This window comes from Bacillus sp. 5B6 (assembly GCF_000259405.1).
Lineage (GTDB): Bacteria > Bacillota > Bacilli > Bacillales > Bacillaceae > Bacillus > Bacillus velezensis.
The window spans coordinates 1965313-2021486 of record NZ_AJST01000001.1; the positions used below are offsets into that span (position 1 = coordinate 1965313).

The 56174-nt window shown below is 46.7% G+C and carries 62 protein-coding genes, 1 other RNA gene and 1 pseudogene (2 of these 64 only partly in view); 7 read left to right on the top strand and 57 right to left on the bottom strand.

The genetic code is table 11. The features are described from left to right. Positions 1-1616: the 5' portion of an ATP-dependent DNA helicase gene (locus tag MY7_RS09120; RefSeq protein ID WP_029326133.1), read on the bottom strand. Its footprint begins 304 nt before the window's first position; only the first 1616 of its 1920 coding nucleotides appear in the window; its start codon is at positions 1614-1616; the stop codon falls past the left edge of the window. A 103-nt stretch (positions 1617-1719) separates the two neighbouring features. Continuing rightward, positions 1720-1911 (bottom strand): hypothetical protein, encoded by a 192-nt coding sequence (locus MY7_RS09125; protein WP_003153550.1) that lies wholly within the window; start codon positions 1909-1911, stop codon positions 1720-1722. Between the two features lie 166 nt (positions 1912-2077). Here MY7_RS09125 and MY7_RS19185 point away from each other — a divergent pair, with 166 nt between their 5' ends. Then, positions 2078-2230 (top strand): YpzG family protein, encoded by a 153-nt coding sequence (locus MY7_RS19185; protein WP_003153548.1) that lies wholly within the window; start codon positions 2078-2080, stop codon positions 2228-2230. A 40-nt stretch (positions 2231-2270) separates the two neighbouring features. Here the strand turns inward: MY7_RS19185 and MY7_RS09130 are convergent, their stop codons facing one another. The 9 genes and pseudogenes from MY7_RS09130 to MY7_RS09155 all read right to left on the bottom strand — a co-directional run bounded on the left by MY7_RS09130 (position 2271) and on the right by MY7_RS09155 (position 9647). Beyond that, entirely contained in the window at positions 2271-3437 is a 1167-nt protein-coding gene (locus tag MY7_RS09130) for a THUMP domain-containing class I SAM-dependent RNA methyltransferase (RefSeq protein ID WP_015240079.1), read from the bottom strand. Positions 3438-3534: 97 nt separating this feature from the next. Further along, an RNA gene (gene rnpB / locus MY7_RS19190) (RNase P RNA component class B) lies at positions 3535-3916 on the bottom strand. 55 nt (positions 3917-3971) lie between these two features. Then, positions 3972-4271, bottom strand: a complete 300-nt coding sequence (gene gpsB, locus MY7_RS09135) for a cell division regulator GpsB (RefSeq protein WP_003153541.1) — start codon at positions 4269-4271, stop codon at positions 3972-3974. Between the two features lie 79 nt (positions 4272-4350). Further along, complete coding sequence (locus tag MY7_RS09140) at positions 4351-4899, bottom strand: DUF1273 domain-containing protein (protein WP_007409499.1); 549 nt, start codon at positions 4897-4899, stop codon at positions 4351-4353. Positions 4900-4988: 89 nt separating this feature from the next. Beyond that, positions 4989-5225: a spore coat protein CotD gene (cotD, locus tag MY7_RS19195; RefSeq protein WP_003153539.1), complete on the bottom strand. Its 237-nt coding sequence runs from the start codon at positions 5223-5225 to the stop codon at positions 4989-4991. An 83-nt stretch (positions 5226-5308) separates the two neighbouring features. Beyond that, positions 5309-5416, bottom strand: a pseudogene (locus MY7_RS19580) (hypothetical protein); the annotation flags it as partial. 121 nt (positions 5417-5537) lie between these two features. After that, a complete protein-coding gene (locus MY7_RS09145; RefSeq protein WP_007612159.1) occupies positions 5538-6776 on the bottom strand; it encodes a ribonuclease H-like domain-containing protein in 1239 nt (412 codons plus the stop codon). 19 nt (positions 6777-6795) lie between these two features. Further along, a complete protein-coding gene (locus tag MY7_RS09150; protein WP_007612165.1) occupies positions 6796-9042 on the bottom strand; it encodes a DEAD/DEAH box helicase in 2247 nt (748 codons plus the stop codon). A gap of 98 nt (positions 9043-9140) precedes the next feature. After that, positions 9141-9647 (bottom strand): PTS sugar transporter subunit IIA, encoded by a 507-nt coding sequence (locus MY7_RS09155; RefSeq protein ID WP_007612167.1) that lies wholly within the window; start codon positions 9645-9647, stop codon positions 9141-9143. A 138-nt stretch (positions 9648-9785) separates the two neighbouring features. On the opposite strand from MY7_RS09155, the gene MY7_RS09160 reads away from it, so the two are divergent. Continuing rightward, positions 9786-10199 (top strand): Hsp20/alpha crystallin family protein, encoded by a 414-nt coding sequence (locus tag MY7_RS09160; RefSeq protein ID WP_007612169.1) that lies wholly within the window; start codon positions 9786-9788, stop codon positions 10197-10199. Positions 10200-10228: 29 nt separating this feature from the next. On the opposite strand, the gene MY7_RS09165 is transcribed toward MY7_RS09160, so the two are convergent. After that, positions 10229-10696: a YppG family protein gene (locus MY7_RS09165; protein WP_007612172.1), complete on the bottom strand. Its 468-nt coding sequence runs from the start codon at positions 10694-10696 to the stop codon at positions 10229-10231. A 186-nt stretch (positions 10697-10882) separates the two neighbouring features. Here MY7_RS09165 and MY7_RS09170 point away from each other — a divergent pair, with 186 nt between their 5' ends. After that, positions 10883-11065, top strand: a complete 183-nt coding sequence (locus MY7_RS09170) for a YppF family protein (protein WP_003153532.1) — start codon at positions 10883-10885, stop codon at positions 11063-11065. 38 nt (positions 11066-11103) lie between these two features. Here the strand turns inward: MY7_RS09170 and MY7_RS09175 are convergent, their stop codons facing one another. Continuing rightward, positions 11104-11472 (bottom strand): YppE family protein, encoded by a 369-nt coding sequence (locus MY7_RS09175; RefSeq protein WP_029326132.1) that lies wholly within the window; start codon positions 11470-11472, stop codon positions 11104-11106. Between the two features lie 45 nt (positions 11473-11517). Beyond that, on the bottom strand, positions 11518-11763 hold the full coding sequence (locus MY7_RS09180) for a DUF5446 family protein (protein WP_007612178.1): 246 nt from the start codon (positions 11761-11763) through the stop codon (positions 11518-11520). A gap of 205 nt (positions 11764-11968) precedes the next feature. On the opposite strand from MY7_RS09180, the gene sspM reads away from it, so the two are divergent. Then, entirely contained in the window at positions 11969-12073 is a 105-nt protein-coding gene (gene sspM, locus MY7_RS09185; protein WP_003153525.1) for an acid-soluble spore protein SspM, read from the top strand. A 43-nt stretch (positions 12074-12116) separates the two neighbouring features. Here sspM and MY7_RS09190 read toward each other — a convergent pair whose 3' ends face one another. Further along, entirely contained in the window at positions 12117-13079 is a 963-nt protein-coding gene (locus MY7_RS09190) for a DUF2515 domain-containing protein (RefSeq protein ID WP_007612183.1), read from the bottom strand. A 41-nt stretch (positions 13080-13120) separates the two neighbouring features. On the opposite strand from MY7_RS09190, the gene recU reads away from it, so the two are divergent. After that, complete coding sequence (recU, locus tag MY7_RS09195; protein WP_029326130.1) at positions 13121-13729, top strand: Holliday junction resolvase RecU; 609 nt, start codon at positions 13121-13123, stop codon at positions 13727-13729. Positions 13730-13767: 38 nt separating this feature from the next. After that, positions 13768-16551 (top strand): PBP1A family penicillin-binding protein, encoded by a 2784-nt coding sequence (locus tag MY7_RS09200; protein ID WP_007612185.1) that lies wholly within the window; start codon positions 13768-13770, stop codon positions 16549-16551. A gap of 77 nt (positions 16552-16628) precedes the next feature. Here the strand turns inward: MY7_RS09200 and MY7_RS09205 are convergent, their stop codons facing one another. The 18 genes from MY7_RS09205 to MY7_RS09285 form a co-directional block, all read right to left on the bottom strand. Then, complete coding sequence (locus tag MY7_RS09205) at positions 16629-17120, bottom strand: YpoC family protein (RefSeq protein WP_007612186.1); 492 nt, start codon at positions 17118-17120, stop codon at positions 16629-16631. Then, on the bottom strand, positions 17117-17776 hold the full coding sequence (gene nth / locus MY7_RS09210; protein ID WP_007612187.1) for an endonuclease III: 660 nt from the start codon (positions 17774-17776) through the stop codon (positions 17117-17119). Before nth ends, MY7_RS09205 begins: the two co-directional genes overlap by 4 nt. A gap of 18 nt (positions 17777-17794) precedes the next feature. After that, positions 17795-18493, bottom strand: a complete 699-nt coding sequence (gene dnaD / locus MY7_RS09215; RefSeq protein WP_003153516.1) for a DNA replication protein DnaD — start codon at positions 18491-18493, stop codon at positions 17795-17797. Between the two features lie 94 nt (positions 18494-18587). Next, a complete protein-coding gene (gene asnS, locus MY7_RS09220; protein WP_007612189.1) occupies positions 18588-19880 on the bottom strand; it encodes an asparagine--tRNA ligase in 1293 nt (430 codons plus the stop codon). A gap of 134 nt (positions 19881-20014) precedes the next feature. Next, positions 20015-21196: a pyridoxal phosphate-dependent aminotransferase gene (locus MY7_RS09225; RefSeq protein ID WP_007612190.1), complete on the bottom strand. Its 1182-nt coding sequence runs from the start codon at positions 21194-21196 to the stop codon at positions 20015-20017. Between the two features lie 22 nt (positions 21197-21218). Beyond that, a complete protein-coding gene (gene tseB, locus MY7_RS09230; RefSeq protein WP_007612191.1) occupies positions 21219-21704 on the bottom strand; it encodes a cell wall elongation/penicillin-binding protein regulator TseB in 486 nt (161 codons plus the stop codon). 9 nt (positions 21705-21713) lie between these two features. Continuing rightward, positions 21714-21884 (bottom strand): YpmA family protein, encoded by a 171-nt coding sequence (locus MY7_RS19200; protein ID WP_003153512.1) that lies wholly within the window; start codon positions 21882-21884, stop codon positions 21714-21716. 147 nt (positions 21885-22031) lie between these two features. Next, the gene (gene dinG / locus MY7_RS09235; protein ID WP_007612193.1) at positions 22032-24818 is read right to left on the bottom strand and encodes an ATP-dependent DNA helicase DinG; all 2787 of its coding nucleotides are present in this window, start codon (positions 24816-24818) and stop codon (positions 22032-22034) included. A gap of 121 nt (positions 24819-24939) precedes the next feature. Next, positions 24940-25323 carry an aspartate 1-decarboxylase gene (panD, locus tag MY7_RS09240; protein ID WP_003153510.1) on the bottom strand — a complete coding sequence of 128 codons (384 nt, stop codon included), beginning with the start codon at positions 25321-25323 and terminating at the stop codon, positions 24940-24942. Between the two features lies 1 nt (position 25324). Further along, positions 25325-26185: a pantoate--beta-alanine ligase gene (panC, locus tag MY7_RS09245; RefSeq protein ID WP_007612199.1), complete on the bottom strand. Its 861-nt coding sequence runs from the start codon at positions 26183-26185 to the stop codon at positions 25325-25327. Positions 26186-26188: 3 nt separating this feature from the next. Then, entirely contained in the window at positions 26189-27022 is an 834-nt protein-coding gene (panB, locus tag MY7_RS09250; protein ID WP_007612211.1) for a 3-methyl-2-oxobutanoate hydroxymethyltransferase, read from the bottom strand. A 244-nt stretch (positions 27023-27266) separates the two neighbouring features. Further along, entirely contained in the window at positions 27267-28244 is a 978-nt protein-coding gene (locus MY7_RS09255; protein WP_007612212.1) for a bifunctional biotin--[acetyl-CoA-carboxylase] synthetase/biotin operon repressor, read from the bottom strand. After that, positions 28229-29419, bottom strand: a complete 1191-nt coding sequence (locus MY7_RS09260; RefSeq protein ID WP_029326129.1) for a CCA tRNA nucleotidyltransferase — start codon at positions 29417-29419, stop codon at positions 28229-28231. The genes MY7_RS09255 and MY7_RS09260 overlap by 16 nt, the downstream gene beginning before the upstream one ends. A gap of 4 nt (positions 29420-29423) precedes the next feature. After that, entirely contained in the window at positions 29424-30557 is a 1134-nt protein-coding gene (bshA, locus tag MY7_RS09265) for an N-acetyl-alpha-D-glucosaminyl L-malate synthase BshA (protein WP_007612214.1), read from the bottom strand. After that, positions 30554-31267, bottom strand: a complete 714-nt coding sequence (gene bshB1, locus MY7_RS09270) for a bacillithiol biosynthesis deacetylase BshB1 (protein WP_003153501.1) — start codon at positions 31265-31267, stop codon at positions 30554-30556. The genes bshA and bshB1 overlap by 4 nt, the downstream gene beginning before the upstream one ends. Further along, the gene (mgsA, locus tag MY7_RS09275; RefSeq protein WP_003153499.1) at positions 31260-31673 is read right to left on the bottom strand and encodes a methylglyoxal synthase; all 414 of its coding nucleotides are present in this window, start codon (positions 31671-31673) and stop codon (positions 31260-31262) included. Before mgsA ends, bshB1 begins: the two co-directional genes overlap by 8 nt. 23 nt (positions 31674-31696) lie before the next feature. Then, a complete protein-coding gene (gene dapB, locus MY7_RS09280) occupies positions 31697-32500 on the bottom strand; it encodes a 4-hydroxy-tetrahydrodipicolinate reductase (protein ID WP_007612215.1) in 804 nt (267 codons plus the stop codon). A gap of 8 nt (positions 32501-32508) precedes the next feature. Further along, positions 32509-32844 (bottom strand): nucleotide pyrophosphohydrolase, encoded by a 336-nt coding sequence (locus MY7_RS09285; RefSeq protein WP_003153495.1) that lies wholly within the window; start codon positions 32842-32844, stop codon positions 32509-32511. 142 nt (positions 32845-32986) lie between these two features. Between MY7_RS09285 and MY7_RS09290 the strand changes: the two genes are divergently transcribed. Next, positions 32987-33859 (top strand): YitT family protein, encoded by an 873-nt coding sequence (locus tag MY7_RS09290; protein ID WP_003153493.1) that lies wholly within the window; start codon positions 32987-32989, stop codon positions 33857-33859. Between the two features lie 23 nt (positions 33860-33882). Here MY7_RS09290 and MY7_RS09295 read toward each other — a convergent pair whose 3' ends face one another. From MY7_RS09295 to hepT, 24 genes are all read right to left on the bottom strand, one after another. Then, the gene (locus MY7_RS09295) at positions 33883-35058 is read right to left on the bottom strand and encodes an oxalate decarboxylase family bicupin (protein WP_007612216.1); all 1176 of its coding nucleotides are present in this window, start codon (positions 35056-35058) and stop codon (positions 33883-33885) included. A gap of 29 nt (positions 35059-35087) precedes the next feature. Then, complete coding sequence (ypjB, locus tag MY7_RS09300) at positions 35088-35870, bottom strand: sporulation protein YpjB (RefSeq protein ID WP_007612217.1); 783 nt, start codon at positions 35868-35870, stop codon at positions 35088-35090. A gap of 67 nt (positions 35871-35937) precedes the next feature. After that, positions 35938-36531, bottom strand: a complete 594-nt coding sequence (locus tag MY7_RS09305; RefSeq protein ID WP_007612218.1) for a DUF1405 domain-containing protein — start codon at positions 36529-36531, stop codon at positions 35938-35940. A gap of 107 nt (positions 36532-36638) precedes the next feature. Beyond that, positions 36639-37406, bottom strand: a complete 768-nt coding sequence (locus MY7_RS09310) for a menaquinol-cytochrome c reductase cytochrome b/c subunit (RefSeq protein ID WP_007409471.1) — start codon at positions 37404-37406, stop codon at positions 36639-36641. A gap of 31 nt (positions 37407-37437) precedes the next feature. Beyond that, a complete protein-coding gene (gene qcrB, locus MY7_RS09315) occupies positions 37438-38112 on the bottom strand; it encodes a menaquinol-cytochrome c reductase cytochrome b subunit (RefSeq protein WP_003153485.1) in 675 nt (224 codons plus the stop codon). Between the two features lies 1 nt (position 38113). Beyond that, positions 38114-38617 carry a ubiquinol-cytochrome c reductase iron-sulfur subunit gene (locus MY7_RS09320; protein ID WP_003153484.1) on the bottom strand — a complete coding sequence of 168 codons (504 nt, stop codon included), beginning with the start codon at positions 38615-38617 and terminating at the stop codon, positions 38114-38116. Between the two features lie 138 nt (positions 38618-38755). Next, the gene (locus MY7_RS09325) at positions 38756-39202 is read right to left on the bottom strand and encodes a YpiF family protein (protein WP_029326128.1); all 447 of its coding nucleotides are present in this window, start codon (positions 39200-39202) and stop codon (positions 38756-38758) included. Positions 39203-39256: 54 nt separating this feature from the next. Continuing rightward, entirely contained in the window at positions 39257-39796 is a 540-nt protein-coding gene (locus MY7_RS09330) for a ReoY family proteolytic degradation factor (RefSeq protein WP_003153482.1), read from the bottom strand. 73 nt (positions 39797-39869) lie between these two features. Continuing rightward, a complete protein-coding gene (locus MY7_RS09335; protein ID WP_020955994.1) occupies positions 39870-41141 on the bottom strand; it encodes a tetratricopeptide repeat protein in 1272 nt (423 codons plus the stop codon). 316 nt (positions 41142-41457) lie between these two features. After that, positions 41458-42744 (bottom strand): 3-phosphoshikimate 1-carboxyvinyltransferase, encoded by a 1287-nt coding sequence (aroA, locus tag MY7_RS09340; RefSeq protein ID WP_007612224.1) that lies wholly within the window; start codon positions 42742-42744, stop codon positions 41458-41460. An 11-nt stretch (positions 42745-42755) separates the two neighbouring features. Next, the gene (locus MY7_RS09345) at positions 42756-43871 is read right to left on the bottom strand and encodes a prephenate dehydrogenase (RefSeq protein ID WP_007612226.1); all 1116 of its coding nucleotides are present in this window, start codon (positions 43869-43871) and stop codon (positions 42756-42758) included. Positions 43872-43922: 51 nt separating this feature from the next. Continuing rightward, complete coding sequence (hisC, locus tag MY7_RS09350) at positions 43923-45005, bottom strand: histidinol-phosphate transaminase (protein WP_007612228.1); 1083 nt, start codon at positions 45003-45005, stop codon at positions 43923-43925. A gap of 11 nt (positions 45006-45016) precedes the next feature. Then, the gene (gene trpA, locus MY7_RS09355) at positions 45017-45814 is read right to left on the bottom strand and encodes a tryptophan synthase subunit alpha (RefSeq protein WP_007612229.1); all 798 of its coding nucleotides are present in this window, start codon (positions 45812-45814) and stop codon (positions 45017-45019) included. Next, complete coding sequence (gene trpB, locus MY7_RS09360; protein ID WP_007612231.1) at positions 45807-47009, bottom strand: tryptophan synthase subunit beta; 1203 nt, start codon at positions 47007-47009, stop codon at positions 45807-45809. Before trpB ends, trpA begins: the two co-directional genes overlap by 8 nt. Continuing rightward, the gene (locus MY7_RS09365; RefSeq protein WP_007612235.1) at positions 46990-47643 is read right to left on the bottom strand and encodes a phosphoribosylanthranilate isomerase; all 654 of its coding nucleotides are present in this window, start codon (positions 47641-47643) and stop codon (positions 46990-46992) included. Before MY7_RS09365 ends, trpB begins: the two co-directional genes overlap by 20 nt. 4 nt (positions 47644-47647) lie before the next feature. Beyond that, entirely contained in the window at positions 47648-48400 is a 753-nt protein-coding gene (trpC, locus tag MY7_RS09370; RefSeq protein WP_007612237.1) for an indole-3-glycerol phosphate synthase TrpC, read from the bottom strand. Beyond that, positions 48393-49409 (bottom strand): anthranilate phosphoribosyltransferase, encoded by a 1017-nt coding sequence (gene trpD, locus MY7_RS09375; RefSeq protein ID WP_007612239.1) that lies wholly within the window; start codon positions 49407-49409, stop codon positions 48393-48395. The genes trpC and trpD overlap by 8 nt, the downstream gene beginning before the upstream one ends. After that, the gene (gene trpE, locus MY7_RS09380) at positions 49381-50928 is read right to left on the bottom strand and encodes an anthranilate synthase component I (RefSeq protein WP_007612240.1); all 1548 of its coding nucleotides are present in this window, start codon (positions 50926-50928) and stop codon (positions 49381-49383) included. Before trpE ends, trpD begins: the two co-directional genes overlap by 29 nt. Before the next feature lie 223 nt (positions 50929-51151). Next, on the bottom strand, positions 51152-51535 hold the full coding sequence (gene aroH, locus MY7_RS09385) for a chorismate mutase (protein WP_003153463.1): 384 nt from the start codon (positions 51533-51535) through the stop codon (positions 51152-51154). Beyond that, positions 51532-52620 (bottom strand): 3-dehydroquinate synthase, encoded by a 1089-nt coding sequence (aroB, locus tag MY7_RS09390; protein ID WP_007612241.1) that lies wholly within the window; start codon positions 52618-52620, stop codon positions 51532-51534. The genes aroH and aroB overlap by 4 nt, the downstream gene beginning before the upstream one ends. Then, entirely contained in the window at positions 52620-53792 is a 1173-nt protein-coding gene (gene aroC, locus MY7_RS09395; protein WP_007612242.1) for a chorismate synthase, read from the bottom strand. Before aroC ends, aroB begins: the two co-directional genes overlap by 1 nt. 71 nt (positions 53793-53863) lie before the next feature. Then, the gene (locus MY7_RS09400) at positions 53864-54634 is read right to left on the bottom strand and encodes a protein-glutamate O-methyltransferase (protein ID WP_029326127.1); all 771 of its coding nucleotides are present in this window, start codon (positions 54632-54634) and stop codon (positions 53864-53866) included. Between the two features lie 189 nt (positions 54635-54823). Further along, positions 54824-55270 (bottom strand): nucleoside-diphosphate kinase, encoded by a 447-nt coding sequence (gene ndk, locus MY7_RS09405; protein ID WP_007409456.1) that lies wholly within the window; start codon positions 55268-55270, stop codon positions 54824-54826. A gap of 120 nt (positions 55271-55390) precedes the next feature. Beyond that, positions 55391-56174 carry the 3' portion of a heptaprenyl diphosphate synthase component II gene (gene hepT / locus MY7_RS09410; protein WP_003153454.1) on the bottom strand. It continues 179 nt past the right edge of the window, so only the last 784 of its 963 coding nucleotides appear in the window; its start codon lies off the right edge, out of view; the stop codon is at positions 55391-55393.

Genomic DNA, 56174 nt, shown 5'->3' on the forward strand with positions numbered 1-56174 from the left:
AGCACGGATTCTTCATCCCGCTGGAATTTTTCGACCAGACTGCTGATCTCTTCGTCACCTTCGTAGTATATCGGATACGGCAGCTCCCACGCGGCAGCCTGTTCTTTAAATTCCTTCATGTCTTCAAATGAAGGGAAAAGAACGAGGGTGCGTCCTTTATTCTTCTTAATGGTTTCAATCGTTTCGGCTGTTTTCTGCTCAGACGTCATATCACCGTGAAGCGCAACAGACATTTGCTCCTCGTAATCGTACGGAGATTCAACGGTGAATGATAAAGAATCACGGATTCCGAGGCTGTCAGCGATATAATCAAATGAACCGCCCTCAGAAAGAGTGGCCGATGAGAAAATATAAGGGATCTTTTTAGAAAAGACCTTTTCTCCCAAAACTTCGGCTACTGTTCTCGGCATAACGACAAACGTTGAGTCTGTATCCCGCGTTTCAAGCCAGCTGATGGCATCCTTTTGATACAGCGACAGCGAATATGCCATTTGTTCGACGTATTCTTCTACGACTGACAGCTCGTACTTATCGATCGTATACATTTCCGATTCAAATACGAGCGCCTCGCCGATTTTATCGAGCAGACGGCATAGTTCGTCAGCTGCACGCTTAACACGCTGATCGTTTTGGATGTCCAATCGGTGAGAGCCGGCGATTTCCTTCGACTCCTCTGACAGCACATAGAAAAACTCATCGTTTGCGGCAAGGGCATCTTCAATCAGTTCGGCGAATTCCTCTCTGATGTCATTTTGAAGCAGACGCTCTAAAAACAGCTCAAGCGTCGACTGCTTCACGCGATAGGTTAACGCTTTTTGCGCGGCGAATTCCAGCAGATGTCCTTCATCAAACACGACGGCGCTGTGATCCGGCAAAAGCGGCAGCTGTCCTTCCCTTTTGCGTGATTCTTCCGTCCATACATGTTCCATGTAGAAATCATGGGAGCAAACAATCAGATCCGTTGATTTTCTGTAATGATCTCTTGAAAGTGTTAAACCGCATCTATGTCTCATATCACATGTTAAACAATCTTGGAAGGAATCATAGCTGACGCCTGCCCACTCTTCATTCGTCAAATCAGCGTACTGTTTGCGGTCGCCGTACGGATAAAAGCGCTGCATCGCTTGTGATTCGTGTACGAATGAAGGCAGCGACTCATAAAGATCCAGCCACTTTTCATCATCAGAACGCTGCATCGTTTTCTCAAGCTTTTTCAGACACAGATACTGCTCATGGGATTTGGACAGCCGTGTATCAATCTGCAGATCCAAATGTTCTGTCAGCTTGGAAATGTCGCCTTCTTTTTTGACAAGCTGTTCAATTAACGTTTCATCGGCGCATGCGATAATGGCCGGTTTACCCGTATATCTGGCATAGCTGATGGCAAACAGCAGATACACCAGCGTTTTCCCCGTACCGACTCCTGCCTCAGCGAACATGACCTTTTTCTCTTTAAATGCCCGTTCAAGCTGAAACGCCATAAATACCTGCTCATCCCGAAGGTCAAAGCCTTTCTCGGGAAGGATATCGTAAAACACGTCACCAATCCAATTGTTCAATTCTTCGTAAAAATTCTTTTCTTTTGTTAAAGCAAAAGGCAAACGTGATGTTGTCACCCAACTCCAACCCCTAACTATTCGGCATTCAGACCATCTATAATATCATTTAACCCTTTTCAATACAACAAAAAAACTTGGCCTCGCCAAGTTTTTGCCATTATCATTTCCGGTTAATGATATGTGTACATAGGAACGGATGGTCTGTTGAATGTGTATGTTTTACCGCATTTTCAAGTTCTTCCTGTGCGTGTGTCATGGCGGAAGGACCGAACTCCGCTCCGGCTTCCTCCAGCCGGAAAGCAGTTGCGTCTAACGCCTTTTGTATTTTACTGAAGTGCTCGCTGTTCAGCATAAAATAAGATCACCTCTCAAATAGAAATAATCATCATTCTATGCCGATGCTTCACTTTCTATACATGCCATTCTGAATGATCCGCACCTGACCTGCACAAACTACAACAGATATTCGATCGAATATCCATCTTCACAAAATTATTCTATCCGGGAGTGATGGTTACATGAGTTATAAAGATCGATTAGATCAGCATTCTGAATTGTTTCATCACAATTGGACGCGGCCGAAACGCTCTAAATCGCAAGTGAACGGCCACACCGAAATGTCCCAGACCAACATTATTTTACGGAGCAACGCAAAAGCGCACCGCTGGTAATGGCAGAATAAAACGTAAAGATGCCAGAGAAGACGCTGTTTCAGGCGTCTTCTCTTTGTTGCGGCTTTTTCCGCTGCGGCCGCACTTTAGCCCAGTACTGATAATAATCCGTTTTGATAAAACCGTTAAAGAGCTTCCGTTTTTTGGTTGCTTTTCTTCCGTAGACCTCTTCAAATTGTTCATTTGACGTTAACATGTAGACAGACCATGTATCAAGAGATTCAAATGCCCGGCCCATTTCTTTATACATCTGCTCGACTTCCCTTTTTTCGCCGAGCCGTTCGCCGTACGGAGGGTTTCCGACGATTACGCCGTATTCGAGTTTCGTCGTAAAATCCTGCACCCGCATTTGCTTGCATTCGATCAGATCCCCAAGTCCCGCTTCTTCTGCGTTTTCTTTGGCGATGTTTACCATCCGGTGATCCACGTCACTGGCAAAAATCTGCAGCGGCTGATCATAGTTCGCCTTTTCTTCCACTTCAAGACGCGCCTTGTCCCACAGTTCTTTTCCGATCCATTCCCAGTCTTCTGAAACAAAATCACGGTTAAAACCGGGAGCAATGTTTTGCCCGATTAAAGCGGCTTCGATGGCGATCGTGCCGGAACCGCAGAACGGATCAACGAACGGACGGTCAGGCGTCCAGTTGGTCAACTGAATTAACGCGGCAGCGAGCGTCTCTTTAATCGGAGCTCCTCCCTGATCAACCCTGTATCCTCTTTTGTGAAGGCCTGTTCCTGATGAATCCAGTGTAAGTACGGCTTTATCTTTTAAAAGGGAAATTTCCACCTTATACTCAGGGCCCGTTTCTTCAATCCATTCATTTTGTTTTCCTGATTGCAGTTTCAGCTTTTCCGCTATCGCCTTTTTGACGATCCGCTGGCAGTCAGGCACACTGGCAAGCACTGATTTCACGGACTTTCCGGTAACGGGGAACTTTGCGTTTTCCGGAATGTACGCGCGCCAGTCAATCGCTTTTGTTTTTTCAAACAGCTCATCAAACGTTTTCGCCTGAAACTCGGCGACCTGTACCTTGATGCGGTCAGCCGTCCGCAGCCATAAGTTAGCGCGGCAGATCGCAAGCGCATCTCCTTCAAAAATGACTTTTCCGTTGTCTACTTTGCATTCATAACCTAAATCACGCACTTCTTTGGCGACGATCGCTTCGATTCCCATCGGCGCCGTCGCTATTAGTGTGTACTTCTTCATCGTATCACCCTGTCTCTTTTTAAGCTTTCGTTTCATTCAAGATAAAAGCTCCCCTTTAAAGGAGAGCTCTAATTTGTCATATCAATAATGTTTAACGTTCTGTAAGCCATGTTTTGTTCCGTCGTACTGCAATCGGCTCATCACCTCGTACTCAGGCGGCAATCATCTATCTACAGAAAGCATTCTGTCCTTCTATCTGTTCAATTCCTTCAAGAAGGTTCCCCTACCAAAATTTGGGTTTCTCGCTCGAGGGGTTTACCGCGTTCCACTCTCACCATTTCTGATGAGACTTCGTCACTGTGGCACTTTCAAGGATACTCAGCCATATCCGGAGACGTAGGCTTTTTTCCTGCCGTCAGCCTATCAAGGCTGCCCTAGCTTATTTCTTCGCTAGGCACGAACACTACGGGCATCTCAGCACCGTGCGAGCATGGACTTTCCTCTACAGATTCAAAGATCTGCAGCGATTACCCGAACGTTAAGAACACTTGTTCATTATAAAGCAACTTGTCTCATTTGACAAGTGCTTCTGCCTTATTCGTCATAAAGTTTGCTGCCGAATACATGTTTCTCAAGGTTGGACAGCCTTTTCAGAATGTCAAAGTTGGTTGTATTGGACTGCACCGGCTGTTTTTTGCTTGCTTCTTCAAGCTGTTTTTTTAGCTGCAGATTTTCTTGCTGCAGTTCTTCAATTTCTTGATGAAAGGTTTCATAATCCTTAATAATCATATCTAAAAATTTGTCAACGTCTTCTTGTCTGTAACCTCTAACGCCTGTTTTAAATTCTTTTTCCAAAATGTCTTTCGCAGAAAGCTTTACTTTATCAGCAAGCATCTTTTTCACCTCATATCGTGAATCATCATGTTATATTTTATTCAGAAACACGTCCCGTTGTCAAATATTCTCTGACGTGTTATGTAAAGAAATCTTCTTCTTCAACGGCGGCACGGAGATCATCCATCGTAATAGAATAAATCGGATATCCGTCTGTTTCACGGCGTTTTTCTGCCTGCTGCAGCATATATTTCGGCGATCCTTCCATTTCAGGATCATATAAAAGCAAAAGCGCATCTGACTTTTCAATAAAGAACGCGTTTTTCTGCCGGAATTGGAGCGGACTTTCGTACGGCCGATGCGTCAGGCTCTCCTCATAATCTGCCTGAGCAAGCACCGCTTCATACATTTCTTTATTCGGCTCCTTCCACTTTTCCTCCTGGCCGTAGAAAGGTGTGATAACGGCAACCTTTAATTCCGGATACTCTTCTCTGAGATCGTACGCCGTTTCTGCCGCCCAAAGCTCAGTCCCCAGCTGTCCGGATATGAGAATCCATTCCAAGCCTTCGTCAATAAAGCTTCTGAGTCTGGTTTCTATCGCCTTTTTTATATAAACAAGCGCCCGGTCATCCTGTTTAAAAATCCCGAGTTCAAACGGCTTGTATCCTGTTACGGCTAATACTTTCAATTGATCACCTGCTTAAAAAATGGGGCTCCCCATCGGGCCCCATTTTGATTTGCTGATATCCTAACCGATCTTGCTTAAGCGTTCAATACTTAATGATCGCAGCAAGGGCTTCCGCACTGAAAATGCTGGTGAGTTGTCGGGTCAACATTTGAAAAAGTGTGCGGATAGTAATGAACGTGCTCAAAGTTGTGGTGATTTACGTTAGTTGTATGTTGCGGATGAATATGCGGCACAACCGTGTTAGAAAAGCAATGGTGTTCACAGCAATGAGTCGGATGGACAATCGGCGGCATCACGTTTGGTCTGCAACAATGATGATGAAACATGCTAAATCCCCTCTCCATTAACTTTTATTACACTGTTAGGTTATGAAGAAAAGAGGGTGCATGTTCTAATTCAATCACCCAATTTAAAAGTGCGTCAGCAAACTGTCTTTAAAATTCGAAAATACAAACGCAATCAAAAAAACCACGACAAAGAACAAGTAAAAAACACCTTTATACATACCAACTCTCCCCTATAAATAACTAACGCTATTTTACAAGATGCGGCACCATTCTACAACAAAATCGATGCGGATTCAGAAAAAAATATTTTTGGCGAAACAGCTCGGCTTTTGCGCTTTCCCGGGCAATATTTCAAGAGGAATATTTCCTCTTGAGCCGGGCAATTCTCACATGGAGCTTCTCGGCTTCTTTTTCCGATATTTCCCTGTCTTCTGCCGCCTGCTGCGCGACCTGCAGCGCTTTTTTGTAATCTTTTGCGTGATGCTCAAAATAGATCGCCAGCTCTACCGCTGATTGGTGTCTGCATATGTGAAGAGCAGAGCCCGTCAGTTTCTCCCAAAGGGGCACGGCGTCTTGCCTGCGGTTTTGTTTTTTATAAAGCATTGCTAAGTCAAAAAGGGCCCGATCCGAATCTTCAAAGGCTTTGCCTTGCAGCGCTTCCAGCTGTGAAACAGCCCGATCGGTTTCTTTATGAGCGATAAACCATTTCGCCATGGCGTATGCTTCCTGATGTTCTGACGTCTGATCAGAAGATGCAAAAATCTTTTTTGACATATGGATGTAAAGAGCGATGAGGGAAAGCACATCTTGTTCATTATGCGAGAGCACTCCCTTTAAAAGAGCCGGGTCCTCTGCCTTTAAAAATTGAAAATACAGCATCGGCGCCAAATAACCAGGTGTGTCTTCGTCCCTTTTAAAAGCAAGCTCTTCATTTTCAACCGCCGAAAGCGATACACGCTCTAATTTATGTTTCCAAAGCCGTCTCGCCCCATGCAGAAGATCAAAGTGACCGAAGTCAGGAAGTTTCGGAAGCCTGTCCCGCAGCAATGTATGCCTAGTTTTTACCTGCGGCCAGTCAAAGGCTTTTCCGTTATACGTAACAAGCGACGTAATGTCAACCTCACTTAAAAAGCTTTTGTAAAGAGCCGTCTCGTTTCCCGGTTTAGGAAGCAGATACTGTTTAACCGCGACACGGTCTTCATACACTCTTGCATGGCCGAGCAAAAAGATCATATTGCCGGCCCCGCCGCCGAGGCCGGTCGTTTCAGTATCAAAGAAGAACAGCTGGCTTTTTTCGTATCCTTCTGCTGATAAAGTATGTGTCAAACCGCCTTTATTCCATAATGCCATGACGTCATCAAGTTCACTGAAGCTGTACCGTCCGTGGCGGTGCGAAAGCGGATAGACGGTTTCGCGGATAAGACAGTATTCATCCTCAAAAAAGAAAGGCTTCACTCCGAATGCCTCCCATTCTTCTCTAAATGGGACTTGAATATCCGGGACCGAAAGTTGTGAAGCTGCCGGCTTTTTTTCAGCTTCCGGCACATTCAGGTGGTTTCTCATCCGCTTTAATTTATTTTTCAAGGACATCTTTCGTCCCCCTTTTCTTTTACACGTAATTCAAGAGCCGGAGTATCGCTTTCTTTGCATCTATTCCTTCTATTTCGGAACCGATGCAGGAAGGACATCCGTCTTGACATGGACATTGTCTGATCAGGCGCTCAGCCCCTTCAGTGATTTCATCAAATCGCTTATATACTTCATCAGCAAGTCCGATTCCGCCCGGATAATGATCATACAGAAAGATTGTCGGAAGTCCGGTATGTGCGGCTTTGATTTGCGGCACGACATGCACGTCATTTCGGTCGCACATGACGTATACAGGCACGATATGCTGCAGGACGTGGGCAATGCCTAAAAGCAGCTGTTCAAGCGTTTTTTCGCCGATCTCCGAATCCGTCTCTTTCAATTCAAGCCACGCAGCACTGGTATGCAGTTCTTCTTCTGGAAGATGAATCGGCCCTGATCCTATATTTTCAAATGTCGTCATTTTAATTTTTTTAAATATTGTCGGAAGTGCGTTCACGGTTACATCGCCGAAATGTAAGGCCGTTTTCTTTCTGCTGTCCGTTCTGTCAATGTCCAGCACTTTCAGCTGCACCGCTAAATTGGCATCTGTATAATATTCGACATCGACCTTTCGCACGTACGCTTTTTTATGATCCCAATCAAGCTTTTCAACCTGGTACTGCACCCCTTCATGAAGATAAATCGCTTCATCATGAAGAAGCGTCATCGCGCTGAAGCGGTCCATTTCTCCGATGATTTTTACATCAGCCGTCTCTGACCGGTCAACGATGACCACGTTTTCCTGTGACGCCGAACGGAGACTGATGTTGGAGGCGGGAAAAGATTCGCTCGCCCAGTGATAGCGTTCGCGGTTTTCGTGAAGCACCCCTTCTTCCTCTAAATACTCAAGAATGTCTCTTGCATCATTTTCTCCGAATGTTTCATCGGCTCTGAAAGGCAGCTCATACGCGGCGCATTTCAGGTGATCGACCAGTATAATGAGATTATCGGGATTAATCCTTGCAGATTCAGGCGAGCGTTTAAAGAAATAATCAGGATGGCGCACAATATATTGGTCAATCGGATCAGAGTTCGCCACCATCACGATAAGCGCCTCTCCCTGCCGCCGTCCGGCCCGGCCCGCCTGCTGCCATGCGCTCGCGACACTGCCCGGGTACCCCGTCATCACGCAGACCTGAAGCTGGCCGATATCAACGCCGAGCTCCAACGCGTTTGTGCTGACAACCCCGAGAATGCTGCCATCTCTTAACCCCCGCTCTATTTCTCTTCTTTCTTTCGGAAGATATCCGCCGCGATAGCCTCTGACAGACTTCGCGCCGATTTCTTTTTTTACGATCTCCTGAATGTGGCTTAAAATAATTTCAACCCGCACACGGCTCCTTGCAAAAACAATCGTCTGGATCTTATTTTTCAAAAAAGTTTTGGCAAGTTCGTTCACTTCCACGGTGGCGCTTTTTCGAATATGCAGCGGTTTATTTACAATCGGAGGATTGTAAAAAGCAAAGTGCTTTCTTCCGGCCGGGGCGCCGTTGTCGTCAATCAGGCGCACTGATTTTCCCGTCAGCTGCTCCGCCAATTCCCTCGGATTGGCGATTGTGGCGGATGTACAGATAAATGACGGCGTGCTTCCGTAAAAAGCGCAGATTCTCATTAAACGGCGGATGACGTTCGCCACATGGCTGCCGAATACGCCCCGGTACGTATGTAATTCATCAATGACGATATATTTCAGGTTTTCAAACAGACTCACCCATTTTGTATGGTGGGGAAGAATGGCTGAATGAAGCATATCAGGGTTTGTAATCACAATATGCCCGGCCTTTCTGACTTTCTGCCTGATGGCCGGAGACGTATCTCCGTCATAGGTGAAGCTTTTAATGTCCATGCCCGTCTCGTCTATGATTTCGTTCAGCTCGCTTTTTTGATCCTGCGCGAGCGCCTTTGTCGGAAATAAATAAAGCGCGCGGCTTGAGGCATCTTCCGCGATAGACTGAAGAACCGGAAGATTATAGCACAGTGTTTTTCCGGAGGCCGTCGGTGTGACGGCCACAATGCTTTCTCCGTTTTGAACCGTCTGAAAAGCGGAGTATTGATGTGTAAAGAGCCGCTCGATCCCCCTTTTTTCGAGAGCCGTCCGAATGTTCGGATCTACTTGCTCCGGCATCGGCATGGTTTTCGCCTCCCGCGGTTCCTCTTCATGCCAATGCACAATATTTTCATGATTTTTTAATTCCTGAATCAGTTCGCTCAGTGATTTTTTCTTCATCGTTCACACCTCTTTATGAGGTACAGTTTACCGAATATTTGTTTGCCTGGCTAGATGAAAATCCTGCACAAGAAAAAAAGCAGGGAATCAGCCCCTGCCTACTTCATTTTTATCGTAAAAAGCTCTGTTTGTCCTTTTTTCGCTTCAATTGCGCCTGCAAATTGCAAAGGTTCTGCGGCATCGCCATTCATAATCACCATAGGGATGACGGTGCTGCTTGCTTTTTCTTTTATTAAATCCAGCCGGCACGTTAAAAGCAGATCGCCTGTTTTCACTTTGTCTCCTTCTTTTACATGCGCTTCAAAGCCTTCACCGTTCATATTGACGGTATCCAAACCGACATGTATCAAAAGTTCCGCTCCGGAAAGGGTGCGGATGCCGACAGCATGTTTTGTATGGAACAGCTGAATCACTTCTCCCTCAACCGGTGAAACAATGTCTCCGTTTGCAGGCTCGACGGCGATCCCGTCCCCCATCATTTTTTGTGAAAATACGGGATCCGGCACTGAAGCCAAATCCATCACCGCTCCGTCAGCCGGAGAAAAAATCACTTCCTCGGCCGGCTTTTTCCGGCTGTCTCCCAATCCGAATAATTTTTTCAGCAATGTGTTGTGCTCCCCTTCCTAAATGTGAATCCGTTACCAGTTTATTCTCCACTATTTAACCATACTTTCTTTTTTCCTTCAATTCTTAACCATACGGCATAACATCGCATAGTCTGTTTGTAAAAAGGCGGTGGTCATATGGATCAATCACAAAACGATAAACTTGATCCGCAAAGAAATGAGGACATCATCAGCCATGCGATGGACCAATTTTTTCACTCAGGTCCTTTCGCAGAATTGATGCAGGGTTTTCAGCACCTTGTCAATTCGGCTTTTACTGAAGCGCAAGTGACGATTGACGTCAGAGAAGAGCCGACGGGCCTCGCGGTTGATATCGGCGTCCCCGAGACGTTCCGTGACGGGGATATGCTGGTGGAAACGAAAGGGTGCTACCTTCACGTTACAATCCGCTACGATCATAAACAGGCTCATTCATCCCATGTGTCTTCAAGCATGACAAGAACCGTTGTCCTCCCGTATAAGGTGAGTGAAGAAGATATGGAAACATCCTGGAATGAACAGACGCTTACCCTCTTTTTCCCTAAAAAATAAGCATGAATGATGGATATCATTCATGCTTTTTATTTGAAGATACTGGTGAGGCCTTTCACCAGCGATCCGACCTGATTTACGGCGCTTACCATCTGCCCCGTTGTATCCATCATTTTATTAAAGTCAAACTGTCCGTTCGTTTTTTTAAACTGGGAGAGTATGCCTGAGAATTGGGAAGACTGCTGCTGATTCGGTCTGGGAACGGGGTAAGGATTCACAAACCCCGGCTGTCCCCCGGGCATGCCTGCCTGAGGAGGAGGGGGAGCAAACGGCTGCTGCACATGACCGTATTCCTGATTCGGGTAAAATTGCTGCGGGTACTGCCCTTGCTGATGATATGGCGGCTGCTGCAATGGCTGTATCTGCTGCGGATACGGCTGCTGTAATGGCTGTATCTGCTGCGGACTCGGCTGCTGTAATGGCTGTATCTGCTGCGGGTAGAAATATCCCGCCGGCTGCTGGTACATATTTTGATATGGCTGCGCTCTCCATTGCATATGACATTCCCCCTTGTCTCTCAATAAGTTTCTGCTATATATGTATGAATTCCGCCTTGGTTATGTGCTTTCGGAGATTCTGATCTTTGTCAAATGCTGTCGAAAGTCTTAATTTTTTAAAAACAGAAAAAAGTCGAATCGTTATGTTACCATAATCTCAACACACATGAGAGGGGATGCACCATTATGAACGTATCATACTTAAGAAAGCGTTTTGCTGAAGTGAAAAAATATGAAACAGATTGTGCAGATAAACTGATGGACTTTGCAAAATTCCTCTATATTCAAGGCCATCTCACCGCAACCGAATTTCGAAACAGTATGAAGGTTCTCGAAGCAAGTGGAGCAGAAAACCCGGCGTATGAATAACATACCCGACCCCTTTATATAAAAGAAGGCAGCCGTTTTCAGCTGCCTTCTTTTTCAATTTCATCCCTTAATATACGAAGCGTATATAAAACAGATTCAGTTAAATCCCTGTATCTTTTTTTATGAATATGATGAACATATGATTGGAGCATCAGCTCTCCGAAATTTTCTGTAACGGCCTGAATTTGTGCGTGATGAACGTATTTCGGACGGTTTTCCTGAATAAACGCAAGCGCTGCTTCTGTCCAAAGCGCGCAAAGCCGGTCTCTTTTTCCAACATCGGGTTTAATAATCTCAAAAAAATCATATGAACGGCCTGACTCTTTTCCATCCTGATACCTTTTTTCGGCTTCCAGAACCGCCTCTATCATTTGTTCTGTCAGCTCCAATAACGATTGTGTCTGCAAACGGACTCACCTCAGTACATATGGTACCAAAGTTTTTGCATAAAATCAGCTGATCCGGCAGGCTCTCGGCAAATCCTTTTTACGCCGGTCAGCCAAAAACAGGTCATCAATACAAACATGAAGCTCCCGCGCCTCTTCCTCAAGGCGGCAAAGTTTCTCCTGCCTGATTTCTTCAGCTTCCGCCTGACAGGATCTGACTGCTTGGGTAAGCGTCTTTTCAGCAGCAGAAATCCGGATTTCGATATCAGAAAGCAGACGGAGAATATCAGCCTTGCTCGTGTAAACAGACATTCATGTTCCTCCCTTTTATCACTTGCGTCTCTTTAGAATATAATTCTCGTTTTCCTACCGCTCTCCTCTGCACATGACAAAACTAGAAGCAGTTCGGCAAACAAACAGAGATTATCCTAAAAGGCGTGCCTTTCGACAAAAAAGTGCCGCAAACTTTGTATGAACCGGCACGTTAATGCAAACGATACAGTTGAGGAGGTGCCGTATGAAAACGAGACCGAAAAATGCAGGTAAACAGCAAAAAACCGAAGCAAAAACGACTGATACGCTTGATAAAAAATTAGGCGGCCCAAACCGCCCTTCCACGTAACACATCAGCAGCCCGAAACCCCAGCGAACGGTTTCGGGCTTTTTCATTTCTTCAGCCACTCTTTAACCGCGAAGAGCGCATGGAGCTCCCGTCTTTTCTGGAAGTACCAGTCCGTCAGTTCAAGCTGTTTCGGCATTTTCTCCTGTAAGAAAGCCCCTTTTCTTAACCTTTTTTGAAACCAATCCTCCCTTTCGCCGTCTAATGGGTGGGCAACAATGGGATAGGTTGTCCTCAGCATCGGTGATGTTCTTTTTTTGATGCCGATCATTTTCTCCATATCAAAGCGTGAACCGGTATGAGGAACGGTATCAAGAAAAAGGTAAAAAGAAGCGTGAAGATCAGGGCTGAACAGAAGGCGGGCCAGCTGTTTTCCGAGCGTAATTCTCTCTTCGGTTTTTGAAAACCGTTTAACGGAAATTCCGTATAAATGTCCGTTAAATGAAGGGAATATCACCGTATTAAAGTGAAACCAATCACTTAAATAAAAAGGAATCGTGCCAAAAACATTCTTTTTAAACGAAGGATTTTGTATAATAGGTGCTTGGATAGTGTTTTGTTCATTTATAATAAGAGCATACATGAGCCGTTCCGTATCTCCGTCACGCCAAAAGCGGAACCATTCTTCCTGCATAAAAGCCGAGACGCGGAAATAAGGAAGATGACGGAATAGAGGTTCGCCGATTTGTTTTGACCACTGGTAGACCAGAAGCTGAGGATAGGCATCAGAAAAAATCAGCCAATTCGCCCTTTCATACGAAAGGAAAAACCAGTTTTTCTGACTGCTGTCAAGGCCCTCCTGATAAAGGACGCCTCTTAAATCAGTCATCGACCAGCCCGCATTACGGGACACAAAGGATGCCAAAAGCGGCCACTTGATCTCAGGATGGCGGTCATAATATGCTTTATAGGCATTCGTCCGGGAAATATTATCGGCATTTTTTATTTTCGTCTCTTTTTCGATCAGGCGAAGAATGGCGGTTACGGTCTGTCGTTTATGCACGTTCATTCACTTCCGTCACTATTAGTTTGATAAGGAGGATGGAAAAAGTGATTCGGTACCCGAATGGAAAAACTTTTCAGCCGAACAAAACGGTTTCATCCCAAAACAGCCAGAAACGGTCTCATTCATACAGTAATCGCGGCATGACCCTCGAAGACGATCTGAATGAAACGAATAAGTATTATCTGGCTAACCAAATTGCTGTCATTCACAAAAAGCCGACACCCGTCCAGATTGTAAACGTCCACTATCCGAAAAGAAGCGCCGCAGTCATTAAGGAAGCTTATTTTAAACAGTCTTCCACAACCGACTACAACGGCATTTATAAAGGACGCTACATTGATTTTGAGGCAAAAGAAACAAAAAACAAAACGGCATTTCCCCTGCAGAATTTTCATGATCATCAGATTGAACATATGAAGCAGGTGGTCAAACAAGACGGCATTTGTTTTGTTATTATATCCGCTTTCGGAAAGGTTTATTTCCTCGAAGCCGACAAGCTGTTTGTCTTTTGGGAGAGAAAGGAGAACAATGGCAGAAAATCAATTCGCAAAGACGAATTAGAAGATGCTTCCTTTCCGATTTCCCTTGGATACTCACCGAGAATTGATTATATTAGTATTATTGAACAGCTTTATTTTTCGCAGGAACAGTAGACTGAGCGAAAGGTTGATAAACGAAAGGTTGAGATGTTATGTCAGATCAATTTACGAGTCGTGAAGAACGCCGTAAGGCAAGGCAGACGAAAAGCACTAAGCCCTCTTCACCGAAAAAAGGCAAGAAACAGCGTAAAGGCGGTTTATTCAAAAAAATTGTGCTGTCCTTGGTTATTCTGTTTGTCCTTGGCATAGTCGGCGGAGCGGCGGCATTTGCCGTTTTGGTTTCCGGCGCGCCGTCTTTGGACGAAGCCAAGCTGAAAACGCCTTACTCTTCAACGATTTACGATAAAAACGGCAAAGAAATCGCGGAAGTGGGCGGTGAAAAACGAACCTACGTCCCGATTAAGGATATACCCGATGTTGTGAAAGAAGCATTTATCGCAACTGAAGACGCCCGTTTTTATAAGCATCACGGTATAGACCCGATCCGGATCGGAGGCGCCTTGGTCGCCAACTTTACGGATGGATTCGGTTCAGAGGGTGGAAGCACAATCACCCAGCAGGTTGTGAAAAACTCGCTTTTGACCCATCAAAAAACGATTAAACGGAAAGCACAGGAAGTGTGGCTTTCACTGCAGCTGGAGCGCCATTATTCTAAAGATGAAATCTTAGAAATGTATTTAAACAGAATTTATTTCTCACCGCGTGCCTATGGCGTCGGTAAAGCGGCTGAAGAATTCTTCGGCGTGAAAGATTTGAGCAAGCTTACGGTTGAACAGGCGGCGACGCTTGCCGGAATGCCGCAAAGCCCGACCGGATATAACCCGGTTAAAAACCCGAAGGCTTCCGAGAAACGCCGAAACATTGTTCTCAGCTTAATGGAAAAACAAGGATTCATTTCAAATTCTGAATACCAGAAAGCAAAGAAAGTTTCCATGAAAGATGAAGGCGTCGTCAGCCAAAAGGAATACGATAAAAAGGACACAAATAAATACAGCGCTTTTGTCGAAGAAGTTATGAAAGAAATCGAGACAAAAGAAAAGAAAGACGTCGATATTTCAACTGACGGACTGAAAATTTACACGACTCTTGATACGAAAGCACAAGATTATCTTGATCAATTGATGAACGGAGACACGGTCGGCTTTTCGGAAGGCATGCAGGGCGGCGTCACCCTCCTTGATACGACAAACGGGGAAATCCGCGCCATCGGACCGGGACGCAACAGAACTGTCGGGGGATTCAATTATGCAACGCAAGGTAAAACCCAGCCCGGTTCAACGATAAAACCGATTCTTGATTACGGACCGGTCATTGAAAATAAAAAATGGTCGACGTATGAGCAGATTGACGATTCGGCTTATACGTACTCTGACGGCACACCGATTCATGATTGGGACAATAAATACAGAGGTCAGATATCTATGCGAGAGGCCCTCGCAGACTCACGTAATATTCCTGCTTTAAAAGCATACCAAGCAGCAGGAAAAGATAATGCCGTCGACTTCGCAAACGACTTAGGATTGGGATTAAACAAAGATCAAGTATATGAACCCTATTCTATCGGGGGATTTGGTGAGGGTAACCGCGGTGTATCTACTATGACCATGGCAGGCGCCTACAGTGCTTTCGGAAATAACGGAACGTACAACGAACCGCACGCGGTCACATCGATTGAATTTAATGACGGTACTAAGCTTGATTTAACACCGAAACCGAAAAGTGCTATGAGCGACTACACGGCGTTCATGGTTACAGATATGCTCAAATCAGCTGTCGAATCTGGAACAGGTAAACTGGCCCAAGTACCGAACGTGGAAGTGGCCGGTAAAACGGGTACGACCAACTTTACTAAAGAGGATATTCAAAAATATAATATTGCTCAAGGCGGAGTCCCAGACTCATGGTTTGTCGGCTATACCCCTCAATATACAGCGGCGGTTTGGACCGGAGTTGAGTCTGGCAACAAAGCAGGTAAGAAATCACTGTCTTCTGCTGACCAGCAAGTCGCAAAACGGATTTTCCAAAAGCTGATCTCTTACGTTGATGACGGTAAAGGAAGCTTCAAGCAGCCTGACAGCGTCGTCAAAGAAACAGTTGAGAAAGGCTCGAATCCTGCCGCTTTAGCCGGACCGAATACGCCGGATGATAAAAAAGTGACGGAGTACTTCGTGAAAGGAACGCAGCCAACTGCCGTTTCTAAAACGTACACGAAAGAAAAAGCCGATAAACCGACAGGATTGCAAGTGAAATACGACAAAGATAAAAAATCATTAACCTTAAGCTGGAATTATGACGGTGATGCAACATTCAATGTCAAACAATCCGTTGACGGCGGAAGCTACAGTGACATTCAAAACAGTTCGGCAAAAGAAGCCGTCGTCCCAGATGTCACACCAGGCTCCACATACAGCTTCCAGGTGACAGCGGAAAACGATGACGGAAAAAGCGATACGGCATCAGCATCTTTCAAAGTCCCGAAAGATGAAGAAGACGATGCGGATAAAGATAAAGCGACTGACGATGAACAGAAGACTGATGAAGATAAAGATAAGGACAAGACGCAAACTGATGATTCAAACACAGATGACAATCAGACAGATACGTCTGACGGATCGGATCAAACACCAACTGATGACCCGGATAAAAATCAGGATCAATCCGATAAGGATCAAACAGATAACAACAATCAGAATCAGCCCGGTAACGGGACCGATAACAACGGACAGCAAGATAACGGCTCTGATAATGATTCCGATTCCGGTTCAGACGGCTCAAATAAACCTGACAGCGGTCAAACGGACAAAAACAAAGACTCATCTTCAAATATCAACGGGCAGTCCAATTCGTCAACCATCCAGTCAAACCCCGCTCATTAGCGGACGAAATCCTTCACCTCAAACAGGTGAAGGATTTTTTTCATACAAAAAAACCTCCTTATCAGAAAAGGAGGTTTTTAACATTTGTTCATGGCTTCATATTTATGATATTGTTTCTTCATCTCCGTCATCAATTCATCAAGCTGAATAAACGAGTGATATTGAGTCGGTTTTGTTAAAATAAACGCCATTCGCTCCGCCCAATTGATCGGTTCGGCGGGAAAATGCTTTGTTTCAAGCACAGACCAATCAAGTGATGTGACCCGCTCCCCTGCCGTCCAGTGAAAAGCGGCAATCAGACAGGCAATTCCCTTCAGCATGTCATTTTGATCACATCTCGATTTTCTTGTTTGAAAAACGGGAAGCAGCGTTTCTTTCGTTTCGTTCCAAATCTGAAATAGAAACGGGACATATTCGCCTCTTTCCCTCCATGGCTGCACGGTTGGCTGACCGCTGAAATCCATATACAGCGGATGGCGGCGCAGCGCCGTTTTGATCTCAAGGCTTTCCAAGTCCGTAAGGCTGCGCAGGTATGTTTCATAGCCTGCCAGAATGTCAATCGCCGTCACCGTTTCACCAGCCCTTTTTTGTCACGCTTCTGCCCTTCTCTGCATAGCGGAAGCAAAGGACATTCCGCACAGCGGGGAGATTGCGCTTTACAATGATACCTGCCGAAAAATATTAATCTGTGGTGCGTAACAGACCAATCCTCTTTCGGCACTTTTTTCATTAATGTTTTCTCTACCTCCAAAACAGAGTCCTTCCAGCGGCAGATACCGAGCCGTTTAGAGACCCGCTCCACATGAGTGTCTACTGCAATCGCAGGTACGCCGAAAGCAACAGACACGACTACATTTGCCGTTTTCCGTCCGACACCCGGCAGATTCACAAGCTCATCCCGGTCTTTCGGCACTTCTCCGCCGTACTCTTCGATGATCATTTTGCTCAGCTTTTGAATATTTTTGGCTTTATTACGGTACAGGCCGATTGATTTAATATCCTGCTGGAGTTCTTCCAGCGATACGGCAAGATAATCTTCGGGCCGTTTATATTTTTGAAATAGCGTTTTTGTCACTCTGTTGACGAGAGCGTCCGTACATTGCGCGGATAATGCGACTGCCACAACCAATTCGAAAGGATTTGAATGGACAAGTTCACATTCTGCGTGCGGAAACATATCGCCGATTTTTTCAAGACAATATTCAATCTGCTTTAAATTTAACACGTTTCTCCCCTTCTCATGTTATTGTTCCAGCCAATTGTAAAAAGGCACCTGCCTCGTATACTCTTTTTGCGGATCATTTTGTTTCGTTTGAACACGCCTGAATTTTTGGCTGTGCGCCTTCGCCTGCTCAACCGTTTTGAAGCCGTTCTTTTTCCATTCAAATAAAATCCGGTCAATATAGCGAAAACTGAGTTTTCCCGATAAAACGGCTTCTTTTAAGGCGTGTTTAATCAGAATCGCATCATGCTGATCCTGATCCTGCCATATGGCCAGCGTCTCGCATTCAAGGGGCGACAGCGGTCTTCCGAACTCTTCTTCAAAGATGGTATACAGGCTTTTTTGTTCTCTTTCTGACGTTCTTTCCTGCGTTTCATTTTGAGAATGCTGCATGTAATCATACAGCTTCGCCCATAACGGCTGCAGAGAATATTTTTCAAACTTTATGCCGTTATGGTCTTCACATTCTTCAATAAACAGAAAACCTTTTTGAATAAACATTCTCAGGCAGCTTGTACATTCTTCAGCAGAGATGGACATGCCTGATTGAAGTTCAAACGGCGTCGGAAAATAAGAGCCCTTTTCCAAATGCATTTTAATCTTCAAAAGCAGGATCAATTCGGTTTCATTCAGCCCGAGCTGCCGGTAATGTGTCAGCAGCAGGTTGGGAATGCTTGAAATGCCGAGTTCCTGCATATCTATAAATTGCTGTTTTTTCATCCTTACACCTCTTACTGTAAAAGGTTATCTCCGGGAGCTTTCCCCTTTACTTAGAAAAAGTCTCCCTTGCAGGAGACTTCGTTTTTTAAAACTATTACGGATACAGACGGTTCAGAAGTCTCGGGAACGGAATCGTTTCACGCACGTGAGGCGCTCCGCTGATCCAAGCCACTGTCCGCTCAAGTCCAAGGCCGAAGCCGGAGTGCGGAACAGAACCGTATTGTCTGAGTTCAGCATACCATTTGTAAGCATCTGAATCCAGACCGTGTTCTTTTAATCTTTCTTCCAATAAATCCATATCATGAACGCGTTCTGAACCGCCGATGATTTCCCCGTAGCCTTCCGGAGCAATTAAGTCGGCACATAACACGACATCTTCACGATCTTTGGCAGGCTGCATATAAAACGGTTTTAATGACGTCGGGTAATGAGTGATAAACACCGGTTTGTCATAGCTTTCTGCGATCGCTGTTTCATGCGGCGCACCGAAGTCATCTCCCCACTCAATATCGTCAAAGCCTTTTTCTTTCAGGAATTCAATCGCTTTATCGTACGTAATGCGCGGGAATGGCGCTTTGATTTGTTCAAGCTTCGATGTGTCTCTTCCTAATGTGTTCAGCTCGATCTTACAATGTTCCAGCACACTTTGTACGATGTATGCAACATAATTCTCCTGAACTTCAAGGTTTTCTTCAAATTCAACAAATGCCATTTCAGGCTCAATCATCCAGAATTCGATGAGATGGCGTTTCGTTTTCGATTTTTCCGCTCTGAACGTCGGTCCGAAAGAGAATACTTTTCCGAGCGCCATTGCAGCTGCTTCCATATACAGCTGGCCGCTTTGAGACAGGAAGGCGTCTTCATCAAAATATTTCGTCGCGAACAGCTCAGTCGTGCCTTCGGGAGCGCTTCCCGTCAAAATCGGCGGATCAACTTTCACGAAGCCTTCTTTATTGAAAAATTCATAAGTCGCACGGATGATTTCGTTGCGGATTTTCATAATTGCGTGCTGGCGTTTCGAACGGAGCCATAAATGTCTGTGATCCATTAAGAATTCCGTACCGTGCTCTTTAGGCGTAATCGGATAATCAGTCGCTTCGTGAATGACTTCAATGGATGTAACAGCAAGCTCATAGCCAAGCGGTGAACGCTCGTCCTCTTTCACAATTCCTTTTACATAAAGCGACGTTTCCTGCGTCACTGATTTCGCGATTTGGAAGATGTCTTCTTCTACTTCAGCTTTGACGACAACTCCCTGAATGAAGCCGGTACCGTCTCTCAGCTGTAAAAATGCGATTTTACCGCTTGAGCGTTTATTAGCGACCCAAGCTCCAATCGTTACTTCCTCGCCTGTGTGTTTATACACTTGGTTGATTGTTGTTTTCAAACTCTTTCCCTCCAGAACAAGAAAGACATTCAGGAATCTGCCTGAATCTCTTTTTTCATCACTTTATTATACCCGTTCTACTCTAACGGGGTCAATGCAAGTGAAAAGCGGCTTTAAAAGCCGCTTTTTCAGAATCAGCTGTGTTTTTCCGTGAAGCGGCGGATTCTTTCGACCGCTTCTTCTAAAAGATCGAGTGACGTTGCGTAAGATAAGCGGACGTTGTCCGGTGAACCGAAACCCGAGCCCGGCACGATGGCGACTTTTTCTTCTTCCAGAAGCGCCTTGACGTATTCATCGACATCTTTGAATCCGCAGTTTTCTGCGGCCGCTTTGGCGTTAGGGAACAAGTAAAACGCCCCTTCAGGCTTGACACAGGTGAATCCGGGAATCTCACTGAGCTGAGCGTAAATGGTGTTCAGTCTGTGCTCAAATGCCTGTCTCATCTCTTCCAGCGGCTCAGCCGGACCGTTATAGGCCGCAATGGCGCCGTATTGAGCGATAGACGTCGGATTTGATGTGCTGTGGCTCGCAAGGCTCGTCATCGCTTTAATAATCGTCTCCGAACCCGCCGCATAGCCGATCCTCCAGCCCGTCATGCTGTGAGATTTCGACACGCCGTTAATGATGATCGTCTGCTCTTTCAATTCATCTGAAAGCTGTGCGATTGAGACGTGTTTTTTTCCTCCGTATGTAAGCTTCTCATAAATCTCGTCAGAAACGATCAGAATGCCGTGCTCCAGACACACTTTTCCGAGTTCCGCAAGCTCTTCTTTCGTATACATAACACCTGTCGGGTTGCTCGGTGAATTGATAATGAGCGCTTTTGTTTTCTCGGTGATAGCCTGCTTCAGCTGCTCCGGTGAAATTTTAAACTGATTGGATTCCAGCCCTTCTGCATAGACGGGACGCCCCCCTGCCAGTTTCACCTGCTCAGGGTAGCTGACCCAGTAAGGAGTCGGTATAATCACTTCGTCCCCTTCATCGAGAATGACCTGAAATAATGTATACAGAGCGTGTTTCGCTCCGGTGCAGACAATGATTTCTGACGGCTTATATTCAATCCCCTGGTCGTTTTTGAATTTTTTTGCGATACTGTCTTTCAGCGCCGGCAGACCGCCTGAAGGCGTATATTTCGTATGGCCTTCATTCATGGAACGCACCGCGGCATCTATAATGTGCTGAGGCGTATTAAAATCCGGTTCTCCTGCTCCGAGGCCGATGACATCATGGCCTTCTGCTTTCAGCTCTTTCGCTTTTGCAGTAATTGCTAGTGTTGCAGACGGTGTTAATGCGGATACTCTTTTTGCCAATTTCAACTTGAACTCCCCCTAATACGTCTCACGGTGTGATGTTTTTGAGAATCTTGCCGCTTGTAAAGTCCACATAGCTGAAGCTATATTGCCCGCTTTTGTTGATATAGGTCACTTCCCATAACGGAACATTGTTTTCTCTCGCCGGGTGAACGCCATTCAGCTTGGAAACAAGCCCTTCGTCCCGAACGATCTTGGCAGCCTTGCCGCTTGAAATGCCGTCACTGGCTTTTTTTGAGAGAATTTTTGCTTTTTTGTCGGCCGGAACCCATACATACATATCTTTTCCATGTTTATCCGTTCCGGTAACAACATAATATTTCTGTTTGCCGACAAAGGTCTCCACTTTCTCAGCATCTGTCAGCTGCGTTTTTTCTTTAGCGGCTGCGGCAGCTGTTTCGTGGCCTTCTTCTTTTTGAGCCATTGCAGATTTAAAAATGCTGGCCGAAAATAAAAGAACTGCTAAAAAAATAATACCAAATACGGCTGTAAATATTAATGCTTTTTTTCTCATCTTTTTCACCTATGTGCGATAAATGGTGAAGACCGCTTCATTTTGATTTTCTTCGTCTAGCGCAAGGCCGAACATCAGATTGTCCCGTTTCAAAGTCCGGTTTAATGTATCGACGATTTTATATAAATCATCTGAATGCTCCACATTAATCGTTGACAGAATTTCAATTTTGCTTTCCATTTTTATACCCTCCATCGGTCGAACAAATTTTGTTAGTCATAACGGGATGCGCCCGCGGCATAATAAAATCACAAGGCGGCATGAACCCGCTTTTACTATAAAAACAATTCCTCATCCCACACCACGAAAGCCGCGTTTATGCGGCTTTTATTCCGTTTGGCTGACATAAGCCGCCATTTCGGCATCCGTCAGTTCCAAAAGAGATGAAGTCGGGAGCGCTTCAAGAAACAGCCGTCCGTATCCCGCCGTTTTTACACGCTGATCTAAAAGAACGATTGTTCCCTTGTCTCCCGCCGTACGGAGCAGGCGCCCGATCCCCTGTCTGAACGTTAACACGGCCTCAGGCAGGGAAATCGTCTGAAACGGATTTTTCCCCTGTTTCTTGGCAAATTCGCATTTTGCGGCGTGAAGCGGATTATCAGGCGCCCTGAAAGGAAGTCTTGCGATCATGACGGTTGACAATTCATCCCCCGGAAAATCAACGCCTTCCCAGAAATGATTCGTCCCGAGCAAAATCGCCCGGCTTGCCGTTTTAAAGGTTTTCATTAATTTACCGGGACTCCCGCCCGAAATACCTTGGGCGAGAAGCTGAATGCCTGATATCTCCATACTGAGTTTCAGTTCCTGATACACTTTTTTCAGCATATCATGAGACGTAAACAGGACAAGGATCTTCGGCTGTTTTCCCTTTGACATGATTTCTGCATACTTGGCAATATGCTCAATGACTTCCCGCTCTCCGTCATATTTAACGGATTTCATCTCTTTCGGAATGATGACGTTCATCTGATCATCGTAAGAAAAAGGAGACGGGATGCTTTTGGTGCGCGGATAAAAATCCGCAAGTCCGAGCCTTTCAATCATAAATTGAAAAGACTGCTCCACCATTAAGGTCGCTGATGTGAGCACAACGCTTTTTTTGCGGGCGAAAAACTGGTCTGCAAGCATTTCACCGGGCTCCAAAGGCTGCGCATAGATGCTGACGGCATTTTTTGCGCCCTTCGCATCTATTTCAACCCAAACGGCTTCTTTCTCATCATTTTCAAACAGCAGCCTGCTGAACGTATCACGATATTCTTTCAGCCCCCTGATACACTTTACATATTCGGCCGCTAAAAAAGCCGCTCCGCTTTTCATCTGTTCAAGCTTTTGATGTAACAGTTTCTCCTGTACTGAAAACATGTCAAGCAGCTGATCCAGCATCGCACAAAGCCGCTCCGCTCCGTCCGTTATCATGTGAAACCCTTTATCCTGGCTTTTATGATTGAGACTATAGACGAGACGGTTCAGATCGTCTTTAGGTTTTCTTCGTTTGACAAAAGAATGCACTGAACTGAAAAATGCGTCGCTTTCCGATTGAATATGCTTCATCCACTCATCGGCGTCAAAAAAACTTTCCGCCGGCAGTTCATACGTATAAAACAGTTTTCTCATCCGCTTTAACAGTCCGTGTTCCTTTAAGGTTCCGATTCGGCTGAGCTTTGTGTGCAGTCCGATGTATGAAGCTCTCTTCCCCAGGTGCTCGCTGGCGGCGCGTTCGAAATGATGCGCTTCATCAATGATGATTGTTCCGCTTGCAGGCAGTTTTTTCGTTTCACTGCTTTGATCTGAAAACAGCAAAGCATGGTTTGTGATAATCAGATCTGCGGCCTGTGCTTTTTCTTTAGCCCGTTCATAAAACCCGGCAGCCGAGTCCTTCCCTTTTTTAAAAAAAGAATTCTCATCGTAAGCCATGCGCTCCCACAGCAATCTGCCGCCTGATGGAAGATTCAGCTCAGCGGCGTCGCCTGTTTCAGTCTCCGTCAGCCAGACGAGAAGCTGCGCTTTCGTCAAAACCGCATCATAGTTGTCATCTTCCTCATGCAGAATATGTTCAAACTTAGGCAGGCACAGATAATGTGATTTCCCTTTTAAAATAGCAGCTTTGACCGTCCAAGGAAACATACGCTCCAAAAGCGGGAGATCTTTAGACATGATCTGCTGCTGCAAAAGAGTAGAGTACGTGCTGATAATCACGGGAGTCTGCTCCGCTTTGGCAAATAAAACAGCCGGAACGAGATAACCGATCGTTTTTCCGATGCCGGGTGCCGCTTCAATCAGCGCATGCTCCCGATTGCGGAAGGCGCCAAGCACTTCATCCATCATCGAAAGCTGCCCTTTCCGCTTTTCATAGCGGGGGAGGATGCCGGATAAGATCTGTTCTTTTTCTTCGTTCCACTTTTCAAGGTCAATGGCCGCATTCACCGGACGGGAAACCGGAATGTGATCGGGCTCTTTAATTGAAAAAGAGGCGTATGGAATGCAGCTCTTTTCTCCCGACGGCCTGCTTTCATGTATAAAAGAATCCAAAAGCAGCGTCAAATCGCTGATAAAATGCTGTGAAAGCCTTCTAAGCTGCTTTAATGTCGGTAAAGGCAAATGTTTCAGTTTATGTAAAATGTCTAAAAAGACCAGTCCCGTAACCTCCGCATCGCTGTCTGCGCGGTGAGGGCGGTCATGAACAATATTCAGCTCCGCGCACAACTCACCGAGCTTATATCCTTCAAACCCCGGGAAAACAATACGCGAAAGCTCAACCGTATCAAGCACTTCACAATCCGGCAGCTCATAGCCCGCTTCGCTCAGTTCATGCCGGACAAATCCGAGGTCGAAATGAATATTGTGGGCAACAAAATACGCGCCGTCAAGCAGATGAAAAATCTCCTCTGCGACCGCTTCAAACGGCAGTTCATTTTCAACCATTCCGGACGAAATTCCGGTCAGCTGTTCAATAAACGGCGGAATGACCTGATTCGGATTGATATATTTTGAAAACCGCTCAGTTATTTGTCCATTTTCAATGACAACCGCTGCGATTTGAATGATTTTATCGCCCTTTTTCGGCGAATTTCCTGTTGTTTCGACATCTATGACAACGAACCGTTGTTTGTTCATTAAAATGGACACCTCAATTCCTGCATACGAGAAAAGTGTAACACGTTTTGTTGAGAAATGGAGCGGAAAAACAGCTTTTGCCCCTAAATCTTAAAAGAAAACCCCCATGAAGGGGGCTCTTTTACAAAATCGTGTGTGCCGGCTCCTGGCCCAGCATCTGCTCGATTTTATTCTGATCATCCAGAACAGCCACCTTCGGCTGATGGCTTTTTGCTTCCTGATCAGACATCATTTGATAAGAAATAATAATGACTTTATCTCCTTCTTGGACGAGACGGGCGGCTGCTCCGTTTAAACAGATGACGCCGCTCCCCCGCTTACCGGGAATAATATACGTTTCAAGTCTCGCTCCGTTATTATTATTCACAATTTGAACTTTTTCATTAGCGAGCATTCCGACGGCATCTAAAAGATCTTCATCAATCGTAATGCTGCCGACATAGTTTAAATTGGCTTCCGTCACGGTAGCGCGGTGCAGTTTTCCGGCCATCATAGTGCGGTACATATTATGATCTCTCCCATTCATCAATATCAATAATGATATTATCAATCAGTCTGGCTTTAGAAAATTGGACGGCGCAGGCCAGAATGACCTTGCCGTTTAATGTTTTAAGCGGAGTCAGCTCCGGATAAGCGTACAGTTCGGCATAATCAATGACGCCGCTTGTGTTTTCGATGATATCGGTGACGGTTTTTATAACGGTTTCCGGATTTCTTTCACCGTCTCTGATCAGTTCGGCACCTTGCTGCAATGCTTTATAGATCATCGGCGCTTCTTTGCGTTCCTGCTCAGTCAGATAGACGTTGCGAGAGCTTTTGGCAAGTCCTTCTTCTTCTCTGACCGTGTCCACTGCGACCAATTCGATATCCATAAAGAAATCCTTAATCAATCCGTCCACAACCGCTGCCTGCTGGGCATCTTTCAGGCCGAAGTAGGCGCGGGTCGGTTTAACGAGATTGAAAAACTTCGTCAGCACAGTGGCCACTCCGTCAAAATGGCCGACGCGGGAGGCGCCGCACAACACGTCAGTTCTCCTTTTCACTTGCACGGCAACATTTTGCTCGCCTTTATACATATCACTTGGAGACGGCGTAAACAAAACATCTGCCCCCGCCTGTTCTGCAAGCCGGGCATCGCGCTTTAAATCTCGCGGATATGCTTCGTAATCCTCGCCCGGTCCGAATTGAGTCGGATTGACAAAGATGCTCATCACGACAATATCGTTTTCTTTGCTTGCTTTTTCAACCAGCGTCAGATGTCCTTCATGAAGAAAACCCATCGTCGGGACGAATCCGATCGTCCGGCCTTCTGAGCGGTATTGTGCAATCAATTCTTTCAGCTGTTGAGTTTCTGTCAGTTGTTTCATCGCTTACTTTCCTCCGTACAAGCCTTGCAGCACAGTTTGGTTTATCTGAAAGGAATGCTTTTCTTCCGGGAAAACCCGTTCTTTCACATCACGGACGTAATCGCTGAGGGCCGACTCAATCGTGCCGTCGATTTTGGCGTATTGCTTCACGAACTTCGGTGTTCTGTCCACGCCGTGGCCGACAACGTCATGATAGACAAGGACTTGGCCGTCCGCTTTTGAACCGGCTCCGATTCCGATGACAGGAATGGATACTTCTTCTTTTATTTTAGCAGTCAGTTCAGCAGGCACGCATTCAAGCACGAGCATCATCGCTCCCGCCTGCTCGCATTTGATGCTGTCTTCAATGAGCTTTTTCGCGCTTTGCTCATCTTTCCCCTGCACTTTATATCCGCCTAATACGCCGACAGACTGCGGTGTGAGGCCTAAATGGCTGACGACGGGAATTCCGCCGAGAGTCAGCGCGCGGATGGATTCGAAAACGCCGTCTCCGCCTTCAAGCTTTAACGCGTCCGCGCCGCTTTCCTGAATAATGGCCGCGGCGTTTTTCATTGTATCTTCTTTTGAAAGGTGGTAAGACATAAACGGCATGTCAGTTACGATAAACGTATTTTTCGCACCGCGTTTTACCGCTTTTGTATGGTGAATCATGTCACTGACCGTTACGCCGACTGTTGAATCGAGTCCGAGCACGACCATTCCGAGCGAATCCCCGACTAAAATCATGTCGACTCCCGCCTGTTCCGCAAGCTTTGCCTGCGGATAATCGTAAGCGGTCAGCATCACGATCGGCTCTCCATTTTCCTTCATTTTCATGAAATCCAGTTTTGTTTTCATTCTGTTTCTCCTCCTCTAAACGGTGAGGAGATGAGCCGCCAATTCTTCGCAAGCAAAAAAGCCTTCTGTAAAATAAGAAGGATCCCCACTTGTTTAACGTTCGGCGAATGTCATCCCTCTGTCCCAGTCCTTTTTTGGATCAAGGCAGACTTTTCGTAATCTCTGTTCTGCTGATCAGGTGCAGTTCATTATGATACTGCCCATAGGAAGTATACCAAATTCACGAGGCTTGTACCAACTAAGATTAATTGAGCTCAATATCAGCAGAATATATCTTCTTTATACCGTCTTTCGTTTCCAAGAGAAGAACTCCCTCATCATCAATGCCGAGCGATTTCCCGTAAAACGTCCCTTGCAGCGTTCTCGCTCTGAGCTCGTTCCCCAGTCCGACCGCATAGCTTTCCCATAACAGCTTGATCGGTGTAAAGCCGTGCTTCAAATAATCCTGATAGCGTTTTTCAAAAGTCAGCAAAATCTCTTGTATCAGACCCGCTCTGTCAATTTTTTCGCCGGCTTCCATCCTGAGGCTCGTCGCAATGTCCTGAAGCTCGCCGGGAAAATCGGTTTCCTGCTGGTTCACGTTGATGCCGATCCCGAGAATAACCGAACGGACACGGTCTTCTTCCGCCTGCAGCTCAGTTAAAATCCCGACGGCTTTTTTGCCGTGAATCATTAAATCATTCGGCCATTTAATGGCGGGCTGTACACCTGTAAAAGCCTCGATGGCCTGTACGACCGCAACGGCAGATAACAGGGTGAGCTGCGGCGTTTTTTGCAAAGGAACGTCGGGTCTCAGAATGAGGCTCATCCAAATCCCGTTTCCCTCCTGTGAATGCCATACTCTGGCCATTCTTCCTCTGCCTGCCGTTTGTTTATCGGCGACTACGAGCGTTCCTTCCGGCGCGCCGTCATTGGCAAGTTCATGAGCGGTTTTTTGGGTGGATGGCAGGACGTCCCGATAATGAAGCTGTTTGCCCAAAACCTCTGTTTTCAGCCCGAAACGGATTTCTGATTCACTGAGTTTCCCCGGTTTTTTAATGAGCCTGTACCCTTTTCGTCTGACCGCCTCAACCTCATAGCCCTCTTTGCGGAGTTCCTCTATATGTTTCCAAACGGCGGTTCTCGAGCAGCCGAGCGCGTCACTAATTTTCTGCCCGGAGATAAAGCCGTCACCCGCCTCAGAAAATAAATCAATTAATCGGGTTCTTAATGTTGATCCCATGATGCGAGCCACTCCTTTATGTCATGTTTTCGGTTAGGGAGCTTCCCTGCCAATACCGCTTCTTCAATCCGGCGAAGTTCTTCGGCCACCCATTTACCCGCGCGGCGGTTTCTGAGCTCCATCAGATCAGCGCCTGAAATGTCGAGGTCTCGAAGGCTTTTGATCGGCAGCTGCTCATACAGGCTCTGAACCTCTTTCAGCTTTTGTTCATCAATCGTCTTATGCTTTTTCAGCATCCCGATTTTAACGGCTGAAAACAGCGCCTCTCCCGCCCGGTACATCGCTTCCGCTTCCAGCTGCACCGGATAAACGCTTATGATCTGCACCGCTTTTTTTATGACTTTTCCCGGCAGTTTCCATTGTTTTAAAAACGCCTCGGCGCTTTTCGGACAAAGACCGAGAAACAATAACAGCGCTGCCCAGCGTTCTTCGCGTGCATCTAAAGAAGAAAACGGAAATCCGCTCGCTTCAAGCATTTGCTGCTCATAACCGGAAAGGCCGGGCAGCTCTTGTATCAAACCTGTATGCACCATCGTTTGAATTGCATCCTGTGAGAAAGCGCCCTGCAGCAGCTTTTCAAACTCGACGGTCTTTCGTTCTACTGATACATGTGCCAAAAGCTCCCTGTCTTTTATGATGGCCTCTCTTGTTTCTTTTTCTAACAGAAAGCCGAGCTGACTCATAAAGCGGACGGCTCTCATCATCCGCAGAGCGTCTTCCCGAAAACGGTCTTCAGGGTTACCTACCGTTCGGATCAGCTTTTGTCCGATATCATGTGCGCCTCCGAAATAATCAAGCAGCTCTCCTTCGGCAGACATCGCCATCGCATTAATCGTTAAGTCTCTCCGCTTTAAGTCTTCTGATAAAGAAGTGATGAACCGCACAGCTTCAGGGCGCCGGTAATCCTTATATTCTGATTCGGCACGAAAAGTGGTGACTTCATAGGTTTCATCTTCCCACAGGACGATGACGGTGCCGTGCTCTTTTCCTACATCGACAGTCCGCTTAAAGAGACGCTCCACCTCATTCGGCGAAGCGCTGGTTGCGATGTCCACATCACCTATTTTTCGTTTCATATAGCTGTCTCTGACGGCTCCCCCGACAAAGTACGCCTGATGGCCCGCCTTCATCAGATGATGAAGGATGGGGAGGGCTTTGACAAATTCCTGTTCCATAAGATCACTCCGGTCCTGCCAATTCGTCATAAATCCGTTCATACTGACTGACGATTCTTTGCGAAGAAAAGGCGGTCTCCGCCATTTTCAGCGCATGATCAGTCAATCGTTTGCTGAGCTGTTTATCTTCTAAAACGGCAAGCGCTTTTTCAGATGCCGCCTGAATATCGCCGACTTCCACCAGAAAACCGCTTACTTGATCTTTAATCACTTCCGGGATTCCGCCGATATTTGTTCCGATGCACGGCACGCCGCAGGCCATCGCCTCAAGGAGGACGAGTCCGAAACTTTCTTTTTCAGACAGAAGAAGCTTAAGGTCGCTGATGGAATACAGCTCTTCCACCCTGTCCTGATTTCCGAGGAGCAGCACTTGATCCTGCAGTCCGTATTTTTCGACAAGCTGCCAAGCGACGCACTTTTCCGGCCCGTCGCCGACAAGCAGGAGCTTCGCCTTTGTTTTGGCTGCGATATTACGGAAAACGCGGATGACATCTTTAACACGTTTTACTTTTCTGAAGTTCGAAACATGGATGACGACTTTTTCATCCGGCAAAATGCCATGTTTCTCTTTTATACTCTCTGTATTTTTCTTAAGATAAACACGTTCATCAATAAAGTTGTAGATGGTCTCAATTTTTTTATCCGGCTTGATTAAGTCATATGTTTCTCCGGCAAGCGCGGTTGATACCGCCGTCACTCTGTCGGACGCTTCGATGGCAAAACGGATTAAATCTTTTAATGACGGATCATATCCTAAAACGGTGATGTCCGTACCGTGAAGCGTCGTCACGATGCCGATGTCGCGCTTGAGCATCTGCTTGGCAAGATAAGCGCATACCGCATGCGGCAGCGCATAATGCGCGTGGATGATATCAAGATTTTCCCTTGCGGCAACCTCGGCGATTTTGCTCGCCAGCGTAAGGTCATAAGGCGGATATTTAAATACCGCGTATTGGTTGACTTCCACCTCATGAAAATGAATATTCGGATGATATGTATTTAATCTGAACGGGATGCTTGATGTGATGAAATGAACCTGGTGCCCTTTTTCTGCAAGCAGCTTGCCGAGTTCCGTCGCAATAATACCCGAGCCTCCGACACTCGGGTAGCATGTAATCCCTATTTTTAATGGTCTCATTGTCCGCCCCCAAAAACATCATCATTCAAAACGGGAAGCTGTTTTGAAAAGAAACCCTCGGCATACCCCGTCCCGGCTTCTTTGCCATACAGTCTTTCCCGCGCTTCCACCATTTCAATATAACCGTTGGTCAGCGGTGTGTTCACTGACTGCGCCGTAGGAATAAACTGGCTTTGATAGGCGTGCAGGCTTTCTTTTTTCAGATCGATGGTTTCCGTTATGTCGATTACAAAGTCCGGACGGTGAAACCCGTTGATCATATAATAGTATACGCGCTGAGCCTTATGAGCCGGCAGTTCCTGATGATCTCTGTATTTATGAATTCCCGCCGAGAACACCGCCTCTTCGACCAAAGCCGCCGCATTGCCGTGGTCAGGATGGCGGTCTTTCGGATAAGGCATGAAAACGGTTTTCGGCCGGCAGGCTCTGATGACACTGACAATCCGGCGGATGCCGTCCTCACTTTTCAAAAGCCCGCGGTCGGGAAGCGTAAGCTGGATTCTCTCTTTTACGCCGAGAATTCGTGCCGCCTCTGCCGCTTCTTCTTTTCTTATCCCTACCGTTCCGTTGGATGATAGTTCGGCCTCGGTCAAATCGCATATCACCGCGGTTTTTCCTTGAGCCGTAAATTTTGCGATCGTGCCGCCCATACCGATCTCGACATCATCACTATGGGCGCCGAACGCCAGAATATCAACGTGTTCAGACATTCGGCTCTCCTCCGCGCACAAGATTGCGGAAATCAAATGCCCCGCCGTCCAGCGTCCGGACGAGGATTTCCGCTGTTCCCATATTTGTGGCGAGCGGGATCGCGTATACGTCACACAGCCGGATCAGCGCCGAGACATCCGGTTCGTGAGGCTGCGCAGTTAATGGATCGCGCAGAAAAATGACGAGATCCAGGGCATTTGCCGCAATCAATGCGCCGATTTGCTGATCTCCGCCGAGCGGGCCGGATTGAAAACGTTCAACGGACAATCCGGTCGCTTCCTGGATTTTCAGGCCTGTCGTACCTGTCGCGTATAACTCATGATGGCTCAGTATATCTTTATATGCGGTCGTAAACTGAACCATATCCTGCTTTTTTTTATCGTGAGCAATCAAAGCGATTTTCATTTGATGTTCTCCCCCTTGCCGATTCAGTCGATAATATTTTCGAGTCCGTATACAAGCTGGTCGATTTTCATCACTTGCTCCACTGACAGCTTCACTCCTGACATAAAGGAAGCCCGGTTATAGGAGTCATGGCGCAGTTTCAGCGTCTGGCCGTCCATGCCGAACATGACTTCCTGGTGGGCGATAAGACCCGGAAGACGCACGCTGTGAAGGCGGATGCCGTTTAATTCAGCACCGCGGGCGCCCGGCAGAATTTCTTTTTCATCAGGATGGCCCTGCTGCTTTTCTGTACGGACGCTTGAGATCATTTCCGCTGTTTTCAGCGCCGTTCCGCTCGGGGCATCCAGCTTTTGATCATGATGAAGCTCAATGATTTCTACATCTTCAAAATAGTTGGCGGCCATTTGTGAGAACTTCATCATCAGCACCGCGCCCAATGCAAAGTTCGGAGCGATGATGGCGCCGATTCCTTTTTCTTCAGTCAAGGCTTGAAGCTCCTCTAAATCCGCTTCAGAAAATCCGGTCGTTCCCACAACGGGGCGGACGCCGTGTTCAAGAGCGGCTTTCGTATGTTTTTTGCCGATTTCAGGCGTTGTCAAATCGATCAGCACATCCGGTTTTGTTTGTTGGAAACATGCGCGGATATCCGTATAAATAAGAGCGTCTGAATCAGCCGACATCACTTCCCGCAATGTTTGCTGATCGTATGTATGGTCAATGGCGCCGACAAGCTCAAAATGAGGCGTGCGGACAGCAAGTTTTACGGCCTCCTGGCCCATTCTGCCTCTCGGTCCGGCAATGACGACTTTAATGGTTTCATTTGACATGGTTTCTCCTACTTTCCTTCTTCTTTTCTAGTCCAGCGGTCTTTATCACGTGTATTAAATTTATGCATGACGCGGTTATGAGCTTCCTCCAATGAAATATCAAGGGAGTTGGCGAGGCAGATCAGGACGAACAGCACATCGCCCATTTCCTCTTCCATGCTTTTCTCATTTTCCGTCGTTTTCTTCGGCTTTTCCCCATAATAATGGTTGACTTCTCTTGCAAGTTCGCCCAGTTCTTCCGTGAGACGGGCCATCATGGCAAGCGGGCTGAAATAGCCTTCTTTGAATTGGCCGATATATTCATCGACCTCAGCTTGTAAGTCTTTCATCGTTTTGTCACTCACTGTGCGAATACCTCCTGTCATCTCTTCCATGTTAGCTAATTCAAGTACATTTGACAAATGTTAAAAACGGCAGTTTGCTGTTTTCTTTTGTATCCACTATAATATTTACGCAATCTTATGGAAGGAAAAGGGGTTTGATGCAATGCTTGGAGAAATCAGAATCAAAAACATTTGCTTTATTTTAATCGGCGCCGCTGTTTTTTCATTCGGACTGGTTCACTTTAATATGCAGAACAATTTGGCGGAAGGCGGATTTACCGGCATTACGCTGCTTTTATATGCGTTATTCCACATCAGCCCTTCTATTTCCAACCTGGTATTGAACATTCCTATCTTTTTCATCGGCTGGCGTATGCTCGGCCGGACGATGTTTGTCTATACCCTGATCGGCACCGTCTCTCTTTCTGTTTTTCTGAGTGTTTTTCAGCGCTACGAAATTCATATGCCGCTGTCCCATGATTTAGCGCTAGCTGCCTTATTCGCCGGTGTATTTATCGGCGCGGGTCTCGGCATTATTTTTAAATACGGCGGCACGACGGGCGGGGTCGATATCATCGCCAGGCTGATCAACAAATTTTTCGGAATCCCGATGGGCCGGACGATGTTTGCCTTTGACGCCTGTGTCATTTTGCTTTCTTTGTTTACGTATCTTTCTTACAAGGAAGCGATGTACACGCTTGTAGCCGTTTTTGTCGCTGCGAGATTGATTGATTTTATCCAGGAAGGCGGCTATGCCGCAAAAGGGGCAACGATTATTTCTTCGAAAAACGATTTGATTCAGCAAAAAATCATTGAAGAGATGGAGCGCGGCGTCACCGTTTTAAAAGGACAGGGATCATATACAAAAGAAGACAGGGACGTTCTTTACTGCGTCGTTCCGAAAAACGAAATTGTGCTTTTGAAAAGCGTCATCACTTCCGTTGACCCGCACGCCTTTGTTGCAGTAAGCGACGTCCATGATGTGCTCGGCGAAGGATTTACGCTTGACGAAAATAAAAATCCGATCAGACGATAATAAAAAGGCGGCTTTTGCCGCCTTTACTGTTCGTGTTTCCATTTGACAACCGGTGATTTTTTCTTTTTCAATCGGCGGACGAATGCCGGACTGACATTGAGCGTCTGCTCGACGAAGCGCTGCGGCGTCAGTGCCAGCCATTGATTTAAAGAGACGTCTTCGAAACGGTCGCTTTTGAAGATTTCCAGAAATCGAAGCACGGTGTCACCGGTATTCTGAACATAATGTCCCATTGCAAAAGGAACATATCCTACGTCACCCGCTTGATAGTTAAATGTCCGCGCTCTTCCCTCCGCCGCAAACACCGTCATTTTCGCTTCTCCTGAAAGATAATACTGCCACTCGTCCGTATTCGGATGCCAATGCAATTCTCTCATGCCTCCGGGTTCGACCTCCACAAGAGCTGCGGCAATCGTTTTTGACACCTTAAACGTTTTTGAATCGACAATCTTTACTCTTCCCCCGCTGGTAACAAGGGGCTCCTGCCGGGAAAGCTTGTAGCTGAACGGCTCCAAAACGGTGCCTTCCGGGGAAGAAACTGCTGCCTGTTCAATCGGGGGAGGCGGTTCCAGCTGGAACATGTAACGCTCTTTCTTGTGAATGTAGGCCAAGTCATATCCGGGAACACCGAAGTTCGCCTCCAGCACGCTGCGCGGGGTGTGGGCAAACCAGTCCGTTACTGAAAAGGTGCTGTTTTCTGAAAAAGAGCCGTCATCAAAGACAAGCAAAAACTCACTGCCCCGTTCCATCCCTTGAATGGAATGAGGAATGCCGGAAGGAAAATACCACAGATCCCCTTCACTTACGTTATCAATAAAATTCCGCCCATTTTGATCAACCGCAGTTAAACGGACTTCTCCGTTAATCACATATCCCCATTCGGCTTCTTTATGCCAATGAAGCTCCCGCACAGCTCCCGGTTTCAGTCTCATGTTCACCGCCGCGATGTTTTTGGATACCGGCAGTTCCCTGACCGTCACCTCTCTGGACCATCCGCCGTCTTCAAGCCTCATATGCGTATCAGAAAATGAGAATTTCAAGTTTTGAACCGTTCCTGCATCCGTTGAGGGCGGAACGAGCATGTCAGGATTCTGGAAGTCACGCGCGAGGTTTCGCGGTCCTTCGTCAGTCGCCCCTTTTCTGCCTCTGATCGGCTGCGGGAGGTGTTTTGAAGCCAATTGCTGGATGAGTTTTTTCACTGACTTAGCTCCTTTACAGCAATTTCTGTTTATTTAGACTTAGGATACTCACGCTTTTTCTCTTTCTTTTTTTCCGCTCTGTATTTTCGGTAGCCGACATATGTCAGCGCAGTAATAATGATACCGCCTGTTGTCAGAATGACCCAGAGCAGCGAAGGGTCAGCGTCATCCCGCTCCACCTTGTCAAAAACCCGCTTTAAATCCTGCTGCAGGAGCGTCAGACGCTCAAGCTTTGTTCCTTTTGTCATCTGCTGAAACCCGTCCTGCTCAATCACCTCGATATGTTTCGCCACCGTATCAAGCTGGCCGGCCGACACATCCATTGTCAGGCTGGGATAAATTAAATCATATAATGATATAAATTCATTCCACTTTTCATTGAAATTTTCACTTCCGTTTCCGCTGACATCTTCTTTTAAGGCGCTGAATGTCGCCATAATCGGTCTTTCAAGCGAACCCCACAGCGGATCGGAGTGGTCTTCCATCGCATCCATTACCAACCTGAACTGGGCGGCTGCCCGGATTTTTTCGGTATCTGAGGCGTCTGCCTGTTTCAGAACGCGCACTAAATCATTGAAACCCAGAGTCACCTGCCTGACTTCGGCGCCGCTCAGTGAGTTTACGTGTGTCATTTTTTTCTTAAAGTAGCCAAGCACTTGCAGAGCCTCATCATACTGCGAATGCCGCGTCATTTGGAAAACGGTATCCGAAAGGTCGTTCAGTTCCTTGAGACCGCCCTCATCTTCAGCTTTGGCAGTTGTGATGAAACACATAAGAGCAAGTAAAAGACAGATCGTCAGCTTTCGTTTCATAGAGGTCCCTCCCACTCCTTCTCTTTACAGAATATGAGGAGCGGGACAAGGTTAGACCAAGATTCTATCAGTGTAAGTCAAGCTTTATCCGTCTTTTGGAAATCACCAAATAGTATGCAAGGCCGAGTGAAAATATGCTCAGCCAGAATGTAGCATAGCCGATTACTTGCATATAGTCATTGAGCATTGAGTAGCGGGGCATCATGCCGAAAAGATAATCAATGACATCATTATGAAGCGTCCAAACAGCGGCAACGGCAAGATGCCATAACCGGAACCGAAAATACGGACTGTATAAAACGCCTTGAACGGCCATGGCGAAATGTGAAGCAATCAGCATGTACCCTTCCCAAGGCATCTGCCCCATTTTGACCAGCACAAAGACATTCATTCCGACCGCCCACAGCCCGTATTTTACAAGGGTTACAAGAGCCAGCGCTTCAAACAGCGGCGCGTTTCTTCCCATGAGAAATGCCAGAAGCACGAACAGGAAAAAAAACGTCGCCGTCGGGCTGTCAGGCACAAATATCAGAAATCGGAACGGCGTGTCCGCAAGCTGCGGCACATACCAATAATAGCCGTACACCGTACCGATAAAATTAACGGCAAGAACAAGCAGAAGCATGCCGCGCAACCCTAAAAGATAAGAAATCCACCTCATACCATCAACTCTCAGTCCGTAAAAAGTATGTATCATGCAAAAAAAGCTGACATCCGGTCAGCTCTTTTCATAAAAGTATATCCTGCTATTGTCTACTTCACAATACGTTATTTCGCTGTCGTTTCAGAAATGAACTTCGCCAGCTGATCAAGCTGTTTGTCATTTCCTTTAAAAATACCGGCTGGCATCTGCCCTTTCCCTTTGACGGCGATTTTTTTAATTTCTTCCGGGCTCAGCCCGTTATCGACCAGGGACGGTCCGGCGCTTCCGCCTTGAAGATTATCCCCGTGACAGGAAATACAGCCTTGTTCTTTAAATACCTTATAACCGTCTGATTCAGTATCAATGGCGGCTTCTTTTTTGATTTTCCCTTGCTCCTCCGCCTTCGCCCAGTCATGCGTCGCGACTGACTGCCACGTTAAAAAGACCGTAGCGCAAAGCGCCAAAAGCATCATGCCGACCGCAACCGGACGCTTCCACGGCCTTCTTTCAGACCCCCTGTCGAGAAACGGAGCCAAAAGCAGCGATCCGAAGGCAAGACCCGGTATAATCATCGCGCCGATAACGGTGTAGCTCCCTGCGGCATATTCATATTTTAATAGCTGGTATAAAAATAGAAAATACCAATCCGGCAGCGGAATATACCCTGTATCCGTCGGGTCCGCCACCCGTTCCAAGGGCGGCTCGTGCACAATCGTTAAAACGAGAAATCCGACGAGAAAAACGGCCCCGACCATCCATTCTTTCAGCAGGAAGTTCGGCCAAAACGCCTCTGTCTTTCCAGGATACTCTGAATAGTCTTTCGGTATATTCGGTTTTTTTTCAGCCGGTATCCTTGAATCTCCTACAAACTTCATTCCTTTCCCCCGGTGCATGTCATCCCCTCCCTTTTATATCAGATTTGTATTAAAGCGGTCCTGAAATTCCCTGCTTGCGGATCATGACAAAGTGGGCGCCCATGAGCGCAAACAAAGCGGCAGGGAGAAAAAATACGTGAATCGCAAAAAATCTCGTCAGCGTTTGGGCGCCGACAATATCGTGGTGGCCGGCAAGAAGAGTTTTCACCTGCGCTCCGATCAATGGCGTCGCCTCCGCAATCTGAAGACCTACCTTTGTCGCAAACAGCGCCTTCATATCCCATGGAAGCAGATACCCTGTAAAACCGAGACCGAGCATCACAAAAAAGATCAGAACACCGACGATCCAGTTCAATTCCCGAGGCTTTTTATAAGCTCCCTGAAAGAAAACCCGCAGCGTATGTAAAAACATCATCACAATGACTAAACTTGCGCCCCAATGGTGCATACCCCTTACAATCTGCCCGAAAGCGACTTCATTCTGCAAATAATACACAGATTCCCACGCGTTTTTTATATCCGGCACATAATACATCGTTAAAAACATCCCGGACAGCACTTGGATAACGGTTACAAAAAACGTCAAACCGCCGAAACAATAGACAAAAGCCGAGAAATGGTGAGCGGGATTTACATGTTCCGGCACTTCATGGTCGGCGATATCCCGCCACATCGGCGTAATATCGAGACGTTCATCCACCCAGTCATAAATTTTATTCAGCATGTCACCCTTCCCCCCTAGGCTTTGCTTTTCCAAGATACAAAAAGCCGTCCTTTACTTTTTGCTCATAACGGTCAAGAGGCGCGAGCGGCGGCGTGCCCGGAACGTTCGTGCCGTCTTTTTCATACAGCCCGTAATGGCAGGGACAAAAGAACTTGTTCGGATTTTTAGGATCATTGTTCCAGTTTACGGTGCAGCCCAAATGTTTACAGATCGGAGAAAGCGCTATAATTTCATCCCCATGCTTGTAAACCCAGGCTGACCTGGATTCTTCCGATTCGTACCAGGCGTCGACTTGATGAATTTTAAAGTCAAATCGCTTCGGCTCCTTCGTCAGCTCATCCACACTGACAACCTGCACCATTTTTTGATCTCCCGTCGGTTTTAATACCGGGTCCAGCGCAAAACGGACCATGGGCATAAGCGCACTGGCGGCCATAAATCCCCCCACGCCGGTGAGCGCATAGTTTAAAAATTGTCTTCTCGATATATCTTGTTTTCCGCCCATCTCTTCCCCCCCCTAAAGATTGACCAAAAATTAACTAAAATAGAAAATAATTCAGAGATTTGACACCCTCATAATATATGAATCTTTCAGCAAGGTCAACAGAGGCAAAACGGGTGTTTTGCGGGATGTATGGAGTTTTTAAGAATTGTTCCACTTCTGTAACAAAACGTTCAAAATTTCTCCGCACTTGTCATCCGCTATTTTTCTCTTTAAAGAGTCTTTCATATGTTCAAACGGAACGGCAGGTATGTATATGACATCAGACCCTATTTCAGAATCCTTCCATTTTTCGTCTGCCGTCAGGAACAAGGCGTGGCGAAAGTTGGTCATCACCTCTTCTTTGAGTTTTTGAAGCAGGGCGATTTGTGATTGGTCTATATCAACATATGTATAAGAGGGGAATAAATATACCCGTCCCTTCAATTGGCGCTCAAGCTCTTCAGAAAGCAATTGGGTGCTTTCCCCCTGTTCAACGGCCTCTTTTAAGCCTCCTGAAGACATTATGGAAATTAACGGAATGATAGCGGTATCAATGTAATCCGCAGATTGTAAATAGGCATCGGCATCAGCGGCCCTCCATCTCATGTCTCGTTCCTCCTCTTTACGCAACAAGCCTTGCATATTCTGCAAGGCTGTCATTTATGTGAGCTGATTCAATTGGCGGGAAAGCTTTTCAAATGTTTCTTTGTCGTGGCGGTCCAGCGCCTCGTCGATATCTTTAAGCAGCTTTTCCCGCTGGAAAGTGGAAATGGCATGTTCTAATATTTTTTCGGCCATCCCCTGATCCTGTTTATTTTCAAACAGGTCTTTCGGCAGATGCGGATTTGATTCAAGAACAGCGGCATATTCCGGTGAGCTGTAGGCCGAACGGAAATTCAGCTGGATAAATAAATCCTGCTGTTTATTTAACCGGATGTCGTGAAAAGATTTTTCCGCGTCCGTAGTCATGACATTTTCTTTGTAAAACCTAAACGGCACCTCATCAACGCAATGAGTAGACATGATAATGCCTCGCGGGCAAAATTCAGCTTGTTCTACAAAATGGACTTTTTCCATTAATGAATCATGACTCATTAAATAATTTAAAATCCAGACGCACTCCCGGCGTTTAAGCTGATAATGATTTAAAAACCAACGGATAAAATCCTTTTTTTCATTGACAGAAACAGGGGTCTGCATGTAATTCCCTCCTCTATCGATCGTATAATCTGACATCACTTATACATTCAGCAAGCATGGTCCAAAATCCTGCTTATCTTAAAAATTCATCCTCTATCCGTAAGATTGTTTCTTCAAGCTCTTCGTTTGTTCCATCCATTGAAAGCACTTGTTTTAAAAGAGGCAGCGCTTCTTTCTGGAGACCCTCTTCCAATAAGAAGTGAGCGTATTCATATAAGAAATCCCGATCATCCTGATAATGGAGATACGCAGCTTCGAAGCTTTTTTTCGCTTCAGCGTATTGCTCAAGGCCTGTATAGGCACCCGCCAAATACCAATTGTATTTCGGATCTTCTTCTCCGTAGCCGCGGACTTCCTGAATCAGATCAATAATCTCTTCAAAGCTTTCTTCTTTATGATAGACGGCTAAAAGCGTATGGAGCGCTTCTACGTAACCCGGATCGAGCGCCAGCGCTTCCTGAAGAAGCTTTTTGCCTTCTTCTGCGTTGCCGAGCTTTAACGCCATTTTCGCCGCATAGAGAAAAAGCTCTTTATTGTATTCATCGTAAGTAATACCTTCTTTAGCGGTTTTTAATGCATCTTCATACATGCCTTCTGCCTCGTAGCTTTTTGCAAGCGGCATATAAAGCGATGAATAGGAAGGATCAAGCCCTTTTAAATCAGACAGCTGCTTGATGGCTGTTTTGACCATTCCCGCCTGATAGGCTGTGAACCCGTACCCGAAAATCGTATTCGGTTCTGTATGTTCTGCCGCCGCTTTTTCATACCATGAAATCGCTTCCTCAAATTCACCCGCCGCGCTCAATGACTCAGCCAGCCTCTGATGAACATTTACGCCGCCGATTTCGTGCCGTTCTTTTGCCGTCTCTTCATAGTAAGGAACGGCTTTTGCGTATGATCCCTGAGTGAAGTATAATTCCCCCAGAGCGAAATCAATAACAGGTTCATCTTGTAACATCGCTTTCGCCTGTAACAGCTTTTGCTCACTTACTTCAAATAAGCCCTGCATCTGATACAGATCAGCCATTAAAAGAAGGCTTTCCGCGTAAGACGGGTCTTCCGGAGAAATCGTCTCCAGCACCTCAAGAGCTTTTTCTTCTTCATCAATATCTATTAACAATTCGGCGTAAAAATTCGTCAGCTCAGACTCATCCGGATAAAGGTCATGCAGATCACTGATCAGCGCTAACGCTTTTTCGGCGTTTCCCCATTCATAGTAGAGCTGGGCTGCAATGGCTTTGTCTTCGTCATGAAGCTGCGTTTCAGCTTTTGAAAGCGCTTTGAGTCCCTTTTCGGTTTCACCTGCTTCAACTAATTTTATGGCTTCTTGAATCAATGTATTCAAATCAGACCGGTCCTTTCTTTTCCTAAACCTCATCAACCAATGAAAAGGGTTTTTATTCGGGTTATTCTTATCATAATTCAGACAGGGCCTGCCCGCAAATAAGATGCTTCACCCGGCATTATAGTTTATCAGAAAATGGTTAAGAGGAAAACGGCAAAAAAGGGGACGGCATCTTTATACGCAGACAGCACAATTTGTTCCGGCTGTTTCTGTAACGAAAACGCATTCCCCCTTTCTGTTATTTTCTGTTTAAGACAAGCTATGTCAATGCCCAAAATTTTATGACACATGAAGAAAAAAGCCCGAAGAATCGTCTTCAGGCTTTTTTGGCTAATTGATCTAAATGCTTAAAAAATGTCGGATATGAGACGTGGATCGCCTCAGTATCACGGATGTCAATCGGCTCTTCTGTCAGGCATGAAGCGATTCCGAGCATCATGCCGATGCGGTGGTCGCCGTGGCTTGACACATCGGCTCCGCCTGCAAGCGTTTTTTTGCCGTGTATTTTCATGCCGTCTTCAGTCGGTTCAATGTCTGCGCCGATTTTCCGGAGCTCTGATACGACGGTGTCGATCCGGTTCGTTTCCTTCACCTTCAGCTCCGCAGCGTCTTTAATGACAGTTGTGCCTTCAGCCTGCGTTGCCAAAAGGGCGATAATCGGGATCTCGTCAATTAAACGGGGAATGATTTCTCCGCCGATTTCTGCCGCTTTCAGATCTGAAGTTTCAATAACAAGGTCTCCGTAAGGCTCCGCGCTGTCCGCTTCTGAAGGAATCACTTCAAGTGAAGCCCCCATTTGCTTTAAGACATCAATCATTCCCGTGCGTGTCGGGTTCAGGCCGACATTTTTCAGCACAATCCGGCTTCCTGGAACGACAGCGCCTGCCGCGAGGAAAAAGGCCGCTGAAGAAATATCGCCGGGCACGAAAATATCAGCTCCCCGGAGCTTCTGACCGCCCGTTACGGAAGCGCTTGTCTCCGTTTCCGCAAGCTCGGCGCCAAAAGCGTTCAGCATCCGTTCCGTATGGTCTCTTGATTTATGAGGCTCAGTGACGGTCGTCGTCCCTTCAGCCTGCAATCCGGCAAGCAGCACGGCGGATTTGATCTGCGCGCTTGCAACAGGGGAGACGTAATCAATGCCTTTCAATTGTCCGCCTCTTACGGATAAAGGCGTAAATCCTCCGTCCGCTCTTCCGTCAATCCCGGCTCCCATCTGTTTTAAAGGCTCCGTCACCCTCTTCATCGGGCGCTTTGCAATACTTTCGTCGCCCGCTACCGTACTGTGAAATGGGCGTCCGGCTAAAATGCCGAGCATCAGGCGGATGGTCGTGCCGGAATTACCGACATCAAGAAGGCTGTCAGGCTCACAAAGTGCGTCAATGCCCTTCCCGTATATCGTTACATCACTTCCGTTTTGTTCAATGGAGACACCCATTTTTCTGAAGCAGGCAATGGTGCTCAGACAATCGGCTCCGGGCAAAAAGTTTTTTACCGTTGTCGTTCCTTCCGCGAGCGCTCCGAACATAACAGAACGGTGGGAGATGGATTTATCCCCCGGAATATGAATTTCACCGTTTAAAGACGTCACTTTTTCTCTTTTCAATGTTTTCCACCTCAGTCAGCGTAAAATGTGTCATATTTGGCGCGGGATTGAATGCAGGTTTCCGCGCGTTTCCGGTCATCATCAGTCTGGAAACTGATTCTGAGAATTCCGTTAATATCTTCTCTTGTTTCGATAATGCGGATGTTGGTGATACTGATTTTTTCTTCTGCCAATATCGCCGTAATTTCCGAAATGACCCCCGGATGATCGGGAACATCGACATAAAGGTCATAAAAGGACGGGATCGCTCCTTTTTGACGGAGCGGCAGACCGTCGCGATAATCTTTCGCTTTTTTAAAATATCCGAACAGGCTGTCCGCATCTTCATTTTCTACATAAGATTCGATCGTGTCAATCTCCCGCTTCCATTCTTTGAAGCGGTCAAGCAGTTTATCTTTGTTATGAAGAAGTATGTCCCTCCACATCGCCGGACTGCTTGAGGCGATCCTGGTGATGTCCCGAAAACCGCCGGCTGCGAAACGTTTCAAATACGGATAATCTTCTTCAGCATGATGAGCCTGATGTACGAGGCTTGCAGCAACGATATGAGGGAAATGGCTGATGACGCTCGTAACGCCGTCATGCTCCTCTGGGGTCATCTCCACAAAGTGGGCGTTTGCCGCTTTCAAGAGTTCCTTCAGATGCATTACTGACTCTTTAGAAGTTGATTTTCCGGGTGTTAAAATGTAAAACGCATTTTCGAATAAAAATTCTTTCGCGGCAGCGGCCCCGGATTTATGAGATCCCGCCATCGGATGGCCGCCGACAAATTGATAGTGAGCCGGAAGCACTTTGTCGGCGTAGCTGACGACTTTCTGTTTCGTGCTGCCCACATCCGTAATCAGGAGTTCATGGGTGATGTCTGATGCGGCCAGCACATCGAGCATTTTCAGCGTTTGGGCGACAGGCGTGGCGATAATGACAACAGATGCTTGCTGCGCCCCTTCCGTAAATGAACCGGCCCGTTCGTCAATAATTCCGAGCTTCAGCGCGGCAGTGAGCTGTTCTTCCGAAATATCCACACCGATAATCCGTTTATGCGGATGCTCCTTTTTGATGGCCAATGCGATCGATCCGCCGATCAGCCCGATCCCCGCAAGCAATATAGTATCCTTCATTTCACTCATTTCCTTTTTCAACTATTTTAATAGAGCAAAGAGGTGATGCTTGATCACCTCTTATAATATTTCAGCTAAAATTGTGAGAATTTCCTCATTCTGCTCTTTCGTACCGACCGTAATCCTTAACGCTGTCGGAAATCCGAGCGCCTGTCCTGAGCGGACGATATATCCTTTTTCCAACAGGGCTTGGAACAGTTCATCCGCCGGGCGGTTAAAATCAATGAGCACAAAGTTGGTTTGTGAAGGATAACAAGTTAATCCGTGAGTTTCTGCAAAATCATAATACTGCTTAAGGCCTGCTTTATTTTTCTCGACGCATTCCTGAATAAATGTCTGGTCATCAAGCGCTGCCAGTGCCGAAGCCTGACCGATTCTGCTCGTATTGAACGGCTCTCTCGCCGGTTCAATCTGGCGGATCAGCGCTTCGTCCGCAATGCCGTATCCGACGCGCAGCGCGGCAAGTCCGTACGCTTTAGAGAAGGTGCGGAGGATCATGACATTCGCATATTGCTTTAAAAGCGGAATGCTTTCTGGGTAATCTTCCGCCGTGACATACTCGTAGTACGCTTCATCAAGTACAACGAGTATATGCTCGGGAACTCTGTTTAAAAAGGCAATTAGCTCTTGCTCAGAAGTATATGTCCCCGTCGGATTATTGGGGTTGCATACCCATATGACTTTCGTCTTGCCGTCAATTGCTTCCAGCATCCGGTCCAAATCATGAGCGCCGTCACTGCGGAGCGGCACCTCGCGCACCTCAGCGCCTTCAATCACCGCATTGTGTCTGTATTGCGGGAAAGTCGGGGCGGCGGTAATCGTGTTTGCCTGATCATTTAATAAAGAACGGCAGATAATCTGCACAAGCTCATCAGAGCCGTTGCCAAAAATGATAGAAGATTCACTGACCTGCAGATGCTCACTGAGCCGCGTTCTCAAAGCGGCACTGTAACCGTCGGGATACAGCGCAAGCTGCTCAATCTCCTGATGCAGCGCATCTTTAGCGGCCTGTGAACAGCCGAACGGATTTTCGTTAGAAGCGAGTTTTACTACTTTCTCAAGCCCGTATTCCATTTTCACTTCTTCTATTGGTTTGCCCGGCTGATACGGTTTCAGCTGCCGCAGCTGTTCTTTAATCTGCAAATCCAGTCACCTCATTTTACACTGTACAGTCGCCCGAACGTCTTTGCGTATTCTTCAAATTCAAGAAGCGCATCAGCTCTTGTTCCGGGATTCACAAGCTTTGTTTTAAGCTCTTCAACTTTTTTGACAAGCGCGCTGCCGACAACGACACCGTCAGATATTTCATTCATCCCGTCAACCTGTTTGCGGTTTGAAATGCCAAAACCGACCGCCACCGGAACAGAGCTGAATTCTTTCACCTTACGAATGAAAGAGTATACAGACGGATCGAATTCGCTGCGTACCCCCGTCACTCCTAAAGAGGATACACAATACACAAAGCCGCAGGCCTGTTCAGTAATTATTTTCAAACGGTCTTCACTTGTCGGCGCAACCAGTGAGATATAAGCGATGTTCTCCTTTTTGCATGTCATTTGCAAAAGGGCGCTTTCCTCTAATGGAAGGTCGGGTACAAGCAGACCGTCTATGTCGTTTTCCCGCAGTAAAGCGAAAAAGTATTCTTTTTCTAATTGTAACACAGGATTATAATACGTAAAGAGGATAATTGGAATATGAACGCCGTTTTTTTTCATTTTGCCGCCAAGTTCAATTGCTTTTACGATATTCATTCCGTTTTCCAGAGCCCGTTTTGAAGCCCGTTGTATGACGGGTCCGTCCGCAAGCGGATCTGTGTAAGGAACGCCGATTTCAAGGGCAGAAGCGCCTGCATTCTGCAATGATATTGCCAGCTCAACAGAAATGTCAGGAAGCGGATCGCCAGCTGTAATAAAAGGGATAAATAATTTTTCAGAATCTCGCAGATTAAACATGTGTCTCCACCCCGTTTTCCAAAACATTCATCAGCGTATGAACATCTTTATCTCCTCTTCCCGACAAACTGACGAGAATGATTTTGTCTTTATCCATGTCTTTTGCCATTTCAAACGCTTTTGCCAGAGCGTGGGCAGATTCAATAGCCGGAAGAATACCTTCTGTTTCAGAAAGCAGACGTAACGCGGCAATCGCTTCATCGTCTGTCACGCTTTCGTACGTTACACGGCCGCTTTTATGCAGATAGGCGTGCTCAGGGCCGATCCCCGGGTAATCAAGGCCTGCTGAAATGGAATACGGTTCGATAATCTGCCCGTATTCATCTTGTATTAAATAGGTCATTGAACCGTGAATCACCCCGAGCGTCCCTTTTGCTATCGTTGCCGCATGCAGCGGCGTATCAATTCCTTTTCCGGCAGCCTCGGCGCCGATCAGCTCAATATCTTCGTCTAAAAAGGCCTGAAATATGCCCATCGCATTGCTTCCGCCGCCGACACATGCAACAACCTTGTCCGGGAGTGTTCCTTCAACCCGTCGGAGCTGTTCTTTCGCTTCCTCGCCGATGATTTTCTGAAATTCGCGAACGATATACGGATATGGGTGCGGACCCACTACAGAACCGATAAGATAGAAATGATCTTCACAATGCTGGACCCAATACCTGATTGCCTCATTCGTCGCATCTTTCAGCGTGCCGTTTCCGCTTGTGACCGGCACCACTTCCGCGCCGAGCAGTTTCATCCGGAATACGTTCAGCGACTGGCGCGCAACGTCTTCTTCACCCATAAAAACCGTACACTTAAAGCCGAATTTTGCGGCGGCTGTCGCGGCAGCCACACCGTGCTGTCCCGCACCGGTTTCGGCGATGATTTTCGTTTTGCCCATCTTTTTGGCAAGCAGAATCTGGCCTAACGCGTTGTTAATTTTATGAGAGCCGGTATGGTTTAAATCTTCTCTTTTCAGATAGATTTTCGCCCCTCCCAAATACTCTGACACCCTGTCTGCGAACGTTAATGCGGTCGGTCTTCCGGAGTAATCTAACAGTAGTTTTTTATATTCGGCATGAAAAACGGGATCATTCTTTAATTCTTTGAAAGCCGTTTCGATTTCCTCAAGGGGCCGCATCAATGTTTCAGGGACAAATTTGCCGCCGAATTCGCCGTATCTTCCGATTTCATTTGGATATGGATACATAGTGATTCATCCTTTCTTCTAAAAGCCGGATCAGTGTTTGATCCTTTTGTCCGTTTTTTTCAATTCCGCTGGCAAGATCTATACCGCACGGACGCGATCTCAGTAAGCCGGTAATCGTTCCAGGATTAACGCCGCCCGCGATAAAACAGCGCTTGTTTGCATTTTGAGCCTGCTTTCGGTACAAGGGGACACGGGCCCATGAAAACGCGATTCCCGTGCCGCCTCTCATTCCTTTTACTGAAGAATCAATGACATAGCCGTCGACAGCAGGTGCAAATTGAGTCATCTGACGAAGCGTCCCTTCCCCGTGATGGAGCGCTTTCCATATTTCCGAGCGCACAAGCGGACGGAGGCGGCGGGCATCCTCAGGCGATTCATCACCGTGAAGCTGGATGACGTCAAGTGCCAGATCAGAGGCGATTTGCGCGATGTTTTCTATCGTTTCATTTACAAATACTCCGACATGTTTCTTGTCTGTCCGAACCTGCTCTTTCCATTTCCGGACCTCATCCGGCGTTACTCTCCGTTTGCTTGCGGCAAAAATAAATCCCAGATAATCCGCTTCTGAAGCTGCCGCAAGTTCATAATCACGCTTCGATCGTATTCCGCAGTACTTTAACTCAGGCTTTTTCATATCGTCACTCCCCGAACAGTCCGCGGATCGCCTTTTGCTGCGAATCCTCTCTCATTAAGGATTCTCCGACCAATACAGCCTGCGCCCCGTGCTTGTTGACGAATTGCAGGTCAGCCAAAGAACCGATGCCGCTTTCGCTGACCAGCAGGCAGCCGTCCGGTACAAGCTGCGCTATTTTTTCCGTTTGCGAAACAGAAGTACGGAACGTTTTTAAGTCCCGGTTGTTTATGCCGAGAATGTCCGGCTGAAACACTTGTAAAATCCGTTCAAGCACAGTTTCATCATGGACTTCAACGAGAACGTCCATGCCCTTCTCGCGGGCTTCCAGATAAAGCTCATGAAGCTCTGAAGGTTCCAGCGCTTCCCCGATCAGCAAAATGGCATCGGCGCCGATCCTGAACGATTCCTCCACCTGAAGGGAATCAATAATAAAATCTTTTCTCAGCACGGGAAGAGACACGGTTTGTTTAACATCTGTCAGAAATTGATTTCTCCCCTGAAAAAAACGGGTATCCGTGAGAACCGAAAGGGCGTCGGCTTTAGCCGCTTCATAATCCGCCGCAATCGTTTCCGGAACAAAATGCTCTTTAATCAATCCTTTAGACGGCGAAGCTTTTTTCACTTCGGCAATCAGCCCGATAAAACGGTTCGGGTTCAGGAGCGCTTTTTTAAAAGACCTCCGTTCAATTTGACAGGTTTCCGGCAGCACGATGGATTTGATTTCTTCTTTTTTCTGCTGAATGATTTGATCAAGCATACATTTCTTCCTCTTTCTGTTTCAGACGTTCGAGCTGCCTTTTGGCATCTCCGTTTTGAATCGCTTCTAAGGCGGTTTTCGTTCCTTCTTTCAGATCGTTTGCAAGACCTGCCGTATAAATGGCCGCGCCCGCATTTAAGGCGGTAATATACAGAGCGGATGACGGAGCTCTATTTGCAAAAATATTCTGAATGAGGAGCGCGCTTTCTTCCGATGAACTCACTTGAATGTCCTTTAGTGAACCTTCTGTAAAACCGAATTGTTCAGGTGAAACGGAATATTCCAGACGTTCACCGTTTTTCAGTTCAATGATATCGGTCGGTGCTGTGATGGACAGTTCATCTAACCCGTCACGGGCCGACACAAGCATGACATGTCTGACATCAAATTGTTCCAGAGCGCTTGCCATCAGGCGCGCTTTATCAAATGAATAGACGCCGATCACCTGCCGCTTCACCTGCAGCGGGTTGCTGAGCGGGCCCAGCAGATTAAATACGGTTCGGAAGCCAAGCTCTTTTCTTGCGGCGGCGACGTGCTTCATTGACGAATGAAACAGCGGCGCAAACAAAAACCCCATTTGTTTCATTTCAATGCTGCGTTTGACGCTGTCTGGAGTGGCTTGAATGGAAACCCCCAGCTTTTCCAGCACATCCGCGCTGCCGCTTTTAGACGAAACGGAGCGATTTCCGTGCTTGGCAACTTTAGCTCCGGCGGCAGAAGCTGTAATTGCCGCTGCCGTGGATATGTTGAACGTAGAAATCCCGTCTCCGCCTGTTCCGCACGTATCAACGACATCCGTCAAGCCACCTGATGTCTGTGCCCGCGCCCGCATCACTTTTACAAATCCGGCAAGCTCCTCCGCCGTTTCACCTCGGTGGGCTAATACCGATAAAATCCCGCCGATCTCAGACTGCGACATGTCCCCGTTCATCATCATTTCCATCAGCTTTTCGGCTTCTCCGGTTTTCAGCGTACGGCCATTAACGCACGATTGCAGAAATTTGTTCATCCGTCTTCTCCTCCCCGCCAGAAAAGATGTCTTCTGCGATTTGAATCGTTTTTAAAAGCGCCCCCGCTTTGTTACAGCTCTCTTCATATTCGGCTTCCGGGACGGAATCGGCGACTATTCCCGCGCCCGCCTGCACCGATGCCGTACCGTTTTTGACACTCATGGTGCGGATGGTAATACACGAATCAATTGACCCGTCAAATCCGATATAAGCGATACATCCGCCATAGGTTTCTCTGGAAGTCGGTTCTAATTCATTTAAAAGCTGCATCGCGCGGATTTTCGGAGCGCCCGTGAGTGTTCCTGCCGGGAATGCCGACATCAGCGCGTCAACGGGATGGACGCCCTGCTTTAAACGGCCGGTTACAACAGAGATGATGTGCATCACATGTGAAAAAGAAACGACCTTTGTGAATTCCGGAACGGCTACGGAACCGTACTCCGCAACTCTGCCGATGTCATTGCGCGCAAGATCGACGAGCATGTAATGTTCAGCTTTTTCTTTTTCGTCATTCATCAGCTCTTTTTTCAGGCGTTCGTCCTCTTCTTTTCCGGCGCCCCTTCTTCTCGTTCCGGCAATCGGATGAATTTCCAGGTGCCTGTCATGCACGCGGATCAGACGTTCAGGCGAACTCCCGACAATGTCTCTGTCAGGCAGTTTGATATAGTACATATAGGGTGAAGGATTGATGATGCGGAGCACCCTGTACAGCTCAAATGAATGCCTGGATACCGGAATGTCAAACTTTTGCGAAAGCACCCCTTGAAAAATGTCTCCCGCTTTTATATATTCTTTCAGTTTATTAACACCGGCCATAAACTCTTCTTTCGTATAATTGGATGTCACATCGGCAAAACTTGGCGTGTCAAACGTTTCTTTGGAAAAAAACGGCTCTTTCATATCTTTCGATTCTGTCAAAATACCGATAAGCTTACGAAGCTCCGCGCAATTCTCTTTAAAAACGGCCCGCTTTTCTTCCTCCGTCTCCCGGCCGTTAAGCTCCGCATACTGAATGAAATGCACTTGTTTCGTTTCGTGGTCGTACGCGATGATTTTCCGGCAGACAAACAGCATGCATTTTTCGAAATCTGTTACTTTCGCGTGGCTTGGCACGGAAGGCTCAATCAAAGGAATCATGTCATAGCTCAGATAACCGACCGCCCCTCCCGCAAATGGGATATCAAGCTCGGGTGTTTTAATGCGGAAGCTCTCATTCATCCAGTCAAGCACGGCTTTTAATTCTCCGCCTTCAAAAAGCGTATGCCCGTTTGGATCAGCGGCAGTGAATATGTTATGACTCTCTTTAATCGTGATAAAAGGATCGAGGCCGATAAAAGAGTATCTCGACCAGCTTGACGACTCATCCTTGCTTTCTAAAAAATACGTAATGTTTCTGTCCAGTTTTTCAACCATCTGAATGGGTGTGATCGTGTCGACCGTAAAAGTCTCTGCGATTGGAATGGTGCGGTGTGTCAGACTGTCCTTTAAAAATAAAGAAACATCCGATTGTAAATTCATGATTCTCCTCCTTACGGTAAGGAGAATGAGATGAAGAGTGAGAGGAGTCTTGCGTATAAGAAATAAACCCAAAAGAAAGGCTTCTTTTGGGCAGAATAAAAACGTGTTTATCTCAGCTCAGCTAAACTCATTCTCTGCTACCCTATTCTAAACTCAACTGTTCAATATCTTACTTACCAGCTCTATACACACTCTTGTGTATTTCTAAGCTTTGTTTATCGTATTACATGTCAGTATTTTTTGTCAATGATAAATCCGGCCTTAACACAACGGCTTTTTCTAAATAGACATGCTTGATTTCATCCTGAGGCGTATCCGTCTGAACCGTCATCAGGACACGGATACACTTTTGCAGAGCGCCGGTGACATCCATTTCCTGCATGCACGTCACCGGGACGTACTGCCACCCGGAAAGGCGGCGGACCGCTTTTGCCGGAAATACGGAATGGATATCAGGCGTGGCGGATAACAGGATCTGTACAACGTCTTCCGGCTTGCATCCATTTTGTTCAATGATTTTTTCAAGCAGCTGCTGTGTTTTTTCTAAAATTTCTTGTTCGGTGTCTTGTTCCACCGTTGTTGCTCCGCGAATGCCGCGTATCATCATGCTGTTTCCTCCATTCGCCATTTGTTCAGCAAATTTTCGAGCTCATCTTTTGAAAGCATGCAGTCCCGCGCTTCGCCTAATTCTTTTAACACGATGAACTGTGTCATGCCTCCGCGTGTTTTTTTATCATTCATCATCCGGGCGGAGAGAACCGGCGTTTCAATATCTTGTCTGATGCTTCCCGGGTAGCCGAGCCCAATCAGCCATTGTGTGAGTTCTTTCCTGTTCATCTTGCAACCCGCAATCTGTTCACTCACGTAAAGGGCAAACTGCATGCCGAGGGCGACCGCATCTCCATGTGTAATCCGGCCGTAGCCGTATTCCGCCTCAACGGCATGGCCGAGCGTATGGCCGAAATTCAGAAAAGCTCTTATCCCCTCTTCCTTTTCGTCCTCACGCACGACGGCCGATTTGATTGAAATTCCTTTATAAATCATTTCATTCAGCTCAGCGCTTGTCAGTCCTTGCAACGTGTCAAACGTGAGAAGTTTTTCTAAAAAAGCATGATCGGCAATAAATGCGTGTTTGATCACTTCAGCCATACCCGATCTCAGCTCTTGTTCCGGCAGGGTTTTCAGTAGCTCCGTATCGTAAATCACCGCTTTCGGCTGATAAAACGCGCCGATTAAGTTCTTTCCGAGTTTATGGTTGACGGCCACCTTGCCGCCGACCGCGCTGTCATGGGCAAGCAGTGTCGTCGGCATTTGAATGAAATCAATTCCGCGCATAAAAGTTGCTGCGCAAAAGCCGGCCAAATCACCCGTCACGCCGCCTCCGAAGGCGATCATACATGAGGAGCGGTCCATATGGAAAGCGATCGCTTCCGTTTGAATCCGTTCATACTCTTTTAGAGACTTCGCTTCTTCTCCGCTTGGAACGATCACTTTTTTCACGGGCCATGTTTCGTTTAAAAGCCGGAACATCTCATCACCGTAAAGCCGGTCAACTTCAGCATCGATGATGAGAAGGATCTTTGTCAGCGGCCTGTTCAGTGAAGACAAAAGGGCAGCGGCCTGTTTCCTTATGCCTTCACCGATATATACGGGATATGCGGAGGAAGCTGTCCGAACCTCAAGCTCTTTCATCAGAATTCCCTCGATAATTTTTTCATGTTTTCAACATTTTCTTTAATGCGGTCCATCTGGTCAAGCCCGAATTGTTCGACGACGGCATTTGCGATTTCCCAGGCCACTGCTGCTTCAGCCACTACGCTTGCTGCCGGAACCGCGCAGCTGTCTGAACGTTCAATGCTCGCTGTAAACGGTTCTTTCGTTTCAATGTCGACGCTTTTCAGCGGCTTGTACAAAGTAGGGATCGGTTTCATAACGCCGCGGACGACAATCGGCATTCCCGTCGTCATACCGCCTTCTAATCCTCCGAGCCTGTTTGTGGCGCGTGTATAGCCTTTCTCTTCATCCCATACGATTTCATCATGAACTTCACTGCCGTTTTTGCCGGCCGCTTCAAAACCGATGCCGAACTCTACGCCTTTAAACGCGTTAATCGACAGAACGGCAGCAGCGAGCTTGCTGTCCAGCTTACGGTCATAGTGGACATAGCTTCCGACACCGACCGGCATGCCTTCGACGATCACTTCAACGATTCCGCCGATCGAGTCGCCGTTTGCCTTCGCTTCATCAATGGCTGCCATCATTTGACGGCCTGCTTCTTCATCGTAGCATCTGACCGGTGATTCTTCCGTTACCCGTTTGAGATCCTCAATGGATGTGTAATCGGTTTTCTCTGCTTTTACGCTGCCGATTTGCAGGACATGCCCGGCGACTTTAATGCCAAGCTCCGCTAAAATCTTTTTAGCGACGGCTCCGGCAGCCACGCGAACCGTTGTCTCACGCGCGGAAGATCGTTCTAACACATTTCTCATATCACGGTGATTATACTTAATAGCACCGTTCAAATCTGCGTGTCCGGGTCTCGGTCTTGAAATCTGGCGTTTCATTTCACTTTCTTCTTCTTCTGTAATCGGTGCGGCGCCCATGATTTTTGTCCAGTGAGTCCAATCTTTATTTTCTACAACGAGCGCGATGGGTGAACCGAGTGTCCGGGCATGCCGCACGCCGCTTGTGATCTTCGCTCTGTCCGTTTCAATCTGCATGCGGCGTCCGCGGCCGTGCCCTTTTTGACGTCTGGCAAGCTCAAAATTAATGTCTTCTTCAGTTATATTAAGCCCCGCAGGCACACCTTCTATAATTGTCGTCAGCTGCGGACCGTGTGATTCTCCGGCTGTTAAGTATCTCATTTCTTTCTTCTCCCTTCATCGCATTAACGCTTTTAAGTAAAACTATACCACAAGTTTTCATTAAATGTCTTCTATCTTTTTTGATAAAAAAATGTATCAGTGCTCTCAAGGCCGAATTTTTCCGGGCTGAAAATTTGTTCTGTACTGCCGACAAACAGAATTCCGTCCTTTTTCAGACTGCCCGCCATTTTCACATACAGCTCTTCTTTTGCTTTTTCAGTAAAATAAATAAAGACGTTGCGGCAGACGATCAGATCAAAATCCTGTTCATAGCTGTCGGCAAGCAGGTTGTGCCGCTTAAACCGGATGTTGTTCTGAATCTCTTGTTTTACTTGATAACTGTTGTCAGCCTGCTTGGTGAAATAACGGCTTTTCACGGAAGCCGGCACCTCTTGCAGCGAGCGTTCCTGATAGATGCCCCGCTTGGCTTTGCTTAGCGCCTTTTCATCAATATCTGTCGCCAATATATCAAATCCGGCCAGTCCCGTCTGCTGATTGAGAATCATAGCCAAAGTATAAGGCTCCTCTCCCGTTGAACAGGCCGCACTCCATATTTTTAACGGTTTGTTATGCTTTATTAACGGAAGAATTGAAGTTTCAAGAACTTCCCACCGTTTATAATTTCGGTAAAATTCAGAAACATTGATCGTCATTCTGTCCAATGTTTCGTTTAATAAAAGCTTGTCCTCTTCCAAAGCGGCGGCAAATTCCTGAAAATCTCTGAACCCCTTCTTTTCATAAAGGGACGTCAGCCGCCTTTTCATCTGTGCTTCTTTGTATAAAGATAAATCAACGCCGGTTATTTGTTTCCACTTGGTGATAAAAATTTCGTAAGGCTCCATTGCTTCTCTCCCAATCTCGCTGTCTTTTGTCCTAGTATAGCCTGTTTTCTTTCTAATTTGTACGATTTCAATAAAAAAATCAGCCCGCAGGCTGATTTGTGAGAAACGAAAAGACAGGGCAACGCAGCCTCTGTCTTTTTTAAATGATGTAAACCTTTTCATAATACGAGAAAAAGAAAGGCTGACGGTTTAGTACACCCAGTCGGCCATTAATTTTTGATACGGTACAAGCTCTTCCTGTTTAAAGAAAATGTGAATTTCCCTCTCAGCGCTTTCTAAGGAGTCTGAACCGTGAATGATATTTTTGCCGACAAACATGCCGTAGTCACCGCGGATTGTGCCGGGCAGTGCATCTTTCGGGTTCGTTTTTCCGATCAGCTGTCTTGTGATCTCTACTACATTTTCCCCTTCCCATACCATTGCAAATACGGGTCCTGATGTAATGAATTCCACAAGCTCGCCGAAAAACGGCTTCCCTTTATGTTCAGCATAATGGTTTTCAGCCATCTGTTCTGAAACTTGCATTAGCTTGGCTCCTGCCAATTGTAAGCCCTTACGCTCAAATCTGGATAAAATCTCTCCGATCAGCTGGCGCTGTACGCCGTCCGGTTTTACCATGATAAAAGTTTTTTCCATAAGATTCTCCACCCCATCATTATGTATAGGCTTTCAAGTTGCACACCGAAATCGTAACATCTTTCTGACAATTAATCAATCCAGGGCGGAGAATGTTCACATCTTGTTCGTAAAAGGAATTTAAAATTTCCGTTTGCCGATATATTTGGCGATGGCGGCCAATGATGAGCGCGCACGTCCTCTCGGCAGTGTATTCAGTTTTTCAAACGCTTTTTTTAAGTACCTGTCACTGACGGCCATTGATTTTTCAATCGCGTCTGTGCGTTTAATATTTTCAATAATGGGGGCGAGCTGCTCCTGTGTTGTTTCACTGTTAATTAATTTCAGCTGATTTTTCAATTCAGGCTGACGTAGCGCGTACAAAACGGGCAGAGTGACATTTCCTTGCAGCAGATCCCCTCCGACCGGTTTTCCCAGTTCCTCTTCCGTTGAAGTGAAATCAAGAATGTCGTCAATAATCTGATAGGACATGCCCACGTAATAACCGAACCAATATAATGCTTTGTGAATCTTCTCATCAGCTCCCGAAGCGATGGCGCCGAGCTGACAGCTGACGGCAATGAGAAGAGCCGTTTTCCGTTTGATGCGGCGCAAATAGGTTCTGAGGTTTTGCTCCATATTGTATTTATCTCTGATCTGTTCAATTTCTCCGAGGCATACTTCTACGATGGTTTTGGACAGGATCCGGTGGGCTTTCGGCTCATCTAATCTCGTCATCATCTCAAGTGAGCCCGCAAGCATATAATCACCGGTATACATGGCGATGCGGTTGTCCCACTTGGCTTTGATGGTCGGTTTTCCCCTCCGCAGCTCGGCGTCATCAATGACGTCGTCATGCACGAGGGACGCCATATGAATCATTTCCAGCGTCACCGCAACATATTTTATTTTATTAATGTCATAG

What these genes read in the sequence shown, in the direction of transcription:
- bshB1 (WP_003153501.1), bottom strand. Translation starts at nt 31,267, where the DNA reads ATGTCTGAACACGTTGATATTCTGGCGTTCGGCGCCCATAGTGATGAT.
- MY7_RS19185 (WP_003153548.1), top strand. Translation starts at nt 2,078, where the DNA reads ATGAGTTATAAAGATCGATTAGATCAGCATTCTGAATTGTTTCATCAC.
- aroB (WP_007612241.1), bottom strand. Translation starts at nt 52,620, where the DNA reads ATGAAAGAGCTTGAGGTTCGGACAGCTTCCTCCGCATATCCCGTATAT.
- MY7_RS09330 (WP_003153482.1), bottom strand. Translation starts at nt 39,796, where the DNA reads ATGCAGACCCCTGTTTCTGTCAATGAAAAAAAGGATTTTATCCGTTGG.
- bshA (WP_007612214.1), bottom strand. Translation starts at nt 30,557, where the DNA reads ATGAGACCATTAAAAATAGGGATTACATGCTACCCGAGTGTCGGAGGC.
- gpsB (WP_003153541.1), bottom strand. Translation starts at nt 4,271, where the DNA reads ATGCTTGCTGATAAAGTAAAGCTTTCTGCGAAAGACATTTTGGAAAAA.
- aroC (WP_007612242.1), bottom strand. Translation starts at nt 53,792, where the DNA reads ATGAGATACTTAACAGCCGGAGAATCACACGGTCCGCAGCTGACGACA.
- MY7_RS19200 (WP_003153512.1), bottom strand. Translation starts at nt 21,884, where the DNA reads ATGGAAAGCAAAATTGAAATTCTGTCAACGATTAATGTGGAGCATTCA.
- mgsA (WP_003153499.1), bottom strand. Translation starts at nt 31,673, where the DNA reads ATGAAAATCGCTTTGATTGCTCACGATAAAAAAAAGCAGGATATGGTT.
- ndk (WP_007409456.1), bottom strand. Translation starts at nt 55,270, where the DNA reads ATGGAAAAAACTTTTATCATGGTAAAACCGGACGGCGTACAGCGCCAG.
- sspM (WP_003153525.1), top strand. Translation starts at nt 11,969, where the DNA reads ATGAAAACGAGACCGAAAAATGCAGGTAAACAGCAAAAAACCGAAGCA.
- MY7_RS09345 (WP_007612226.1), bottom strand. Translation starts at nt 43,871, where the DNA reads ATGAGTGAAATGAAGGATACTATATTGCTTGCGGGGATCGGGCTGATC.
- MY7_RS09365 (WP_007612235.1), bottom strand. Translation starts at nt 47,643, where the DNA reads ATGAAAAAGCCTGAGTTAAAGTACTGCGGAATACGATCGAAGCGTGAT.
- aroH (WP_003153463.1), bottom strand. Translation starts at nt 51,535, where the DNA reads ATGATGATACGCGGCATTCGCGGAGCAACAACGGTGGAACAAGACACC.
- MY7_RS09320 (WP_003153484.1), bottom strand. Translation starts at nt 38,617, where the DNA reads ATGGGCGGAAAACAAGATATATCGAGAAGACAATTTTTAAACTATGCG.
- MY7_RS09325 (WP_029326128.1), bottom strand. Translation starts at nt 39,202, where the DNA reads ATGAGATGGAGGGCCGCTGATGCCGATGCCTATTTACAATCTGCGGAT.
- MY7_RS09170 (WP_003153532.1), top strand. Translation starts at nt 10,883, where the DNA reads ATGAACGTATCATACTTAAGAAAGCGTTTTGCTGAAGTGAAAAAATAT.
- MY7_RS09145 (WP_007612159.1), bottom strand. Translation starts at nt 6,776, where the DNA reads ATGTCCTTGAAAAATAAATTAAAGCGGATGAGAAACCACCTGAATGTG.
- panD (WP_003153510.1), bottom strand. Translation starts at nt 25,323, where the DNA reads ATGTACCGCACTATGATGGCCGGAAAACTGCACCGCGCTACCGTGACG.
- cotD (WP_003153539.1), bottom strand. Translation starts at nt 5,225, where the DNA reads ATGTTTCATCATCATTGTTGCAGACCAAACGTGATGCCGCCGATTGTC.
- MY7_RS09160 (WP_007612169.1), top strand. Translation starts at nt 9,786, where the DNA reads ATGGATCAATCACAAAACGATAAACTTGATCCGCAAAGAAATGAGGAC.
- MY7_RS09290 (WP_003153493.1), top strand. Translation starts at nt 32,987, where the DNA reads ATGCTTGGAGAAATCAGAATCAAAAACATTTGCTTTATTTTAATCGGC.
- qcrB (WP_003153485.1), bottom strand. Translation starts at nt 38,112, where the DNA reads ATGCTGAATAAAATTTATGACTGGGTGGATGAACGTCTCGATATTACG.
- panC (WP_007612199.1), bottom strand. Translation starts at nt 26,185, where the DNA reads ATGAAACAACTGACAGAAACTCAACAGCTGAAAGAATTGATTGCACAA.
- MY7_RS09150 (WP_007612165.1), bottom strand. Translation starts at nt 9,042, where the DNA reads ATGAAGAAAAAATCACTGAGCGAACTGATTCAGGAATTAAAAAATCAT.
- MY7_RS09255 (WP_007612212.1), bottom strand. Translation starts at nt 28,244, where the DNA reads ATGGGATCAACATTAAGAACCCGATTAATTGATTTATTTTCTGAGGCG.
- MY7_RS09190 (WP_007612183.1), bottom strand. Translation starts at nt 13,079, where the DNA reads ATGAACGTGCATAAACGACAGACCGTAACCGCCATTCTTCGCCTGATC.
- trpE (WP_007612240.1), bottom strand. Translation starts at nt 50,928, where the DNA reads ATGAATTTACAATCGGATGTTTCTTTATTTTTAAAGGACAGTCTGACA.
- MY7_RS09200 (WP_007612185.1), top strand. Translation starts at nt 13,768, where the DNA reads ATGTCAGATCAATTTACGAGTCGTGAAGAACGCCGTAAGGCAAGGCAG.
- MY7_RS09165 (WP_007612172.1), bottom strand. Translation starts at nt 10,696, where the DNA reads ATGCAATGGAGAGCGCAGCCATATCAAAATATGTACCAGCAGCCGGCG.
- trpB (WP_007612231.1), bottom strand. Translation starts at nt 47,009, where the DNA reads ATGTATCCATATCCAAATGAAATCGGAAGATACGGCGAATTCGGCGGC.
- MY7_RS09125 (WP_003153550.1), bottom strand. Translation starts at nt 1,911, where the DNA reads ATGCTGAACAGCGAGCACTTCAGTAAAATACAAAAGGCGTTAGACGCA.
- dapB (WP_007612215.1), bottom strand. Translation starts at nt 32,500, where the DNA reads ATGTCAAATGAAACCATTAAAGTCGTCATTGCCGGACCGAGAGGCAGA.
- dinG (WP_007612193.1), bottom strand. Translation starts at nt 24,818, where the DNA reads ATGAACAAACAACGGTTCGTTGTCATAGATGTCGAAACAACAGGAAAT.
- trpA (WP_007612229.1), bottom strand. Translation starts at nt 45,814, where the DNA reads ATGTTTAATCTGCGAGATTCTGAAAAATTATTTATCCCTTTTATTACA.
- dnaD (WP_003153516.1), bottom strand. Translation starts at nt 18,493, where the DNA reads ATGAAAAAACAGCAATTTATAGATATGCAGGAACTCGGCATTTCAAGC.
- panB (WP_007612211.1), bottom strand. Translation starts at nt 27,022, where the DNA reads ATGAAAACAAAACTGGATTTCATGAAAATGAAGGAAAATGGAGAGCCG.
- MY7_RS09310 (WP_007409471.1), bottom strand. Translation starts at nt 37,406, where the DNA reads ATGCACCGGGGGAAAGGAATGAAGTTTGTAGGAGATTCAAGGATACCG.
- trpD (WP_007612239.1), bottom strand. Translation starts at nt 49,409, where the DNA reads ATGAACAAATTTCTGCAATCGTGCGTTAATGGCCGTACGCTGAAAACC.
- MY7_RS09260 (WP_029326129.1), bottom strand. Translation starts at nt 29,419, where the DNA reads ATGGAACAGGAATTTGTCAAAGCCCTCCCCATCCTTCATCATCTGATG.
- trpC (WP_007612237.1), bottom strand. Translation starts at nt 48,400, where the DNA reads ATGCTTGATCAAATCATTCAGCAGAAAAAAGAAGAAATCAAATCCATC.
- ypjB (WP_007612217.1), bottom strand. Translation starts at nt 35,870, where the DNA reads ATGAAACGAAAGCTGACGATCTGTCTTTTACTTGCTCTTATGTGTTTC.
- MY7_RS09305 (WP_007612218.1), bottom strand. Translation starts at nt 36,531, where the DNA reads ATGAGGTGGATTTCTTATCTTTTAGGGTTGCGCGGCATGCTTCTGCTT.
- MY7_RS09400 (WP_029326127.1), bottom strand. Translation starts at nt 54,634, where the DNA reads ATGGAGCCTTACGAAATTTTTATCACCAAGTGGAAACAAATAACCGGC.
- MY7_RS09130 (WP_015240079.1), bottom strand. Translation starts at nt 3,437, where the DNA reads ATGAAGAAGTACACACTAATAGCGACGGCGCCGATGGGAATCGAAGCG.
- tseB (WP_007612191.1), bottom strand. Translation starts at nt 21,704, where the DNA reads ATGAGAAAAAAAGCATTAATATTTACAGCCGTATTTGGTATTATTTTT.
- MY7_RS09180 (WP_007612178.1), bottom strand. Translation starts at nt 11,763, where the DNA reads ATGTCTGTTTACACGAGCAAGGCTGATATTCTCCGTCTGCTTTCTGAT.